A 55,619-nucleotide genomic window follows, 5' to 3' on the forward strand; every position below is an offset into this window, starting at 1 on the left:
ACATCCCCCGACAAAAAACGAAACTGACATGTTGTCAGAATCATTGTCAAAGAAACCATCAACACCAACCGCAACCCAAAGGCCACAAACCAGTGTCGACAGGGCATTACAAACTAATTCGTCGACTAATCAAACACACTGTTGAGTTCTCAAAAATCAGACGCACCCACATCGCGATCCGGTGAGGATCTCGGTTGCGTGAGGCAACTGGTGAAACTTAGCGAGCGACTTTCTGTCGTGGCAAATCCTCGACTGTTTCGCTCTGACCCGGTGGTGTCACCGTGACCGATGACCGCTTCGGGTTGTCCTGCCCGGGGCCGGGAACCCGACCTGACCGGTCTTGTTCCCCGCCGCTCCCTGGCGACGAAGAGAACAGTATGCGTACTCAGGACAGCGCGCAAATCGAGATGGTGTGACCGCGGGCACACTGACGTTTTCGCAGGTCAGAGGCGGGTTGTGACAGGTGGGGCGCGTGGCGGGGCGTGTCGCGGCCCCCACCACGCACCCACCGCATGCCGCGGTCAGCCGACCTGGATGCCGGCGAAGTTCTTCTTCCCGCGGCGCAGCACGAGCCACGAGCCCGCCACCAGGTCGGCCTCGGTCGGGCGGAGCTCGGGGTCCTCGACGCGCACGTTGTTGAGGTAGGCCCCACCCTCCGCGACCGTCCGTCGGGCGTCGCCCTTGCTCTTCACCAGGCCAGCGGCGACGAGCAGGTCGACGATCCCGGGCAGCTCGCCGGCGGGAAGCGTCGTACCCCCGGCCTCCCTCAGGGCGGCAGCGAGCGTGTCGGGCTTGATCGACGACAGGTCTCCCCCGCCGAACAGGGCCGCCGCGGCCGCCTTGGCCTGCTCCACCTCGTGCTCGCCGTGCACCAGGGCGGTGACCTCGTCGGCGAGACGCTTCTGGCCGGCGCGCAGGAACGGCTTCTCGGCCGTCTGCTGCTCGAGCTCCTCGATCTCCTCGCGGGAGAGGAATGTGAAGATCCGCAGCAGCTCGCCGACCTTCTCGTCCTCGACGTTGAGCCAGAACTGGTGGAAGGCGTAGGGCGACATCATCTCGGCGTCCAGCCACAGGGCTCCGCCCTCGGTCTTGCCGTACTTCGTTCCGTCGGCCTTGGTGATCAGCGGAGTCGCGAAGGCGTACGCGTGGGCGCCCTCGACCCGGCGCACCAGCTCGGCACCGCCGGTGATGTTGCCCCACTGGTCGGACCCGCCGTACTGGAGCACCACGCCGTGCTCGCGGAAGAGGTTGAGGAAGTCCATCGACTGGAGCAGCACGTAGGAGAACTCCGTGTAGCTGATCCCCGACTCGAGCCGGCGCTTGACCGTCTCGCGCGCGAGCATCCGGTTGACCGGGAAGTGCTTGCCGATGTCGCGCAGGAAGTCGATCACCGACAGCGAGGCGGTCCAGTCGTAGTTGTTGACCGTCGTCGCGGCGTTGTCCCCGTCGAAGGAGACGAACCGCGAGACCTGCTGCCGGACCCGCTCGGTCCACTCCTTGACGGTGTCGAGCGAGTTGAGGACGCGCTCGCCGGAGTCCCGCGGGTCACCGATCATGCCGGTGGCGCCACCGACGAGGATGTACGGCGTGTGGCCGGCGTCCTGCAGCCGCCGGGCCGTCACCAGCTGGACGAGGTTGCCCATGTGCAGGCTCGGCGCCGTCGGGTCGAAGCCCACATAGAACTTGACGCTCCCCTCGCCCAGCGCCGCGCGGAGCGCGTCGCGGTCGGTGGAGTGCGCGATGAGGCCGCGCCACTCCAGCTCGTCGAGGACATTCGGGGTCGTCACGTGGATTCCTTCGGGTGGGGTCGGGCTGGTGGTCGGTGACTAGCCTAGGGCGAGCAGGCAGGAAGGACGGCACGTGATCGCAGGCAGGTACAGGCTCGAGCGAGAGATCGGTCGAGGGGGCTCCGGCACGGTGCACCTCGCACGCGACGAGGTCCTCGGACGGCAGGTGGCGATCAAGCGCATCGGCATGCTCACCGGCTCCGACGACGTCGAGCGCGAGCGCGCGGAGCGGGAAGCCCGCCTGGCCGCCGCGTTGAACCACCCCCACGTCGTGTCGGTGTTCGACCTCGTCGACGAGGAGGACGTCCGCTGGCTGGTGATGGAGTACGTCGACGGCGAGACGCTGAACGAGAAGGTGCGGCGTACGGGACCGCTCGCGGCCGACGACGCAGCCAGGCTGCTCGGCCAGACGGCAGACGCCCTGGTCGAGGCCCACGCCAACGGGATCGTCCACCGCGACGTGAAGCCCAGCAACATCCTCATCGCCGACGGCGGCGCCAAGCTCAACGACTTCGGGATCGCCCGCTCCGAGAACGACGCCTCGCTCACGCAGACGGGCCTGGTCACCGGTTCCCCGGCCTACCTCGCACCGGAGGTCGCCAGCGGCTCGTCGGCCTCGCCTGCGAGCGACGTGTGGTCGCTGGGTGCCACGCTCTTCCATGCGGTCACCGGCAAGCCGCCCTACGACGTCGGCGACAACCTGATCGGTGCGCTCTACAAGATCGTGCACGAGGACCCGCCGCGACTGGACCCGGAGCACCGGGTGGCCGGGCTGCTGACGGTGATGATGACGCACGACCCGGACCAGCGGTGGTCGATGCAGCAGGTGCGCGACGACCTGGTCCGGATCTCGCGCGGGGAGCCGTCCCGGGCGAGCGCCGCCGCCACACCGGCCGCACCGGTCCCGGACCGCGAGCGGACCGGAACGATCCCCGCGGTGCGCCCGGCTCCCCTGCCGCGGGCCGCGCGACCGCGCCGTCGGCACTGGGGCTGGATCGCGGTCGCTGGGGTGGCGGCCGTCGCAGCGATCATGACGGCGTACGTCCTGGCCGGGCGAGGCACGCCCGAGGCCGCGCCCGACGACTCGACGAACTCCTCGCAGACGAGCGCCAGCGAGACGCCGGACGACAGTGCCACCGAGCCGACGGCCGACGAGCTGCGTCAGCAGATGGACGACTTCATCGCGTCCTACCTCGACACCGTCACCACGGACCCCGAGGCGGCCTTCCAGCAGCTGACCCCCGCCTTCCAGGAGGCGAGCGGTGACTACGAGGGCTACATCGGGTGGTGGAGCAAGGTCCGGTCGGCCGAGCTGGAGAGTGTCGAGAGCAACCCCGCGGACCAGACGGTCGCCTACACGGTGACCTACCAGATGAAGTCGGGCGCTCAGAGCACCCAGCGGATCCGGCTCCAGCTGCAGCGTGACGGCGACGACTACCTGATCGCCAACGAGGTCTGAGACACCTACGCGTGGTCGAGCCCGTGGCGCTCGACCCACAACGCGGCCTGCGTGCGGTCGGCGACGCCGATCCGCTGGTAGGCGGACGTCAGGTGCGCCTTCACCGTGCGCTCGGTGATGCCCAGCCGACCGGCGATCTGCTTGTTGAGCAGCCCCTCGACCACCAGCCGCAGCACCTCGACCTCGCGCGGTGACAGGCCGGACGACGCCCACGAGGGCGCCTGCTGCTCCCCCGCGCCGGTGGCCCTCGACAGCAATCGGCGCGCGGCCCGCGGGTCGAGCGGCGACTCACCCCGTGCCACCGCGCGGATGCCGTCGAGGAGCGTGTCGGGCTCGGCGTCCTTGAGCAGGTAGCCGACGGCGCCTGCCTCGATGGCAGCGTCGATGCGGGCATGGTCGGAGAACGACGTCAGCACCAGCACCTCGGTGCCCGTCTGCGCCTCCACGATCGCGCGGGTCGCCTCGACGCCGTCGAGCACCGGCATCTGGAGGTCCATCACCGCCACGTCCGGGCGGTGCTCGAGGACCAGCGCGACCGCTTCACTGCCGTCCTTGGCGACGCCGACGACCTCGAGGTCGTCGGTCGACTCGAGGAGCCCGGCGAGGCCACGGCGTACGACGGCGTGGTCGTCGGCCAGCACCACGCGGATCATCCGGGTCATCCGAGCGGCACCTCCACCCGGACGATCGTGCCCGAGCCGGGGGCCGACTCCACCTCCATGGTGCCGCGGTGCTCGCGCACCAGGCTCTCCGCAGCGCGCAACCCGAAGTGCGCGTCGGCCGGCGTGGCACCGGGGTCGAAGCCGATCCCGTCGTCGACGACCTCGAGCACCAGGTGGTCGTCCTCGCGTCGCACGGTCAGCGACATCCGGGTCGCGCGGGCGTGGCGCGCCACGTTGCGCACCGACTCCTGCGCCAGCCGCCAGACGAGGGCGACCGCGGCACCGGACGCGTCCTCGTCGCCGCTGACGTCCACGTCGACGCGTACTCCTGCGCCGACCAGCGGGGCGACGAGGTCCTGCACGGCTGCGGCCAGGCCGGCGGTGTGCAGGTCGGGCGGGTAGATCTCGACGAGCAGGGAGCGCAGCGAGCGCATGCTCACCCGCAGCGAGCGACCGACCTCCTCGAGGTCGGTCGACATCTCCGCGTCGCTCCGGGCGGCGAGCGTGGACAGTGCCAGCGAGGAGCCGGCCAGGTCTTGGACGACGCCGTCGTGCAGGTCACGGGCGATGCGCAGGCGCTCCGCGTCGGAGGCGCGGACGGCCGACTCGAGCAGCCGCTCGCGCTCGCGCGCCGCCCGGGAGAGCCGACGCGTCAGCAGCAGCATGAGCGGCGTCGTCAGCAGCACCAGCGCGGCGAGGGCACCGATGGTGATCGGGAGGAAGCGGTCGAGGACGGCTGCGCGTTGCTCACCCAGCTCGTCGGCGGTGAAGTAGGCCTCGAAGAGGAGCGGCTCCCGCTCCGGCGACCAGACGCGCGTGTAGACCTCGAGGAGGTCGCCACCGAGAGCGCGTTCGTAGCGGTTCTCGGGGCGGGTGAGGTCGGAGATCTCGGCGTCGGTGCCGCCGTCCTCGATCACCTCGAGCTCGTCGTCGCCGAGGGGGTAGGCGGCACCGATCAGCTCGGTGCGGTCGCTGTAGAGGATGGTGCCGTCGGCCGCCCAGATCTTGATCCGGCGTACGTCGCCCACGAGCAGGCGGTCCAGGACCGTGCGGTCGAGCCGGTCGATGGCCGCCGCGTCGCCGTCGACCAGGCCCTCGGGGATCGCCGGCTGGGCGACGGAGCGGCCGAGCACCTGGGTGAGGGCCCGCGCGTCGGCGACGGCCTCCTCGTCGGCGGCGTCGCGGCTCAGCGCGCCGGTGACGAGGACGACGACCAGGAGCGTGACGAATCCCGTGGCCAGGAACTGCGCCACGGGATTCGTCAGCCAACGCATGGGGTGTGCTCCTCCGATGAGGTCAGTAGTTGACCACACCTCGGCACACCTGGCCGTCGCGCACGGCCCTGAAGGCGACCGCGTCGGTGCCGGCGAGGTCGACGATCTTGCGCTCGACCTCGAACGAGCCGCTGCGGGCCGTCGTGGTGGCCGTGCCGCGGTCGCTGACCGAGCCGTTGTGGCGGATGGTCCAGCGCCACTGCTGGCCGGCGACGTTGCTGTCGATCTCCCCCTCGACCTCGAGGCGGCCGTCGTCGGTCTTGACCTTGAGCTTCCAGTCGGCGCCGGCGCTGCAGCTGCCGGTGCGGATGACGCGGTCGTCGTCGCCACCTCCGGCAGAGGCGGGGGTCGCGCCGATGGTGGCCGCGAGGGACGCGAGCGCGAGGGTGGCGGTGATGGTCGTGATGCGGTTCATGGGTCCTCCTCAGTAGGTGGTCCCAGCCTTCCCGGACACGGCCGGTGCCGCGAGATGTCCGATGGTGCTAGTACCCACCTCAGGTCCCAACGGGTGTGAGCAGCGCCCGGACCCCCGGCTAGCGTGGAGCGCGGTCCAGCGAAAGGGGCTCGCGTGATCGCAGGCAGGTACACCCTCGACCGGGAGATCGGCAGGGGCGGCGCCGGCATCGTGCACCTCGCCCACGACGAGGTGCTCGGGCGGACGGTCGCCATCAAGCGGATCGGTCTCCTGCCCGGCACCACGGACCGGGACATCGAGCGCGCCCAGCGGGAGGCCCGGATCGCCGCGGGCATCACCCACCCGCACGTGGTGTCGATCCTCGACCTCGTCAAGGACGTCGACTGCTACTGGCTGGTGATGGAGCACGTCCGGGGCCGCACGCTGGCGGAGGTCGTCCGGGCCGATGGCGCCCTCGGCGCCGAGCGGGCTGCCGGGATCCTCGCCCAGGCCGCCGACGCGCTCGTGCAGGCCAACCGGGCCGGCATCGTCCACCGCGACGTCAAGCCCAGCAACATCATGGTCGGCGACGACGACCACGCGAAGCTCGGGGACTTCGGCATCGCCCGCAGCGCCAGCGACTCGGCCCTGACGGTGACCGGCGAGGTCACGGGATCGCCCGCCTACCTCGCACCCGAGGTCGCGTCCGGCTCCCCCGCGACGCCGGCGAGCGACGTGTGGTCGCTCGGGGCCACGCTCTACCACGCCGTCAAGGGGCGAGCGCCGTACGACGTCGGCGGCAACGTCATGGGCGGGCTCTACCGGATCGTCCACGACGAGCCGCCGCGCCTGCCGACCGACCACCCCCTCGCCGGGGTGCTGGCCCACACGATGGTCAAGGACCCCGACGAGCGGTGGTCCGCGGAGCAGGTCCGCGACGAGCTGCGTCGCATCGTCCGGGGACCGCAGGTCGCGGACGACACGACGCGGATGGAGACCGTGCCCGTGGAACCGGTGCCGGCAGCGACTCCCCCGGCGGCCACTCCCCCGGCCGCCGTTCCTCCGGCCGCCGTTCCCCCGGTCGGACGATCCGACGAGCGTGAGCCCCGTCGCGCACCGCTCGGCTGGATCGCGGCCGCCGCGGTCCTCGTGCTGCTGGCGGCCCTCGGGACGTGGCTGCTCTGGCCGGGCGACGGACAGCAGCCCGAGTCGTCCGACACCAGCACCCAGCAGTCGGAGGAGCCGTCTGAGCAGCCGTCGGAGGAGCCGTCGTCCACCGAGCCGTCGGAGACCGCCTCGGAGGAGCCGACCACCGACCCCAGCCCGTCCCCGAGCGGCACGCGTGCGGAGGTGCAGGCCTTCCTGCAGGACTACTTCTCGCTCGTGACCTCCGACCCCGAGTCGTCGTACGCCATGCTCACGCCGGAGTTCCAGGAGGCGAGCGGCGGCTACGAGGGCTACTCGGGGTTCTGGAGCACGATCCGCTCGGCGAGCCCGTCCGGCATCAGCGTGGACCCGGAGTCGCTGACGGTGTCGTACACGATCGACTACGTCACCACCTCGGGCCGTACGACGACCTCCCAGGGGCGGCTGCAGCTCGCCCGGCAAGGCGAGGGCTACCTGATCGCCGGTGAGGGCTGACGGGTCGGCGGTGCCCGATAGGGTGCGCCGCGAGGGGCGGTAGCTCAGTCGGTCAGAGCAGAGGACTCATAATCCTTGGGTCGTGGGTTCGAGCCCCACCCGCCCCACTCGGCAAGCGTGTGACGTGCGGAAACCCGATCCTGTCTCGACTCGCCCTCGGGCCGGGTGTCCTGATTCCCCACTTATTCCCCACTTTCAGACGTTTCGAAGTCGGGAAGCACCATGATTGAGGCGGCTCGTGTCGGCGGGGTTGTGCGACCGAGGTAGTGCGCGGTGACGTTCAGGTCGCTGTGGCCGAGCTGAGCCCCGATCTCGGCGAGCGGTGCGCCGGCCTGGTCCATCCAGGTCGCCACCGTCCTTCGGAACGAGTGTGAGCCCGCCCAGCGGGCGTCGGCTTCCGTGAGCACCTTTCGGATCGCCCTGAGGACGTTCTGACGGTCGCGGGGCTTGCCGAGGATGTTGGCTCCCTTTCGGCTGATCGAGAACCTGGTCGTGCCGAACACTTGCCCCTCAGTGCCGAAGTGGCCAGCTCTGATCCGGAGTCGTTCGGTCAGGGCGTCGCTCAGCGCGAGTACGCGGTCGGCTTGTCGTGTCTTGGTGCCTCGGACCCGCACGCGCTGGGCGTCAAGGTCGACGTCAGCCCATGCGGTGTGTCGGAGCGCCTCCGAGATGCGGGCACCTGTCCCGAAGAGGAACGCGACGAGGTCGCCGATGTCAGCGCTGGAGGCGTCGGCGGCACACTGGACGCGTTTCATCTCCTCGATGGTGAACGCGCGTCGGGTGTCGAGGTGTCGACCTCCGCAGTTGCCGTCGCAGTCCTCGGGGTCCCGGCATGACCGATCGCCGGCGGTGCCTGGCGCCGCGACAGGCAGCTCGACCCGACGCATCACGCTTGCCGGGATCGCATCGACGCGTTCGGCGAGCGTGAGGATGCCGCCTAAGACCTTGCGCGACTGCAGGGCGGCGACGTTGCCACGCGTGTTGGCGATCTCGGTGAGCCAATGCTCGATGACGGCAATCGAGTTTACCTGAGACACGGTCAGCGCCGCGATGGCGGAACCCTTGATGACCCGGCCGACGTAGCCCTCGTAGTCAGCGATCGTGACGGGCGCCAACGCACCCCCACCGCGCTTGCGCTGATTGCGCTTGCGGGTCAACCAGATCTCCGCGGCGGCATCGACCCGGGTCTCGTTGTTGAGCTCGGCGGTCCCTCCGGCGTGATCCCTCTCCGCGGCGGCGACCTTGGCACGGAGGGCCCGGGTCGCAGCGGCTCGCGAACTCCCAGCCGCGGTCGCCTCACGGCGGACGTTTCGCCGGTCCTTGTAGTAGCCGCGCGCTCGGAACTGCCCAGGACTGGTCGGGTGAGGACTGAGAGTGATGCGTCCCAGCTCGTACGGCGGGGTGGTCGGTCGCGGCACGGTCATCGTCTCCTGAGTGGGCAACAGTTCAAGGGTGCGAGCCGGTGAGAGTGCGTCAACTTCGCCTCGATGAATCTGTGGACAAGCGGTGCCGCATCGCCGTTGTGGATAAGTTCAGCCGACCTCGACGTAGTGGGTGTCCTCGTAAGCGATGACGTCCGCGTAGCGGTAGGCAACTCGGCTGCCAAGCTTGATGTAGCTGATGCCCTCGCCGTGGGCTCGCAGGTTGGCCAGATGTCCAGCGGTCACGGCCCACCGATCGGCGAGCTCGGCTGCCGTCAGGAGGTCTCGGTGCGGCTCTGCGTTGCGGTGGATGGGGTTCACGGTTTGGTCCTTGTCATCTCGAGCGCGAGACGCTCATCTCGGATCAGGACAAGCAACAGCGAGCGAGTGATTTCGGACCGTGCGTGATCATGTGTCGGTCACCTGCCGAGTCCTGGGAACGTGACCCTCGAACGCCCGGGCGCGTGGTCGGCACCAGCGGCGCGATCTCGGGCGGCGCGCAATACTGCGGCCTGCATTGCGACGGAATGCGAGCGCGCCTGGCTGCCGTAGCGGTCGATATCGTCGGCTGCTCGCAGGGCAGCGTGCGCTGGTCCGAGGTCTGCGCGGTCGCGGCTGAAGATCTCGATCCATTCAGCGCGTGCGTCGTCGACGGTGTCGGCGACGAGGTGGGCAGTATTGGTGCTTCGGCCTCGGGTCATGCCGACGTAGGCCGAAGCGGCGCTGGTCGTCTCCCCTAGAAGCAGGTGAGCGGTCTCGACGGTTTCTCCTTGAGCGCCGTACGCGGTGGTGGCGTAGGCGAGCTCCACGTGCTGAGCGACGTACTCGTAGGGCAGGGTCCGTTCACCGGCCTGGCCCGTGACGATCAGGCTCCGGTCGGGGTTGCTGGCGATCACGTCCCACCTCTCGCGGTTGGCGACCCCGAGGTCGCGGTCGTTACGGCGGGTGGTGATCCGGTCGCCGACACCAATGAGCTCACCATGCTGCGTCACGAGGTCTCCAAGTCGCTCACCAGTCGCTTGGTGAGCCCGCCGGCGCCTATCACGGATGGCTGCGTTGAGAGCGCCGACCTGGTCGTGGGTGTCCGCCACGATGAGCTGGTCGATGTCGGTTCCGATGCGGGCGAGCGCTGCGGTCCGCTCCACCTCGCTGGAGTGGACGACTACCTGGCCGCAGTGCAACAGGGCGTCGAACACCTCGCCCGGTCGCTCTCCCGTGCGCATCAGCAGGCTGAGGTTGGCGTATGCGGGATCGGTGAACCGGTGCACAGCGTCGAGCTCGAAGCGTGCTCCTGGTGGTGCCCAACGAGCGGCGAGGTCGAGGACGCCTCCACGGCCCACGGCGGGGAGCTGGTGGCGATCCCCGAGCAGCGCGATGGACGCCCGTGCCTGGGCAGCGATTGCGAACACCGCGCGGGCGGTGTCCTGATCGAGCATGCCGGCCTCGTCGACCAGCAACACATCCCCGCGGCGTAGCCGCGCAGCTCGGTCGGGGAAGGACTCGAGTTGGCTCCATCGGCCGTTCTCGTCCCATCGGTATCCGTGCTGGTGTGCGAGCCACGCGGCTGAGAACCCGTCCGCGCCGACCTGTTGCTGCGCGATCTGCGCGGCCTTGAGCGTCGGAGTGACGACGACGAGCCGCCGCCCATCCGCTGCAAGAGCGCGAGCGGCGGCGGAAAGGGTGGTCGTCTTCCCGCTGCCGGCGGCGCCCTCGATCAGCAGAAGCGTCTCCCCCTGACCCGCTAGCGCTGTCACCACCGCCAGCTGTGCATCGTCGAGACCCTCGAGCCACGGTCCCGAGCGGGCACCGGGTGGAGTTCGTTGGGAGCGGGCGGTGATGCACTCGACGAGATCGGCCTCGACGTCTATCACTTTCTGTGAGGTGAGCTGCCGGATGTGGGCTGGAACGTCATCGCGGTCGAGCAGCGGCACGCACCGCGCAAGGGCGCGACCGACGAGGTCGGCGACCAGCTCTCCACGCACGCCGGGCTCGGCGACTATCCCGGTCGAGGCAACGAGCCGTTCGACCTCTCCTCGCACGTCGGCGCTGTTCCATGCCGACCGGCGCGCGCCGAGACGAGACAGCGCTACCTCCGCTACTGCGTCGCGCCGGATCCGCCCGGGCTCGACACCACCAGCGGTCACGCCGTGCTGAGGTGGCTTGAAGCCGAGATCGAACAGCTCGTCGTTCCACCAATCGACCAATTCGCTGCCGTGGGCAGGGACGACCTTGTCCGGTCTGCCCTCGGCCCATGCGCGCCGGTCCCACCCTCGACGCAGCCTCGGGCCTGGTTCCTCTCCGGAATGGTCAGTTCGCCAGGCGGCTTCGTATCGCTCGATGTTGCGCTGGATCTGGGCGGCACGATGGCTGAACGCCGGCGTAAACGGGCGAAGCTCGATGATCTCGCCGGCGTCGTCAAGGGTGTACCCGTTCCTTGCCAACGTCTCGCGAAACTCGGGATCACACGTGATCGCAGCATGCCCGATGCCGTTGATTGCCTCGATGCTGTCCACGACTCCGACCGAGTGCAGTCCCCGCCACTCACCGCGAGCGAAGACGCGGGCATTGAATTGCAGGTGCAGATGTCGGTGCGGGTCGCCAGCGCGCGACGTGTAGTGCCGAACGACCGCCGCCTCGAGTAGTTCGACTGGGACCTGCACCTGCCGGTCACGCGGGCCGACGCGCGTGGTCGCAGTGGCTGTGACGTATCTGACGACCTCCGCTGCGGCACGGTCCATTGCCGCGTCGTACGCCGCCGCGATCTCTCCGTCTAGCGCAGCGGCGATCGACCATGTCTTCGGCCCGTTGACCACGACCTCGACGAATCGCAACGCATTCGCGTTGTGGCGCAGCCGCCCCTTTGGTGTACCAGCGTCGACGTCGTACCCGGCCACCCACTGCTCGTACGCGTCACCGTCCAAGCTCCCCGCAAGGGTCAGGGCGGCGGGTGTAGCCGTGTAGCGCTTGGCCAAACCGGTCCCTTCGACGAGGTAGTAGTCGTCCGCGCGCGAATGGTCGGCTTCGATGTAGGCACGGGCGGCCGCGGCTGCGCCGCGGTAGAACTTCACGCCTCCGTGCACCGACCCCACCCGCTCGCCTCGTGTCGGCACGTAGATGAAGTTCGAACCGCCCACCGGGGACGGACCGACTACGGAACTCCGTAGCATGCGTGCCGTCTGTGAAAGCGTCGAAGTTGCGGGCAATTCGGGCACGCATAGACGAGCTCGACAGGTATTTCGTGATCCGGGGGTGCAAGGGGCCGGTCCTTCGGGGCTGTGTCCTGCGCAAGAGGTTCATCGCGTGATCGCTGGTAAAGAGACGAGCTGACCTCGAGCAACTGACCCCGCGGCGACCTCGTGGAGTCATCCCTGGACCACCCGAACGTCCGGACTGCCGATGTGCGGTCCTCTAGGTGCGCTTGGGCATCTTGACGTCTGCGCGCTCCATGTAGTCCGCCAGACCAGTGTCCGAGCCCTCCGTCGGCTTCACCGTGACGATGTAGGCGAAGCCGTCACCTGCGGCATTGGTGAGCACGATCGCCTGCGTGGGAGGGACGCCAGGGAACGCGAACACTTGTCGGTCAGTCGGTTTGACGCAGGCGGGGTCCTCGCCACGACACGGATCCATGCTGCCTGTGCCAACTTCCCTCCCAACCCGGACGGACTCAACGACCTGCGTCGGTGCCATGAAGTACTTGCGGTCCTTGAAGTCGAACAGGCTTACGCAGTCGCCGCCTGACGCCGCGGTGCATTGACGCGTCGAGCAACCCGTCACCGAACTGACGAGGACGACACTCAGCACGGCGAACACCATGCGGATCAACGTCCCCCTCGCCGCCGCGACTCTCACAGCATTCATGATGATGGACACCGGCCCGTTAGGGGTGCGATGTGATCGAAGTGCAACGTCCGGATCTGCTGCGTTGAGGGCGGCCACGCTCGCCCGGATCTGCCGCACTCCGAGCGAGCTCATCGCGGCAGAGGCGGACGTCTAGGAGCGCACAAATCGGATCGGCCACCTCGTCGATGGAGCTTTCTCGACTTTGCTCAGGACACTTTGCGCGGGACCGGACATGTACGGGATAGAACATGACGGCAAGCAATGGAGGACCCCGTGCGCTCTCTCGAAGACATACTGAACGAGTCAGCACCTGACACCGGCCGCGGCAGCGAACCGATGACCGCAGCGCTCGACGATCTCGTCGAGGCCACCCGTGACGCCGCCAGGAGCGGCTCTCGCACGCCTGTCGCTCGCAGGCGACCCCGGCGCGCCATCCTCGCCGCGTCCGCCGCCACTGTCGTTCTCTTCGGCGGAGGAGCCGCAGCCGCTGTCTCAGGCTCCATCTTCGGGAACTGGGACGCCCCTTGGGCGGACGACCCGGCAGGAACGTTGTCATTCACGCTTCCTAGCGGGGGTGTGTGTGAACAGCGCATCGGCGACCTCAAAGTCGCCAACCCCGAGGCCAACGAGATGGTGCACGACTGGCTGAACCACCACACCCTGAACGAGATCGCCGACATCAACGCCGCCATCGCCACCACCCGCGCGGAAGGGCCGCAAACCTGGCAGTTCGACGGAGACACAGGGGTGCGCCCCGACGTCACCTTCGGCTATGGCACCGCCAACTACGACCCCGACTATGAATACGTCACCGCCATGCAACAGGCCACCTACGATGCCGTGCACACCAAGTTGCTGGACGAGGGCTACACCGACTACGCGGACTACAACCTCTCGTGGGAAGGCGAACTGCGGTGCACCGGGGACAATCCCTACCCCAACATCCCGCAGTTCCTCCGGGAGTCCGAGAAGTGACCGACCGCACAACAAAGGTCCTCACCGAGAACGCCGACGACCTACTGCGCTATTTCCGACGGCGAGTCGGCAGCGATGACGCACCTGACCTGCTTGCAGACACGCTTATGACCGCTTGGCGTCGAGCACCTGCGCTCCCACAGGACCCCGGTGAGGCCCGCGCCTGGCTGTTCGGCATCGCGCACAAGACGCTTCTGAACCACCGACGCGGCATCCAACGACGCACTCGCCTTGCGGACCGGGTCCGGACGCTCGTCGCCACCGCCGACGTTGCACCGGCAGCCGACGCGGGACTGGACGTGAGGGCCGCCATCAACGCGCTCGACCCCAAGCACGCAGAGATTGTGCGCCTCGTCCACTGGGAAGGCTTCACACTGGCGCATGTGGCCGACATCCTCAACCAGCCCGCATCAACCGTTCGGAATCACTATCAACAGGCCAAGCAACAACTTCGCGAGGCGCTGCAAGCAGCCGCGACCTGCTAGCCAGCAACGGCTCACATGCTCGTGCGCCCGACGCGGCCACATCCGGATCTCGGCAGATTCGATCCGCGCACCGCCAGCGGCAGATCCGGGCGTTGTCCAAGGGGAGCGAACCGCATGTCGGGGGCGTCATAGCAACGTGGACTTGCGACAGACTGACCGGATGAGGTGTCTGCTGCTCAGTCTCGCACTGGTCGCTATGACGGCTTGCTCAGAAACCGGTCCTCAGTCATCGGCTGACTGCGCATCGCAGATCCGATTGGACGGTGTCGTGTACACCTCGCAGGGCACATCGAGTCACGAGGCCGAACGCCACGTCGAAGCGGACGAGGCTGAGTGTGATGACACGGGAAGAGATGCCCGGGGTTCTGTGTTCGCCGACAGCCCGAGCCGGGTGCGCACATGGGTCTTCGCGGGGTACCCGCCCAAGGAAGTCCTCGGCGTCCAGTACGGCAAGAGCTCTTTCGGAGTCTTCGTTGCGGACACGGTCGCACCGGATGAGCAGGAACGCATCTACGCCGACCTGTCCGGCGACAAGCACTGAAGCACTCATCTCGGCAGATCCGGACGAGCTGGTCGCGGCAGACCTGGACGTTGCACGAGGCAACGCCCGAACTAGCAACGAATCGGCGCTGGGTGAACGAGTTGCGACGCATCGACCCCAAGGAGGAACCGGCCGCGGTGCTAGCGTCGCAGCGAGACTGCATCGCGGCGGGAGGACAAGGAGATGACGACGGTGTTGGTGTTGCTCGCCTTCGTCACCGTGGTCGGTGTCCTCGCTGCGCTCAACAGCGGGCGCACACGCGGTCGCGGGTGTTGTGCGCCGGCCGATCCGGCATCAGACCTGCGGATGCGCGATCCGCAAGAGCGTTAGTTGCTTCTCGTCGAGGGACCGCTGCTGCGCGAGCCCTGCGGGTGAGAAGTGGGAGGGCTTCACTCCCCACTTATTCCCCACTGTGCGGTGAACTGGGGGGTTCTGCGGTGACGTCGGCTCGAGCAGAATCACCCGTTCTGAGCGTGAAAGCGCCGATAGTGAGGCCGCGTGATCGGGCCCAGACCTCTTCCTTGGGTCGTGGGTTCGAGCCCCACCCGCCCTACTCAGTGCGAATTCTCGACTCAGATCGCCGCTTCCATCTCGTGCATGTGCTCGACCACGCGGAAGCCGAGGGCGGTGTTGGTGTGGTGCATCGCGGCGTTCGAGGGCGCGGTCCAGGTGTGGACGACACGGACGTCGCCAGTCAGGTCGGCGTAGTTGACGGTCTTGAGGGCCGCGCCGAGGCGGTGGCCGCGGTGGTCGGGCATCACGAGGGTGTCGTCCTGCCAGCCGTAGGCCTCTCCGTGCGGGACGAACAGCAGCGAGTAGCCGCCGAACTCACCGTCCGAGCGCCGTCGGGCGGCGGCCACGCGGACGTCGTAAGACCGCATCAACCGCTCCTCCGACGACGCGAGCCGGGCGTCGTCGAGGACCACGGGCTCGAGGTCGAGCTCGCCGAGCGGCACGTCGGCGTTCATCTGGTTGCGCATCGCCAGGTAGGCGGGGCGGTGCTCGTCGGGGCAGCGACCGCGCCACGTGACCACGTCGTACGCCGGATCGGCGGGCGCCGCCGTGACCGGGAGGTCGAGCAGCAGGTGGTCCTCGCGGTGCTTCTCCACCGCTCCCACCGCATCCGCGAACTCCAGGCCGGGTCCGCCGTCGACCGGGGCCACCGACACTTCTCCGCCGATCCGCGTGCGTCCGGCCGCGCGAGCCCGGTCGACCACCGCCTCCCACAGCAGCCGGCCGGTCCCCCGCCGACGGCGCTCCGGCAGCACGTTGACCTCGGCCCAGGCCACGTCGAGGTTCTCGGTCAGCGGGAGCTCGAGCTCGGCGACCCCGGCGAGGTCGTCGCCGTCGCGCGCCTCGAGGCGGACGCGGTGGGCGTGCTCGCCCGGCTCGGTGACGGAGACCTCGAACGCGGTGAAGCCCTCCAGCAGCGCGTGCGGGCGGTTCGCGCGCGCCGAGGTCTCCATCACCTCGAACCACGCACGTCGGGCGGCCGGGTCCTGGGCGTCGAGCTCGCGGATGTCCACGTCACCATCCGACACGGGACGCCGTCCCACGGGCAACCCGCTAACGCTCCCGCACGCCGTCCAGACGTGTCACAGTGGTCCGCCTCGGGACTGGGAGGGCCGTCGTGGGCAGAGATCGCGAGAAGCAACCGTTGCTGACACCGTCGCAACGGCACCTCGTCACGCGCTTCGGCTACGGCATCGACGCCACGCTGGCGAACGACGTACGCCGTGCGGGTGGCGCGCAGGCGTGGTTCGAGAAGCAGCTCACCCGGCCGGGCGCGTTCCCGGACAGCGCCGCCGACGAGGTGCGCCGGTGGTGGCCCGACCTCGACCGCAAGCCGGCCGACCTGTGGCAGCGGCAGGTCCAGGAGGTCCGCGGCGGCTGGCAGGTGATGGAGGACTACGGCCGCTGGCTGCTGGTGCGCCGCATCCGTACCCGCCGCCCGGTGCTCGAGAAGATGACCGAGTTCTGGGAGGGCATGCTCCACGTGCCCGTCAGCGGCGACGCCCACTTCACCTGGCGCGCCGACTACGGCGCGACGATCCGCGAGCACGCGCTCGGCCGCTTCGACCAGATGCTCGTCGAGACCACGACCCACCCGGCGATGCTGATCTTCCTGTCGGCGGCCACGTCGACGAAGCGGGCGCCCAACGAGAACCTCGGTCGCGAGCTGCTCGAGCTGCACACCCTCGGCGCGGGCAACTACAGCGAGGACGACGTCAAGGCCTCGGCCCGGATCCTCACCGGCTGGCACGTGGACCTCTGGGAGACGTGGGCCGCGTCCTACGTCAAGGAGGACCACTTCACCGGGACGGTGAAGGTGAAGGGCTTCACGGACAAGAACCGCAAGGGCGACGGTCGCCAGCTGACCAAGGACTACCTGCGCTACCTCGCCCACCACCCGTCCACGGCGCACCACATCGCCGAACGGCTGGCCACCAAGTTCGTCCGCGACGACCCGCCGTCGTCGCTGGTCGACCGGCTGGCGAAGGTCTACCTGAAGAACGACACCGAGATCGTGCCGGTGCTCCGCGCGCTGGTCGCGAGCAAGGAGTTCCGCAAGTCCGCGGGCAGGAAGCTGCGCGACCCGAGCGAGGACGTGGTGGCGACCTACCGCGCCCTCGGCGTCGAGGTCGGCCGGCCCAGCGGCAGCGACTCCGGTGCGATCGCCATGCTCTGGCAGGCGTCCGGGCTCGGGCTGTCCCCCCACGCGTGGCCGCGTCCCGACGGCACCCCGGTGCGCGACGACATCTGGGCCTCGCCCTCACGGGCGCTCGGCTCGATGAGCATGCACTGGTCGATGGCCGGCGGCTGGTGGCCGAGCGTCGACCTCCGCTACCGCAAGCCCGCGGCCTGGGTGCCGGCGAAGAAGCCGATCCGCTTCGCGGACCTCGTCGACGCGGTGAGCCGCGACCTGCTGCACCGCCCCGCGTCGAAGCACCTCCTCGAGACCGCCCGCCTGGCCACCGGCTGCAAGGCCAGGGAGAAGATCGATCGCGAGCACGCCCTCTACCAGTGGGGCTTCCCGCGGCTGCTGGCCGCTGTCCTCGACTCCCCCGACCACCTGGCGTGCTGACATGACCGACACGACGTCCCGATCCCAGTCCCGCACCTGCGGCTGCTCCGACTACGACGAGGCACGCCTCGCCCTCAGCCGCCGCGCCCTCCTCGGCACCGCGCTCGCGGGCGGCGCACTCGCCCTCGGCCCGGGCCTGACGCGCTCGGGTCCGCAGGCGTACGCCGTCACCGGCCGCACCGCGAACCGGCTGTCCTCCCCGCTGGGCTCGGTCCTGGTGCTGCTGTCGCTGCGCGGCGCGGCCGACGGACTGTCGCTCGTCGTGCCCCACGGCGACCCGGCCTACTACGCCGCGCGCCCGAGCATCTCCATCCCGCACGCCTCGCTCCTGGCGCCGGACGCGATGTTCGGCCTGCACCCGGCGCTCGCGCCGCTGGTGCCGATGTGGACCGCCGGGACCCTGGCCGCGGTGCACGCCACCGGCATGCCCACCCCCAACCGCTCCCACTTCGCGGCGATGGAGGCCATCGAGGACGCGGCCCCCGGCTCCACCGAGCGCAACGGCTGGCTCAACCGCCTGCTCGGTGACCTGCCCGGCGCCTCGCCGCTGCAGGGCACGGCGATGGGCAACCAGGTGCCGACCTCCCTCTTCGGGGTCAACCCGGCTTTCGTCGTGGACGACGTGGACCGGGCCGAGGTCGCCGGCACGGACGACGACGGCCGACGGCTGCTCGCGCTCCAGCACGCGTGGAAGGGCAGCGGCCGGATGAACCAGGCGGTCCGCGACGCGATCTCGGGAGCGCAGGGCTTCGGTGTGGCGCGCGACCTGCCGGCGAGCGAGTCCGCCGCGGCGGCGTACCCCGCCACCGATCTCGGCAAGGCCCTCTCCGACGTCTCGCGGATCGTGCGCTCGGGAGTCGGCGCCGAGGTCGTCACCGTCGACCAGGGCGACTGGGACATGCACACCGACCTCGGCACCGTCGAGTGGGGAGAGATGCGGCGCAACGCCGGCGACCTCGCCGGGTCGATCGCTGCCTTCTTCGCCGACCTCGGCCCGTTCGCCGACCGGGTGACGCTCGTGACGCTCAGCGAGTTCGGCCGACGGGTCAAGGAGAACGACAACTACGGCACCGACCACGGCTTCGGCAACGTCATGTTCGTCGCCGGCGCCGGGGTGAGGGGCGGTCGCTACTACGGCTCCTGGCCCGGCCTGACGGACTCGCTGGACGCCGACCTGCTGGTCACCACCGACTACCGCAGCGTCCTGAGCGAGATCGTCACCCGCCGCTTCGGGGTCTCGACCGCCCAGGTCTTCCCGGGCTTCGCGCCGACGCCCGTCGGGGTCATGGCCTGAGCCGTCACGCCACCTGCACCGGGTGGCGTACGACGGCGTCGAAGAAGTAGCCCTGGGTGTTGTACGCCGCCTCGAACGGCTGCGTCCGACCCTGGTCGTCCGTCGCCCGGGCGAGCAGCTCGTGCCGACCCGGTCGCGGGTTGCCCCACCGCACGGACCACTGCGTCCAGCCCTGGTCCTCGCGACCGCGCCGGTCGAGGACGGCGGGCCGCCACGACTCGCCACCGTCGAGGCTGACGGAGACCTTGGAGATCTGGCCGGCACCGCTCCACGAGCGGCCGGTGAGGGTGACCGGTCGGGCCGGCAGCACCTGGTCCCTGGCGAGCTCCCACGCGGAGCGCACCGGGTTGACGGTCAACGGCGGGGAGTCGGCGGGCCACTGCGATCCGGTCATCCGGTAGAAGGTCGTGTTCCACGGCGAGTAGAGCTGCGTCGTCGAGACCTCGAGCGAGCCGAGCCACTTGATGCTGGCGATGCCGACCCAGCCCGGCAGGACGAGCCGCAGCGGGTAGCCGTGGTCGGGCAGCAGGTCCTCGCCGTTCATCCCCCACGCCAGCAGTGCGTCGTCGAGCGCCTTCTCGACGGAGAACGGCCGCCGCACGCGGCCGTAGTCGGTCCCACCGGAGACGAAGGGGTCGTCGAGCCCGCTGGCCTGGATCGACACCGCGTCGGGGGAGATCCCCACCGCCGCCAGCACGTCGCGCAGGCGTACGCCGCTCCACCGCACCGTGCCGACCGCGCCGAGGGTCCACGCCGTGCCGGACACCGACTGCCCCTGCTGCGTCGTGAAGAGGCTGCGGCCGTTGCCGGTGCACTCCACGACCGCGGTCAGGTCGTGGTGCGGCAGGCGCTGCAGGTCGGCGAAGGACAGCGTGAGTGCCTCGGCCTCGGTGCGCGACGTGGAGAGACCGTCGCCGTACACCTTCAGTGCGTAGGTGGACCGGTCGTTCTTCGGCGTCTTCGAGTGGTTGCGCACGAAGAGCCGCGACTGCGGCGTGAGGTAGGCCTTCGGGTCGACCGAGCTCCACAGCATCTCGGCGTTGGTGCCGAAGTCCTTGTACAACGTCGTGGGCGTCGACTTGAGGATCGCCGGGTAGGCGCCGGCGGCAGGTGCGGCGCGCCAGAGCGAGGCCGGAGCGAGGGCGGCGCCACCGACGACGGCAGCGGAGGCGAGGAAGCCACGACGGGTGGGCGCATACGTTGTCATGCGACGACCTTATATGAGCAAGTCGACTGCTTCACTACACAACGCGTCGGGTGCCATGCTCGATGCATGACCGACGACCGTCCCGCTCCCCCGTCCTTCGAGCCCCTTCCCGAGGACTGGGAGACCGCGCTCTTCGTGGTCGCCCACCCCGACGACATCGAGTACGGCGGTGCCGCCGCCGTCGCCCGCTGGACCGGCCAGGGCAAGCGCATCGTCTACTGCATGGTGACGAGCGGCGAGGCAGGCATCGACGGCGTGCACCCCGCCGAGAGCGGCTCGCTGCGCGAGGGCGAGGAGATCGCGTCCGCCCGCGTGGTGGGGGTCGACGAGGTCGAGTTCCTGCGGCTCCCCGACGGCGTCCTGGAGTACGGCGTCGAGCTGCGGCGCGCGATCGCCGCGGTCGTGCGCAAGCACCGCCCGGACATCGCGATGACCATCAACTTCCGCGAGACCTTCGGCGGCACCAACCTCAACCAGGCCGACCACATCGCCGTGGGTCGGGCGCTGCTGGACGCCGTACGCGACGCGGGCAACCGGTGGATCTTCCCCGAGCAGCTCACCGACGGCCTCGAGCCGTGGGGCGGCGTACGCGCCGTCTGGTCGGGCAGCTCGCCGCAGGCGACGCACGCCGTCGACGTCACCGAGACGTTCCAGGCGGGCGTGGCCTCGCTGAAGGAGCACAAGGCCTACATCGACGGGCTCGGGTGGGAGGGCTGGGACCCCGAGGAGTTCCTCGACGGCATCCTCCGCGGCGGCGGCCAGGGGCTCGGCGTCACCCACGCGGCGACGTTCGAGATGTTCCCGCTCGGCTGGGGCTGAGTCGGGGCGGCCGACTCAGCCCCGGGGCTGAGCAGGTCAGCGACCGCGGCGCAGCCGTCGCGGCTTCTTCTCGGTGGGCTCCACGTAGCGGAAGCGCGCCCCGACGAGCGGTGCGGGAGCCGGCGTCGCCGGTGGGGGCGGCGGTGCCTCCTCGACCGCCTCCGGCTCGTCGGGGTCGAACTCCGTCGCAACGGTGGAGAGGTCGTGGTCGGCGAGGATCGCCCGGATCTCGTCGATCATCGCGATGAGCTCGTCGTCCTCCGCCGATGAGACCGACGCGACCAGCGCGTGACGGCCGAGGGCGACCCCGACCAGTGCGCCCTCCTCGAACCGGAGTCGGACGAACCCGGTGGCGTGCTGGTCCTGGAGCGATCGCAGGATCGCCAGCATGCGGGTGCCGGCCTCGGCCAGGTGGTGGAGGTCCTGCCGCTCGCCCACCGCGCCGATGACCCGGGAGCTCGCGGTGATGATCGAGCACCACTCGACACCGTCGACGCGGGACAGCCGCGTCAGGCAGTGCGAGACGGCGGCGGACGTGTCGACCGCTCCCACGACGGTGAAGGTCGGCACCGTGCGCCCGACGAGCGGCATCACGACCGCCCGGAAGGTGCCCTCGCCGGCGGGGGTCCAGGTCACCGCGACGATGAGGTGCTCGGTGCCGAAGGCCTCCATGACCCGGAGGTCACCGGCGTCGACCAGCTCGCCCATACGCCGGGCCAGCCGGCCCGTGTAGGGCAGCGCCGCCGCCAGTGCGCCGGAGAGCCCGTCGTCGCCGACGACCGAGCCGTCGGGGCGGACCAGGAACTGGCCCGCGGCGGGTGTCTCGCTGGAGGGGTTGGCGGTCATGCCGCCAGCCTGACGCAGCGCAGGCGCGCCCACGGCCGTGTAACCCACAGTTCACGTGGCGCGCGGAAGCGTTACGTCACCGCAATGACGCCCCTCACGGGACGAGGTGCTCGCTCTCGCGGATGTCGGTGATCGCCATGTGGCCCGGGGCATGGCCGATGGCCAGTGCCGGACGGGACTGCATGACCGCTGCCTGCGGGGTGACGCCGCAGGCCCAGAAGACCGGCACCTCTCCCGGCCGCACCTCCACCGGGTCCCCGAAGTCGGGGGTGTCGAGGTCGGTGATGCCGAGGTCGGCCGGTGAGCCGATGTGGACCGGCGCCCCGTGGACGGCGGGGTAGCGCGAGGTCACCCGGACCGCCGTGGCCACCTGCGATGCGGGCATCGGACGCATCGACACGACCATCGGGCCCGACAGCGAGCCGGCCGGGCGACAGGCGATGGAGGTGCGGTACATCGGGACGTTGCCGCCCTGCTCCAGGTGGCGCACGGGCACTCCGGCCTCGAGCAGCGCGTCCTCGAACGTGAAGCTGCACCCGATGAGGAACGCCACCATGTCGTCTCGCCAGTGCCCCGTCACGTCGTCGACCTCGGCGACCAGCTCGCCGTGCTCGTAGATGCGGTAGGCAGGGAGGTCGGTGCGCAGGTCGCCCGCGAACCGCTGGCTGCTCACCTCGCCGGGCTCGGTCACGTCGAGGATCGGGCACGGCGCGGGGTTGCGCTGCGCGAACAGCAGGAAGTCGTACGCCAGGTCGCGCGGGACGGCCAGCAGGTTGGCCTGGGTCCAGCCTGCGCACCAGCCGGACGTCGGCACGCGCAGGCCGGCCCGGAACCTCTCGCGGGCCTCGGTGGGCGTGAGGGTGGCGACGTCATTCATCGGGTGCTCCTGGGGTGGGGACGGGGTCGGGCGTAGGGGACGGGACGCGGCGGAAGAGGATGCGCTGACCCGGTCGGACCTGCGCGGCGAGGGGTACGTCGGCAGCGACGACCACCGCGATGACGGGGTATCCACCGGTGACCGGGTGGTCGGCGAGGAACAGGGTCGGCTGGCCAGACGGCGGCACCTGGAGGGCCCCGCAGACCATTCCCTCGCTCGGGAGCTCATCGTCGCGCGCCCGCTCGAGGGGCGGTCCGGACAGGCGCATCCCGACCCGGTTGCTGTCGGCGGTGACCTCGTAGGCGTCGGAGAGCAGGGCCGCCCGCCCGGCGGGCGTGAACCAGTCGGCCCGGGGACCGTCGACGACGCGCAGGGTGACGTCGCCTCCCTCGGGCGGCTGCACGGGCACCACGTCGACGCACGGGTACGTCGTCGCGGCGCGGCCGACCGGCAGCCGGTCACCGGCGGCGAGTGGCTCGGGTCCGACCCCGGACAGGACGTCCGTGGAGCGTGAGCCCAGCACGGGCGGGACCTCGATCCCCCCACGTGCCGCCAGGTAGCTGCGCAGCCCGGTGCTCGGCGGCCCCAGGCGCAGGGTCGCGCCGTCGGGCACCCACACCACGCCGTACGGGCCGTGGACACGACTGTCGACGGTGAGGGGGCAGGGCGCTCCGGTGAGCGTGACCGCCATGCCACCGTGCGCGACCACCTCGAGGCCGCCGAACGTCACCTCGATCGCGGCCGCGGACTCGGCGTTGCCGAGCAGGCGGTTGGCCAGTCGCAGGGCGGGCACGTCCGCAGCCCCCGCATGGCCGACACCGAGGGCTCCGAGGCCGTGACGGCCCAGGTCCTGCACGGTGCTCAGCGGGCCGGGGGTCACCACCTCCAGTGCGGTGTCCATCAGGCCTCCACGAACTGGACCCGGAGGCCCGGCACGAGGAGGGCCGGCGGGTCGCGCTCGAGGTCCCAGGGCTGCACGGAGGTGTGGCCGATCAGCTGCCACCCGCCGGGCGACTCGCGGGGATAGACCCCCGTGAACTCACCGGCCAGCGCGATGGACCGGGCGGGCACCCTGGTGCGCGGGTTGTCACGCCGGGGCACCGTCAACCGGTCGTCGGCCCCCACCAGGTAGCCGAAGCCGGGAGCGAAGCCGCAGAACGCCACCGTCCACTCCTGGGCGGTGTGGGCCTCGACGACGCCCCGCTCCCCCAGCCCGGTCAGCCGCCCGACCTCGGCGAGGTCCTCGCCGTCGTAGGTCACCGGGACCTCGAGGCGACCGGCATCGGGACGGTGCCCCGACCGCGGCTCGACGGCGCGCACGGCCCGGGCGACCCGGGCCGCATCGGTCCGTGCGGGGTCGATCCGCAGGAGCAGTGTGCGCGCGGCCGGCACGAGGTCGACGACGCCGTCGGGCGGGTCGTCGACCAGCTCGGCATAGAGCGCCAGCACGGCGTCCAGGTCGTCGAGCTCCACCAGGAGTCCGGACCCGCCGCACGGGAGCAGCCTCACCCCGCCTCACCACCGACGAAGGGCAGCACCCGCACGCCCGCCTCCTCGAGCCCGCGGCGTACGGCCGTGGCCATCGCCACCGCCCCGGGACTGTCACCGTGCACGCACACGGAGGCGGCGCGCACCGCGACCAGGGAACCGTCGGCAGCGACCACCTCGTCACGGGTGGCGATCCGGACCGTGCGCCCTGCCACGTCGTCGGGGTCGTGCAGCACCGCGTCCGGCTCGCGCCGCAACACCAGGGTGCCCTCGGGCGTGTACGCGCGGTCGGCGAACGCCTCGGGCACGGGGGTCAGGCCGGCCCCCTCGGCCACCGCGAGCCACACGGAGCCGGGCAGGCCCAGGACCGGCAGCGTCGGGTCGTAGCGGCGTACGGCCTCGGCGACCGCCTCGGCCTGCGCCTCGTGGTGGACGATCGCGTTGTAGAGCGCCCCGTGCGGCTTGACGTAGCGGACCTGCGTGCCCGCGACCCGGGCGAAGGCCTCCAGCGCGCCGAGCTGGTAGAGCACGTCGTTGGTCAGGTCGTGGGGCTCGACGTCGATGAAGCGGCGGCCGAAGCCCGCGAGGTCGCGGTAGCCCACCTGCGCGCCTATCACGACACCGCGCTCGGCGGCCCGGGCGCACGTCCGTCGCAGCACGGTCGGGTCGCCGGCGTGGAAGCCGCACGCCACGTTGGCGCTGGTGATCACCTCGAGCAGGGCGTCGTCGTCACCGAGGGTCCAGCTGCCGAACGACTCCCCCAGGTCGGCGTTGAGGTCGATCCGCGGCCCCGTCACAGCAGGTCCGCGATGCCGCCGAGCGAGTTCCACCCGAGGTAGACCGTGAGGACCCACACGAGCGCTCCGACCGCGAGCAGCCACTTCGGGTAGTGGTAGCCGCGGAGCAGGTCGATCCGCCGGGCGGCCACCCAGAGGATGATCGCGAAGCCCACGGGGAGGATGAGCCCGTTGAGCGCGCCGGCGAGGACGAGCAGCGTGACGGGCGCCTTGCCCAGCGCGAGGTAGATCGCTCCCGAGATGACGATGAAGCCGACGGTCACCAGGTTGCGATGCGCCTCGAGCCGACGTGAGAAGCCCGCCAGGAAGGACACCGAGGTGTACGACGCCCCGATCACCGAGGTGATGCTCGCGGCCCAGAGGATGATGCCGAAGACCCGCACGCCGACGTCGCCGAGTGCCGCCTGGAAGGCCGAGGCCGGCGGGTTGTCGACGGCGAGGGTCACGCCACCGGCCACCACGCCGAGCACGGCGAGGAACAGCAGCGTGCGCATCACCCCGGTCACCAGGATGCCGGTCACCGAGCCGCGCGTGATGTCGCGGACGTGCTCGGGACCGGTGATGCCGGAGTCGACCAGCCGGTGGGCGCCGGCGTAGGTGATGTAGCCGCCGACGGTGCCACCGATCAGTGTCGTGATGATCAGGAAGTCGACGTCGTCGGGCAGCACGGTCTGGCGCAGCGCCTCGCCGACCGGCGGGCCGGAGACGACGGCGGCGTAGAGCACCATCGCGATCATCACGACGCCGAGCACCACCACGATCCGGTCCATCGCGACGCCGGCCCGCTTGCTGAGGAAGATCGCGATCGCGATCAGCGCCGAGATCGCACCGCCGATCTTGACGTCGAGCCCGAACATCGCGTTGGTGCCCAGCGCGGTGCCGCCGATGTTGCCGATGTTGAACACGAGCCCGCCGAGGACGACGAGGGCTGCGAGGAAGTAGCCGGCGCCGGGCAGGACCGTGTTGGCCAGCTCCTGGGCCCGCATGCCCGAGACGCCGATGACGCGCCACACGTTGAGCTGGACGGCGATGTCGACGAGGATCGACACGAGGATCGCGAAGGCGAAGGCCGCGCCGAGCTCCGCGGTGAACACGGTGGTCTGGGTGATGAAGCCGGGTCCGATGGCGCTGGTGGCCATCAGGAACATCGCGCCGAGCAACGCGCCCCGCGCTGCGCCCGCCTTCGCGATGACGTCGTGCTTCGCCGTCCCGGTGTCGGTCTGCCTGGTCTCGTCGGTCATGTCGCGCCCATCTGTGTCGGTCCCGAGTGGTCCGTCGGAAGTGGTCCCCGTCACACCACTCTGAAGGATTGTTCAACAATCCGTCAATACCCCCGACCCGATACCCTGCACGCGTGACGACCAGCGACTGGCTCGAGGAGCTCCAGGCCGAGCGCACCGGACTCGGTCGCGCCAGCACCGCCGGCCGGGTCGCCGACGTGCTCCGCACCCGCATCACCGAGGGCCACCTCCCCCCGGGCACCCGGTTGTCCGAGGAGGACATCGGCGCGGCGCTCGGGGTCTCGCGCAACACCCTGCGCGAGGCGTTCCGCCTGCTCGGCCACGAGCGCCTGCTGCTCCACGAGTTCAACCGGGGCGTCTTCGTGCGCAAGCTGACCGTCGACGACGTGCGAGACCTCTACCAGCTGCGCCGCATCCTCGAGTGCGGTGCGGTCCGGCGCGCGGCCGAGCGCCGACGGGCAGGCTTCTCCGCCGACCGGTGGGTCGAGCTCCTCGTCCCGGTCCGGGACGCCGTCGAGGAGGGCGAGGCAGCCGCGGCGCGCGACCGGTGGGTCGAGGTCGGCACGGCCAACATGCACTTCCACCAGGCGGTCGCAGCGCTGGCGCAGAGCCCCCGCGTCACCGAGGCGATGGGACACCTGCTGGCCGAGCTGCGCCTGGTCTTCCACGTGATGGATGCCCCCCAGGCGTTCCACCAGGCCTACCTCCCCGAGAACCGCGCGATCCTCGAGCTGCTGGCAGCAGGTGAGCTCGACGCGGCCGAGTCGGCCATGGCGACCTACCTCGATGCCGCCGAGGCCCAGCTCATCGACGCCTACGCGGCGGGTCCGGCCTGACCTTCGTCGCAGACGACAAGAGGCCCCGATCCGCGCCTGGCGCGGACCGGGGCCTCTCACTGCTCCCCCACCTGGACTCGAACCAGGAACCCTCCGATTAACAGTCGAATGCTCTGCCAATTGAGCTATAGGGGATCGCTTGAGCAGCGGGGCAGAACACTAGCAAGCAGCGTCGGCCCGGGTGAAATCAGGGCAGGCCGACCTCGATGCGCATCGCCTCGAGGGTGCTGAGGGCGATCTCGCGCACGGCCGGGTCGTCGGGGTCGACACCCTCGTCGTACTCGTAGATCCACTGGACCCCGTCGGATCCCGACGGCGCGCGGCGGGCGATGACACGCAGCCCGCGACGGCCGGCCACGACGACGTGGCGCTGGAGGACGATGCTGGCGGTGACGCGCTCGCGGACCAGCTCCAGCAGCCGGCCGGGGTCGGTGAGCACTGCGGTGTGGATCGGTCGCTGCTCGCCCCACCTGCCGACCTCGGAGAGCCGGAAGGTGTCGGTGTCGCGGTCCCAGTCGGCGGCCTCGACCTGCTCCCACGGCACCCGATGGACCTCCCCGCCGTCGGCGGCGACGTAGAACGCGTCCCGCGTCCCGGCGAGCACCCTGCCGTCCTCCGCGCGGGTCACGGCGAGCACCTTCTCCCCGCGCGGGACGTCGACGCGTGGAACGAGCGAGCTGCGTCGCCAGCTGACGGGACCGATCATGACTGTGCCCCTGTCTGGCCGACGGCGCCGTCGCGCAGCTTGCGGCGGTGCTGCTCGAGCATCACCAGCTCACCGAACATCCGGTTGTACTCGAGCGCGTTGTCGACCGGGTTGGTGCGCTGGAGACGGGCCTTGACGTCGGCGATCCGGCGCGCCGTGGTGAGCTCCTGGAGCCGGTAGACGTAGGCGACCGCGAAGGTCGGGTTGGGGTCGGAGGTGCCGCGCACCGGCTCCACCCCCAGCTCGGTGACCGCAGCGATCACCGCGGGATCGGTCGCTGCGCCACGCACCTTGTTGGACCAACCGGGATCCTCCGCGCCTGCGGCAGGGCCGCCAGCCGTCGTGACCGCTTCCCAGACGCCCTGGAAGGTCGGGTGGGTGAAGTCGCCGGTCGTCACGTGCGCCGTCGTGCGGCCCACGCCGGCCGGGTGCTGGATGACGAGCTTGAGCATCTCCCGCTCGATGAGGAAGCGGGGGTCGGACAGGCTCGGCAGCGCCGGCCTCGTGGGCACGGGCTGCTCCGGCGCCTCGCTGGCCCGGGTCGTACGCCTCTCGTCGGGCTGCTTGGCGGGTCGGTTGGCCGCGCGGCGCACCTCGCTGCGGACCTCGTCGACGTCGACGCCGACCATGTGGGCGAGCTCGCGGGAGAACGCGTCGACCTTGGTCTTGTCGCGGATGCCGGCGACCAGGCCGGCGGCGTCGCGGAGCGCGTCGATGCGCCCGTCGGCGCGGTCGAGGTCGTGGCGGGACAGGATGTTGTCGAGGGCGAAGCGGTAGAGCGGCTGGCGCTTGGCGACGAGCTCGCGCACCGCCTCGTCGCCGTCCTTGAGCCGGAGGTCGCACGGGTCCATGCCCTCGGGCGCCACCGCGACATAGGTCTGCGAGGCGAACACCTGGTCGCTCTCGAGAATCTTCATCGCGGCCTTCTGCCCGGCCGAGTCACCGTCGAAGGTGAAGATGACCTCCCCGCTGGTGCTGTCGTGGTCGCCGAGGAAGCGACGCAGCACCCGCGCGTGGTCGGTGCCGAACGCGGTGCCGCACGACGCCACTGCAGTGCGTACGCCGGCGAGGTGGCAGGCCATCACGTCGGTGTAGCCCTCGACGACGACGGCCTGCTGCGCGTCCTTCATCGCGGTGCGGGCCAGGTCGATGCCGTAGAGGACATGGCTCTTCTTGTAGATCGCCGTCTCGGAGGTGTTGAGGTACTTCGCCTCGATGCGGTCGTCGTCGAAGATCCGGCGCGCCCCGAAGCCGATGGTGTCGCCGTTGGCCTCGCGGATGGGCCAGACGAGGCGGCCGCGGAAGCGGTCGTAGTGGGAGCGGCCGTGGGCCACGAGGCCGGCAGCGACCGACTCCTCGTCGGTGAACCGGCGCCCTCGCAGGTGACGGGTCAGCGCCTCGCCGTCGCGCGGGGCGAAGCCGACGCCGAACATCTGGGCGGCAGCCTGGTCGAACCCGCGCTGGTCGAGGAACTGGCGCGCGATGACGGCGTCGGCGGTGCCGAGCTGCTCGGCGTAGAACTCCTGGGCGACCTTGTGGGCCTCGATCAACCGGCCCCGCGCCGGCCCGCGCGGTCGTACGGGTTCGTCGTCGCCCTCCTCGCGGCGCAGCTGGACGCCGTACTTCTCGGCGAGGCGCTCGACGGTCTCGGTGAAGGTGAGGCCGTCGACCTTCATCACGAAGGCGATGGCGTCGCCGCCTTCTCCGCAGCCGAAGCAGTTTCCCGTGAGGATGTTGTCCTCGAGCGTGAAGGCGTGCGTGCCGGGGACCTCCGCGCAGAAGACTTCTTCGGCCCGATCCGTGGCTTGGACGGACTGGACGACCCACCCACGTCGGGCGAACGCCTTTTCGGTCTCCAGGAAACGCTCGCGGTGTCGATCGATGAGGAAGAAGTCCTCGCGAAGGTCCTCGTTCACCAGGTGAATGCGGAACAGATCGGACGGTTCACGCCCTTCGAACCCGACTCGCGACTGGCTGGTGATGCCGTAGGTGCCGATGCCGAGCCTGGTGCACAGGTCGCGGACGAATTCGAGATTGTCCTTGGTAGCCGAGTTGAGGATGACCGTGCCGTCCTCGGCCACGCAGCCGTCAGCTGCAAAGTAGCCCGCGAGCCAGCCGTAGAGGTAGGAGACCGACTCATGAAGCTCTGGCGTCGACTTGAAGAAAGCGGGCAGGTCCAGGACCAGGATGTTGTCGTCCTTGGCCGCCGTCTGGCTTTGCGGAAACCATTTCAGCATGGCCATGTCCTTGGGCGGACAGAGCTGGGCGACGGACCCGCTGCCGGCACGCGTGCCGTCACCGAAGGTGAACCCGTGCGCGATGCCGAAAGGTGACGGACGCGTGCGGGCGGTGCGCGTGCGGGGGAACACAGTGACGAGCCTGTCCCCCTGCTTGAGGTCAGTGGTAAGTACCTCGCGGCGCGACTGACGCCTGGCCCCCGCCTTGACGAACCAGCGGTGACCATCCGTCGCGAACAGCTCCTTCACCTGACGGTTTCGGGTGAGGGTGATCCGCCACAGGGGCTGGACACCGTACGAGCTGAACGGCGCGTCCACCCAACGACCATCGCCGCCCAGCACCCGGTGCACGCCGCCCGACAGCTCCGAGATCGACCGTGCACCCTGGTCGGTCAGCACGCGCGTCTCGCCCGCCAGGCAGTGGAAGAACTGCCGCGCGGGGTTGACGTTGAACGAGGGCGTCTTCTCGTCGTGGAACGGGCACAGGCCCTTGAGCGAGCCGCCGCCGGCCCGCTTGAGGGTGACGTACTGCGACACGACGTCGTCGATCCGCGCCTTCTCACGCACCTCGGCGATGTCGTCGTCGCGAATCCGGCCTGCCACGCCGCGGAGTCTACGGGCGCGCACCCACCCCCGCGGACGGGTCTCCACAACAGCGGCGCACCCCTATGGGTTAGCACGGCTGGTGTCGACGGACCGGGTTTGGGAAGGTCGATGTCATGACTGCTCAGCACGGAGCGCCAGAGGGTCAGACCCTCGGCGCACTTGTCCACCAGCTCTCCCAGCAGATCCCGGAGCTCATCCGCTCCGAGATCCGGCTGGCCCAGGCGGAGGTCGCCCAGAAGGGCAAGCGCGCCGGCGTCGGGATCGGCATGTTCAGCGTCGCCGGACTGCTCGCGTTCTTCGCCGTGGCGACCTTCGTCACCACTGCCATCCTGGCTCTCGCGAACGTCGTCGACGCCTGGCTCGCCGCCCTCATCGTCGGCCTCGTGCTGCTCGCCGGCGCCGCCGTCGCCGGCCTGGCCGGCAAGAACAAGGTCGCCGAGGCCACCCCGGCAGCGCCCGAGCGCGCGATCCAGGGCATCAAGGACGACGTCGCCACCGTGAAGGGAGCCCACCATGACTGACCAGACCGGCGAGGCCCGCACCCCCGAGCAGATCGAGGCCGAGATCGAGGCCCAGCGCGCCCAGCTCGCCGGCACCGTCGACCAGCTCGCCGCGAAGCTGGACGTGAAGTCCCAGGCGAAGGAGAAGGTCGCCTCGATCAAGGACTCCGCCACGACCGACTCCGGGACCCCGAGGCCCGAGGTGCTCGCTGCCGCCGGGTCGCTCGTCGCGATGGGCGTCGTGCTGCTCCTCTGGCGCCGACGCTCGCACTGACCACACCCCACCACGAACCAACCCGAGGGAGACCACCATGAAGAAGCTCACGCTGCTCATCGCCGGAGGTATCGGCTACGTGCTCGGCACCCGTGCCGGCCGCGAGCGCTACGAACAGATCAAGAAGGCCGCGACCCGGGTCAAGGACGACCCGCGCGTGCAGGAGAAGGCGACGCAGGCCGCCGACCTGGCCAAGGAGAAGGCGCCCGTCGTCAAGGACAAGGTCGCGGCGGCAGCAAGCACCGCGGCCGACAAGGTGACTCCCTCCGGCAGCGGCAACGGCGACCACCGCTCCGACCTCGAGGACCAGCTCAACCCCGAGAGCACCGCGCTCCAGGACAACCCCTACCCGCAGGGCAACCTGCCCTGATCAACCGATCAGCGCGGCATGACGCGCGACGGCGCTCGCGTCGGTCAACGAGGCCACCTGGTCGATGACCACGCGGCGCCGTCCCGCGTCGTCCGCCGCGTCGTCCCAGTCGTGCACGAAGACCGGGTCGAGGGCGTCGGAGCCGCGGTCCCAGAGTGCCTCGACGAGCTCGGCGACCAATGAGCGCTGGCGCTCCATCAGGCTCACCCGGTCGTCGGCCTGCATGACGTAGTGGGCGGCGATGCCCTTGAGCACGCCGATCTCCACCTCGGTGTCGGCCGGGACGACCAGGTCGGCCCGGTGTCGCACGAGCGGCTCTCCGCCCGCCGCGGCGAAGGTCGACTCCTGCACGCTGCCGCAGAACCGCCCGATGAGGTCGCTCGTGAGGTTCTTGATCGCGGCCAGGCTCCGCCTGCTGCCGTCGTACGACGACCGCGGCCAGGACCCGATCGCACGCAGGTCGGCGAGCGCCCGGTCGAGCGCGACGTCGTCGATGCCCGGCAGGTACCAGGACCGCACGGTCGCCCACAAGGCGTCGCGGTCGAGGCGGGTGAGGTCGAGGCGACCGGCCACGATGCCGTCCTCGACGTCGTGCACCGAGTAGGCGACGTCGTCGGCGAGGTCCATCACCTGCGCCTCGAGGCACCGTCCGCGCCCCTCGACGCCGAGGCGCAACCAGTCGAAGACCGGGCGGTCGTCGTCGTAGACACCGAACTTCACCACCACGCGCGGGGTGCCGTCGGCGTGCACGCCGTGCGGGCCGTCGGCCGACGAGCGCGACCACGGGTACTTGGTGCAGGCGTCGAGGGTGGCCCGGGTGAGGTTCAGCCCGACCGACCGGCCGTCGGCGTCGAACGTCTTCGACTCCAGCCGGGTCAGGATCCGCAGCGTCTGGGCGTTGCCCTCGAACCCGCCGCACCCGGCGCTGAGCTCGGCCAGCGCCCGCTCGCCGTTGTGCCCGAAGGGCGGGTGGCCGAGGTCATGCGCGAGCGCGGCCGTCTCGGCGATGTCGGGGTGCGTGCCGAGTGCCCGGGCGAGGTCGCGGGAGATCTGGGCGACCTCGAGGCTGTGCGTGAGCCGGTTGCGGACGAAGTCGTCGGTCTGCGGACCGACGACCTGCGTCTTCGCCGCGAGCCGCCGCGACGCGGCCGCGTGGACCACGCGCGCCCGGTCGCGCTCGAACGCCAGCCGCACAGGTGCGTCGACGCGCTTGGGCGGCTCGGCGACGACGCGCTCGCGCGCCGCGTCGTCGTACAGGTCCTCGATGCTCATCGGCCGGTCAGCCTAGCGAGCGCCGACCTCAGTAGGTCGACACGTGCACGTGGTCGTAGTGGTTGGCGGTGACCGAGCCCCGATCGGCCATCGACCTCCACCCCTCGGCCGAGCGCTGGACGGACCAGATGTTCTGAGCGTGGATCACGTAGCTCACACCCAGTGCTGCCGCGTTGGCGCGCACGAACTCCGCCACTGCCCACCCGGTCGAGCCGCTGACCATGATGTCCACGGCGCGGCCGAGCGGGTGGTCACCGCCGCCGCCTCGCAGGGTGCCGTAGGTCGCGATGGAGGGCCAGTTGGCGCAGACGGCGGCATGGACCTTCTGGATGTTGACCCCGGCCCCGCCGGCGGTCGTGCCGTTGGTGCAGGAGCCACCGAGGGCGGGCACCGCCGGCTCCTCCGGCTCGGGCTCCGGCTTCTCCCGTGCGAGGTAGTCCGAGCTGACCCAGCGCGACTGGCCGTCGAGGACGACCTGGGTGCGCCCCATCTGCTCACGACCCGTCACGACGACCTGCTTCAGCGCGCCGATCTCGCCGAGCTTGTCGGACTTCTCCGACGGACCCGACCACAGGTTGAGCACCTCGGTGGTCCACACGGAGCGGTCGAGCTTCTTCGCGAGGCGGCGCGCCTGCTGGTCGACCTCGAGGTCCTGGCGCGCGGCCGACTCGGCCTTCGCGGCGGTCCGGATGGTCGAGCGCGAGACGATGTCGCCGCGGCGGCTCAGCGTCGACGAGGCGGCGCCGGAGAGGGACTGGGTCCCGGACGAGAGGGTCCCGGACGAAGCCAGGAGGTTGTCGTCGGACGTGGCCGGCTCGGCCGCGAGGACGCCCATGGTCACCGCGGACAGCGTCGCCACGACGGCGAGCGGTGCGGACACCAGGACGGAACGGGGGATTCGGGACGGGGAGGGGGTAGCAGGGGTTTCCCGCTTGTGGCGATGCTGAGCCACAGCGCTGATCCTTTGCAGTTGCTGACGGGGGACGGATGCGCCGATCCACGAGGGGGAACTCGTGCCCACGTCGACGCGATCATCGAGTAGAGCACACGATTCCGGCCCTGTCCCAAATCTTCACAGCAAATTCATGCGTGTTCCGGGTCACCCGGCACGGATCGTTGCGTATGCCGACAGGGCAGGCCTGTCAGCCGCCCGTCGTCTCGTTCGCGTCCTCGCGCAGGTGCGATCCGCGGCCGTCGGTGTCGTCGAGCCACCCCTCGGGCAGCACCACCTTCTTGCGCGGTGCACCCTGCCGACCGCGGGGGGTGCCGAGCTCGCGCTCGGGGAACGCAGCGCGGTCGTCGAGCCCGTCCAGCAGCACGTCGAGGGCGGCGAGCGAGTCGACGAGGGCCAGCTGGTGGCGCAGCTCGCCGCCGGCCGGGAAGCCCTTGAGGTACCAGGCGATGTGCTTGCGGAACTCCTTGCAGCCGCGCTCCTCCCCCATGTGCTCCGACAGCAGCTCGGCGTGCCGGCGCATCATCACCTTCACCTCGCCGAGGCTCGGGAGGGTCGCGACGTCCTCGCCGTGGAAGGCGGCGGCCAGGTCGCGGAAGAGCCACGGTCGGCCCAGGCACCCGCGCCCGACGACGACGCCCGCGACGCCGGTCTGCTCGACCATCCGGATCGCGTCGGCCGCCTCCCAGATGTCTCCGTTGCCGAGCACGGGGATGTCGACGTGGTCGACCAGCGCGGCGATGGCGTCCCAGTCGGCCTCGCCGGAGTAGGCCTGCTGCACGGTGCGACCGTGGAGGGCGATCGCCGCGACCCCGGTCTCCTGCGCGATGCGGCCCGCGTCGAGGTAGGTCAGGTGGTCGTCGTCGAGACCCTTGCGCGTCTTCATCGTCACCGGGACGTCGTACGACGACGCGGCGGAGACCGCGGACGTGAGGATCTCGCCGAGCAGGCCGCGCTTCCACGGCAGTGCTCCCCCGCCACCCTTGCGGGTCACCTTCGGGACCGGGCAGCCGAAGTTGAGGTCGACGTGCTTCACGCCGAAGTCGGCGCAGAGGATCTCGACGGCCTTGCCGATGTAGAGGGGGTCGGTGCCGTAGAGCTGCACCGAGCGGATCGTCTCGAACTCGTCGAAGACCAGCATCTTGCGCGTGGTCTCGTCGCCCTCGACGAGCCCGCGGCTGGTGATCATCTCGCAGACGTAGAGCCCGGCACCCTGCTCGGCGCAGAGGCGTCGGTAGGCCGCGTTGGTGATGCCGGCCATCGGCGCCAGCACCACCGGCGTGTCGACGCGGACCGAGCCCAGCGTCAGCGAGGTGGGGAGGGCGGCCATGCCCCCATTGTCGAACGCGCCGCGGTCGACCCCAAAATCAACCGCGCTTGCCCGACTTCTCGCGCTCGGGCTTCTCCACCTGGCCCGACCAGGTGATCGGGTCGTAGCCCTCGGTGGGCTCGAAGACGAGGTCGCGGATGCGGGCGCCGTCGGGGACCAGGTAGACCAGGCACATGTCCGCCGCCGCACCGGCAGCGAACGGCGTGGGCAGGGGGCCGCTCTGGCACTCGGCGAAGTCGCCGCCGACGGTCCACGGGGCACCCAGCGCACCTGTGTCGTCGCGCAGGTAGAGCGGCACCTCCTGCGCGCCGAGGTCGGACTCGCCCGAGTTGGTGAGGGTCACCGTGACGAAGTAGGGGCGCGCGTCGGGCATCACCTCGCTGACCCACCCGTCGAAGACCGACTCGTCCTGCTCGGCCACCGCGTCGACGCTCACGTCGAGCACGCCGACGACGTCGGACTCGGGCTGCCACACGACGGTCGCCTCCTCGCCGAAGCGGAGGTCGGTGCCGGGGTCCGTGCCGACGGCCGGGTCCACCGCAGCGGTGGGTGCCGGCGCGGGCGAGGACTCGGGGTCGTCCGGGGCGCACGCGGACGCCGAGAGCACCAGGGCCGTCAACCAGACCATCGCGCGCCGCATGGCGCCATCGTCACACGGCTCGGCCGCATTCCGCGGCCGCCGGGTCAGCAGCCGACGAGCTTCTCCGCGAACCAGCGGGTGATGCCGTCGAGGCTGACCCGCTCCTGGCTCATCGTGTCGCGCTCGCGGATGGTGACCGCGTCGTCGTCGAGCGTCTCGAAGTCGACCGTCACGCAGAACGGCGTACCGATCTCGTCCTGGCGGCGGTAGCGGCGCCCGATCGCGCCGGAGTCGTCGAACTCGACGTTCCAGTTCTGGCGCAGCTCGGCGGCCAGCGCCTTCGCCTTGGGCGAGAGGTCGGCGTTGCGGCTCAGCGGCAGCACCGCGACCTTGACGGGCGCGAGGCGCGGGTCGAGCTTGAGCACGACGCGCTTGTCGACGCCGCCCTTGGTGTTGGGGGCCTCGTCCTCGGTGTAGGCGTCGATGAGGAACGCCATCAACGAGCGGGTGAGGCCCGCGGCGGGCTCGATGACGTAGGGCAGGTAGCGCTCGTCGGCGGCCTGGTCGTAGTAGGACAGGTCCTTGCCGGAGAACTCGCTGTGCTGCTTGAGGTCGAAGTCGGTGCGGTTGGCGATCCCCTCGAGCTCCTCGAAGTCACGACCCGAGAACCCGAAGCGGTACTCGATGTCGGTCGTGCCCTTGGAGTAGTGCGACAGCTTCTCCTGCGGGTGCTCGTAGTGGCGCAGGTTGTCGGGGTCGATGCCGAGGTCGACGTACCAGCGGGTGCGCTCCTCGATCCAGTAGCGGAACCACTCGTCGTCCTCGCCCGGCTTGACGAAGAACTCCATCTCCATCTGCTCGAACTCGCGGGTGCGGAAGATGAAGTTGCCGGGCGTGATCTCGTTGCGGAAGCTCTTGCCCATCTGGGCGATGCCGAAGGGCGGCTTCTGGCGGCTGGACGTCACGACGTTGGCGAAGTTGAGGAAGATGCCCTGCGCGGTCTCGGGCCGCAGGTAATGCAGGCCGGACTCGTCCTCGATCACGCCGAGGTAGGTCTTGAGCATCATGTTGAAGTTGCGCGGCTCGGTCCACGCGTTGCGGGTGCCGCAGTTGGGACAGGCGATCGACTCGTTGATGTCGACCGTGTCGGGGTCGTCGATCCCCTTCTTGGCCGCGTAGTCCTCCTGCATGTGGTCCGCGCGGAAGCGCTTGTGGCAGGACTGGCACTCGGTCAGCGGGTCGCTGAACGTGCTCAGATGACCACTGGCCTCCCAGGTGCGGGTCGGCAGGATGACGCTGGAGTCGAGGCCGACGACGTCGTCGCGGCGGGTGACCATGAAGCGCCACCACTGGCGCTTGATGTTCTCCTTGAGCTCGACACCCAGCGGGCCGTAGTCCCACGCGGACTTGGTGCCGCCGTAGATCTCACCGCAGGGGTAGACGAAACCTCGGCGCTTGGCGAGGGAGACGACGTTGTCCAGGGCGGTCGGGGCGGGCTTGGCCACGGTGGAGGTCCTTCGATATGACGTGTGTCCGGACCGGCTGGCTGCCGGTCCATGTTGGTTCAAGCGGGGCGAGCGGTCAGCCTAACGACCGGGGCTGGGACTCGTTGAGGTCGGTCCCCTCCTCGACGAGCTCGTAGGCGCTCGGCTCGTCCACGGCGTGCACCATCAGCGGCTGGATGTGCATCTTGCCCTCGTACGACCCCAGTGCCCGGCGGTAGGACCCGACGTTCTCCCAGCGGGTGGTCAGCACCCACAGGGTCGGGTCGTCGACGTTGCGGCCGACCTCTCCCCCGACGTGACCGGGCTTGGCCGCGAGGATCGCGAGCGCGTGGAGGAGGCCGCGGCGCAGCTCGTCCTCCGCGGCCGGGTCTGTGCCACGGGGACTGGACGGCGTACGCAGGCGGGTGACGACGAGCACGGGCTCACCCTACGGCCGGGGTAGTCCAGCGGGTTCCTGTTGCCGAAACGGCCTCGGGACAGCCATTCGTCACTGGACTACCCGGACAAGTTGACAATGGTTCTCAAGGACGGTGAGAATCATTCTCATGTTGGCCGTCGCTCGACCTGTTGCCCTCACCGCGGCCCTCGCCTCGGCCCTCCTCCTTGCGGGTTGCGGCGGGTCCGCCGACGGAGCCGGGAATGGTCGCTCGGCAGTCGCGGCGTTCTACCCGCTGGCCTGGGTGACGGGTCGGGTGGCAGGCGACGACTGGACCGTGGAGAACCTGACGCAGCCCGGCCAGGAGCCGCACGACCTCGCCCTGACCATCGCCCAGACCGCGGCGTTGGAGGACGCGGACGTCATCGTCCTCGAGGACGGGTTCCAGCCGGCCGTGGACGCGACCGTCGAGGAGGCCGACGCCCCCGTGCTGGACGCCGCCGCGGTCGTGGACCTGCTGCCCGCGAGCGAGGACGAGCACGAGGAGCACGAGGGCGAGACCGAGGAGGAGCATGCCGAGCACGGCGAGTTCGACCCGCACTTCTGGCTCGACCCGCTCCTGGTCGCCGACTTCGCCGACGCCGTGGCCGACGAGCTGGGCGAGATCGACCCTGACGCGGCCCAGACGTACGACGACAACGCAGCGGCGCTGCGCACCGAGCTCGAGTCGCTCGACGCCGACTACACCGCAGGGCTGGCCTCCTGCGAGCGGAGCACCACGGTGGTCAGCCACCAGGCCTTCGGCTACCTGACGCGCTACGGGCTGGACTTCGAGCCGATCGCCGGGCTGTCCCCCGACGCCGAGGCCACGGCTGCCGACCTGGCCCGCCTCCAGGAGCTCATCACCGAGGACGGCGTCACGACCGTCTTCTCCGAGCGACTGGTGAGCCCGAAGATGGCCGAGACGCTGGCCGACGACCTCGGCGTGTCCACCGCGGTGCTCGACCCGATCGAGGGGTTGTCCGACGACACGGCCGACGAGGACTACCTTTCCCTCATGCGCGAGAACCTCACCGCCCTCCAGCAGGCCAACGGCTGCTCGTGACCTCGCCCGACACCTCCGTTCCCGTCGTCCTCGACCGGGTCTCCGTCGCGATCGGGGGCCGACCGATCCTGCGCGACGTCGACCTGACCGTGCACGCCGGCGACATGGTGACGCTGCTCGGGCCCAACGGGTCGGGCAAGTCCACCCTCGTCCGCGCGCTCACCGGCCTCCTGCCGGTCGCTCGTGGCGAGGTGCGCCTCTTCGGGACCCCGCTCGACGACTTCGGCGACTGGCAGCGGATCGGCTTCGTGCCTCAGCGCTCGACCGCGACCGGCGGCGTGCCTGCCACGGTCCGCGAGGTCGTCGCCTCCGGACGCGTCGGTCGACGCCGGCTCCTGCGGCCGACCAGCGCGGCCGACCGGTCGGCCGTCGAGTCGGCGCTCGAGGTCGTCGGGCTGTCGGACCGGGCATCGCACGGCGTCTCCCAGCTGTCCGGCGGCCAGCAGCAGCGGGTGCTCATCGCGCGGGCGCTCGCGGGTGAGCCGGACCTGCTCGTGCTCGACGAGCCGACGGCTGGGGTCGACCTGCCCAACCAGCAGGCACTCGCCGACGCGCTGCGCCAGCTCAAGGAGCGCGGCGCGACCATCGTGCTGGTGGCACACGAGATCGGCCCGATGATGCCGCTGATCGACCGGACGGTCGTGATGCGCGACGGGTGGGTGGCCTACGACGGCCCTCCGCTCACGCAAGAGGTCGCCTCGCACACCCACCACCACCACGACCACGACGTACCGGGAGGGCACGACCACGCACCCCACGTCTCCTCCCCCTTCGACTGGGAGCGGGGGAACCCAGGATGAGCTTCATCGACCTCCTGTCGCTCGACTTCATGCAGCGTGCACTGGTCGCGGCCCTGCTCACCGGGCTCGCGGCGCCGGCGATCGGCACGTTCATCGTCCAGCGCCGGCTCGCCCTCCTGGGCGACGGCATCGGGCACGTCGCCGTGACCGGTGTGGCCCTCGGCCTGCTCACCGGCGCCTCCCCCACCTGGTCCGCGATCGTCGTCGCGGTGCTCGGGGCGGTGCTCATGGAGGTGATCCGCGAGCGTGGCCACACCAACGGCGACGTCGCGCTGGCGCTGCTCTTCTACGGCGGCCTCGCCGGAGGCGTGCTGATCACCGGCATCGCCGGGCAGGGCGCCGCGACGCTGCAGGCCTACCTCTTCGGCTCGCTCAACAGCATCTCGTTCGCCGACGTCGTCTTCACCGCCATCCTCGCCGCGGTGGTGCTCGTCCTGACGCTCGGCCTGTCACCGCAGCTCTTCGCCGTGGCCAGCGACCAGGACTTCGCCCGCGTGGCCGGCCTGCGGGTCCGCGGCTACAACCTGCTGATCGCCGTGCTGGCCGCCGTCAGCATCACGGTGGCCATGCGCACGGTCGGCCTGCTGCTGGTCTCGGCGCTCATGGTGGTGCCGGTGGCGACCTCGCAGCAGCTCGCGCGATCCTTCCGGGCGACGTTCGTCGGGGCGATGCTCGTCGGCTGCGTGGCCTCCGTCGGTGGGCTGCTCCTGAGTGCGGCCCTGTCCTTCCGCGTGGACGTCGCGCCCGGACCGACCATCGTGCTGATGGCCCTGGCCATGTTCACCGCCACCTGGCCGATCGGGGTCTGGCTGCGACGCCGCAGCAGGCTGATGGCCCCCTTCCCCGAGGTCTCCGCAGCGCCGCACCGCTCCACCGACCAGCATCCCCACGAGCACGGCAAGGACTGTGGACACCCGGCCGTCCCCCACGCCGACCACGTCGACTACGTCCACGACGGCCACCGGCACGCCCCGCACGGAGAGCACTATGACGAGCACTGAGCGGTCCCCCGTACGCCCCACGCGCCAGCGCCGCGCCGTCGCCACGGCCCTGGCCGGGTTCGACGACTTCCGCAGCGCGCAGGAGATCCACGACCTGATCTCCCGCCAGGGCGACTCGGTGGGCCTGGCGACGGTCTACCGCACGCTCTCCGCGCTCGCCGACGCCGGCGAGGTCGACATGCTGCGCAACGAGGACGGCGAGGCCATCTGGCGCAGCTGCTCCGACACGCACCACCACCACCTGGTGTGCCGCACGTGCGGTGCGACCGTCGAGGTCGAGGGACCGGCCGTCGAGCGCTGGACCGGGTCGATCGCCGCCGAGCACGGCTACGCCGACATCAGCCACACGCTGGAGATCTTCGGCACCTGCCCGGCCTGTCGCTAGTCCACGTCGGGTCAGGACTCGTTGGGCACCGCGCCGCCGTAGCGACGGTCCCTGCTGGCGTACGTCTCGATCGCCGCCCACAGGTCGCGCCGGTCGACGTCGGGCCAGAGCACGTTGGTGAAGACCATCTCGCTGTAGGCCGCCTGCCACAGCATGAAGTTGGACAGCCGCTGCTCCCCCGACGTGCGCCAGATCATGTCGGCGTCGGGGAGCTCGGGGACGTAGAGGTGGCGGGCGAAGGTCTTCTCGTCGATCTTGTCGGGGTTCAGTCGGCCCGCCGCGACCTCGCGGCCGATCGACCGGGCGGCGTCGGCGAGCTCGGCGCGGCCGCCGTAGTTGACGCACATCGTGAGGGTGAGGACGTCGTTGTCCTTCGTCATCTCCTCGGCGACCTGGAGCTCCTTGATCACCGACCTCCACAGCCGCGGCGCCCGGCCGGCCCAACGCACGCGGACTCCGAGCTCGTGCATCTCGTCGCGACGGCGGCGGATCACGTCGCGGTTGAAGCCCATCAGGAAACGCACCTCGTCGGGCGAGCGCGACCAGTTCTCGGTCGAGAAGGCGTAGGCGCTGATCGCCTTCACGCCGATCTCGATGCCCCCCTCGACGACGTCGAAGAGGGTGCTCTCCCCCTCCTCGTGGCCCTTGGTGCGAGGCAGCCCGCGCTGCTTGGCCCACCGCCCGTTGCCGTCCATCACGATCGCGACGTGCTCGGGGACCAGGTCGCGCGGGACGGGTGGCGGGGTGGCGCCGCTCGGGTGCGGGGTCGGCGGTCTCACCTGGCGCTTCACGGCCGCCAGCGTAGTAGCCGTCAGCGCTCGACGTACGCCATGGAGCGCAGGCCGCGCTCGAGGTGCCAGGCGAGGTAGGCCGAGACCAGGTTGCTCGCCTCGCGGAGGTGGCGCGGGTCGGCGGCGTGCACGACCGGCCAGTCGCCGACGAGCAGCGCACCCAGCACGACCACCGTCTCCGAGGCCGGGGTCGCGGAGCCGGGCAGCCGGTCGGAGGCGCACAGCACGCCACCGGCCGACGGGTTGAAGAAGCGGTGCGGTCCCTCGATCCCGCACTGCACGCAGTGGTCGAAGGACGGCGCGTAGCCCGCGACCGACAGCGAGCGGAGCAGGTAGGAGTCGAGGACCTGCTTGGCCGGGTGCGCCTCGCTCGCCATCACGCGGAGTCCTCCGACCAGCAGGAGGAACTGCTGGACCGCGGGTTCGCCCTCCTCGGTGACCAGCCGGTCGGCGGTCTCGAGCATGACCGTGCCGGCGGTGTAGCGGTCGTAGTCGAGGCCGAGCCGCGCGTTGAACGGGTCGAGGGTCTCCGCCTGGGTGATCACGTCGAGGCTGCGACCCTCCGCGAGCTGGAGGTCGACGTGGGTGAACGGCTCGAGGCGCGAGCCCCAGCGCGACGTCGTACGCCTCACGCCCTTGGCGACCGCGCGCACCTTGCCGCGCTGACGCGTCAGCAGGGTGATGATGCGGTCGGCCTCGCCCAGCTTGTGGGTGCGGAGCACGACCGCCTCGTCGCGGTAGAGGGGCACCGGACCATTCTCCCCCACGGGCGGTGCCAGGGCGGGCTAGACGTCAGCGTTTCCGGGCGCGCTTGGTGTCGGCAACGGGCGTGGCCCAGCAGTCGAGGGCGAAGTCCGTGGCGGCGGCGGTCAGCCGGTCCGGCCGGAACCGCCACTCCAGGATCGAGGTCGCCCGCTCCATGCGGACGTGCGCCAGCTCGGCCGCGAGCATGTCGGCGTCGACGAACGGGTGAATCGGGTCGATCGGGTGACCGACCACGAAGACCGGCGCCTGGATCTTGCGGCGCTGGCTCGACGAGGGGGCGAGCCGGCCGAAGATCACGCCGTGCAGCACCGAGGCGATCGAGTCGGCCCGGTGGTCGACGGTGTCGAGCCCGATGCCCGCCCAGAACGGCACCAGCCCGCGCGGCACGGAGCGCGCCGCCTTCTGCAGGGTGTTGGCGGTGAAGGGCAGGTAGCGCGCGGCCAGCATGATCGGCACGAAGGCGAGGATCCCGGCGACGAGCGCGTGGTTGAGGACCGGCATCTCGACGATCAGGCCCTTGACCCGCTCCGGCGCGATGACCGCGACCTCGAGCGAGACGTTGGCGCCGAGCGAGGTGCCGCCGATGACCGCCTGCTCGGCACCGAGGTGGTCGAGCAGGGCCACGACCTGCTCGCCGAAGGACGTCATCGAGTAGACGAGCGGGTCGGCCGGCTGGTCGGAGCGGCCGTGGCCGAGCAGGTCGAGGGTCACGACGTGGAGGCCCTGCGCCGCCATCGCCCGCGCGAGCGGCTGCTGCATCCGGCGGGGCATGAGCAGGCCGTGCAGCAGCACGACCCACTGGTCACCCGAGCCGTACTCGGTGTACTCCAGCCGGTCGCGCCCACCGTCGGACTCGACGAAGAACTGACCGATCCGCTCGCTCACCAACATGCAGTGAATGTAGTCCGTATCAAATGGGCCGTGTCGGATGTCCGCAGACGACCCATTTGATGGGGACTACCGAGGTCAGGCGCGGTTGACGGCGCTGATGACGGCCTTGAGCGAGGCGGTGACGATGTTGGGGTCGAGCCCGACGCCCCACAGCACCTTCTCGCCCACGGCACACTCGACGTACGCCGCCGCGATCGCGTCGCCGCCTGCCGAGAGCGCGTGCTCGGCGTAGTCGAGCACCCGGACGTCGTGGCCGAGGCCGGAGATGGCGTCGACGAAGGCCGCGATCGGGCCGTTGCCCTCACCCGAGAGCTCCTGGCGCTCCCCGTCGACGAAGACGCCCACGGTGAGCTGGTCCTTCTCGCCGGCCGCGCTGGACGTGTGGACGGAGTCGAGCTCGAGCGGCGTACGGCGGTCGAGGTACTCGGCGCGGAAGACCGACCAGATCTCCTCGGGCGTGATCTCGCCGCCCTCGGTGTCGGTGTGCTGCTGCACGACCCGGCTGAACTCGATCTGGGCGCGACGGGGCAGGTCGAGCTTGTGCTCGGACTTGAGGACGTAGGCCACGCCGCCCTTGCCGGACTGGCTGTTGACCCGGATCACGGCCTCGTAGGTGCGGCCGACGTCCTTGGGGTCGATGGGGAGGTACGGCGCCTCCCAGGGCAGCTCGCCCACGGGCACGCCCTGCTCGGCCGCCTGCCGGTCGAGGTCCTCCAGGCCCTTCTTGATGGCGTCCTGGTGCGACCCGGAGAACGCGGTGTAGACGAGGTCGCCGGCGTAGGGGTGGCGCGGGTGGACCGGCAGGTTGGTGCAGTACTCGACCGTGCGCCGCACCTCGTCGATGTCGCCGAGGTCGACCTGCGGGTCGATGCCCTGGCTGAAGAGGTTCATCGCCAGGGTGACCAGGTCGACGTTGCCGGTGCGCTCGCCGTGGCCGAACAGGCAGCCCTCGACGCGGTCCGCGCCGGCCATCAGGGCCAGCTCGGTGGCGGCGACGGCGGTGCCGCGGTCATTGTGGGGGTGCAGGCTGATCGCCGAGTGCTCGCGTCGGGTCAGCCCGCGCCCGAAGTACTCGATCTGGTCGGCGTAGGTGTTCGGCGTCGACATCTCGACGGTCGCCGGCAGGTTGAGGATGATCTCGCGCCCGGCCTCGGGCTGCCACACGTCGGAGACCGCCTCGCAGACGCTGAGCGCGAAGTCGGTGTCGGACTGGGTGAAGATCTCGGGGCTGTACTGGTAGCCGAAGTCCTGGCTGCCGACGATGCCGCCCAGGCGCTCCTCGGCGTACTTCATCACCATCTCGGTGCCGCGGACCGCGATGTTGCGGCACTCGTCGGGGGTGACGTGGAAGACCACGCGCTGGAAGAGCGGCGCGGTCGCGTTGTAGAGGTGGATCGTCGCCCGGGGCGCCCCGACCAGCGAGTCGACGGTGCGCTCGATCAGGTCCTCGCGGGCCTGGGTCAGCACCGAGATCTGTACGTCGTCGGGGATCCGGTCCTCCTCGACGAGCTTGCGCACGAAGTCGAAGTCGGTCTGGCTGGCGCTGGGGAAGCCGACCTCGATCTCCTTGTAGCCCATCTTCACCAGCAGCTCGAACATGGTGAGCTTGCGGGCGGGCGTCATCGGGTCGATCAGCGCCTGGTTGCCGTCACGCAGGTCGGTGGAGAGCCACCGCGGCGCCCTGTCGACCTTCTTCGTCGGCCACGTGCGGTCAGGTACGTCGACGGGCACGAACGGCGTGTAGCGGCCGAACGGCATCGGGCTGGTGCCCTGCTGGTTGCTGGTGTTGCTCAGGTGGGTCATGAGGGTCCTCGGTCTGCTCGGGTGGGGCTCGAACGGGCGACCGGCGCGCACCACACTCCGCAACGAGGGGGCCGGGTTCAGGCCTCGTTGCGGCTCGGAAGGAGGAGCAGGCTGCGCATCATGACTCGATAACGATAGCCCGCGACGAGCGGTTCCGGCGCGGGCTCGGCCATAACGTGGACACATGACGACGCCGGGGGTGCTGCGTGCGGCCGTCGCGGCCGCCCTCGTCCTGGCGGTCGCGGGGTGCGGCGAGCGCGAGCCGGCTGCGACCGCTACCGAGCCCGTGGTGACCCGCGAGGGTCCGGTCACGCTCGTCGACGGCGAGGTCCTGCTGTCCTGCGGCGGTGGCCCGGGATGGGTGGCCTCGACGATGGCCGAGGGCACCACGGGCGTGACGCCGCGTGCGGAGATCGAGGCGGCGCTCGACGAGGTCGCCACCGATCCGGACCTGCGCGGCGAGACCGCGCGCGTACTGCCTCAGGGCGGCCGCACACCATGGAAGCTCCTGGTCGAGCAAGGCGACCAGGTCGTCCTCGCGCTCGGCGATTGGACCGCCGACGGTCCCGCACGCGACGCCATGACCATGCACCTGGAGCGCACCAGCGACGGGTGGAGGTGGACCGGTCACGGCAACTGCTGGACGCTCGGCCCCGTCCTCGACCCGGACACGACCTGGGTACAGGTCAACGCCAGCGCTGCGGTCGACGGCGACGCGACCGAGGTCACCGTCGACGTCAACGAGACCGCGTGCACCTCTGCGCGCGACCCCGCACCCTTCCTCGACGAACCGGCCCTCGTGAGCTCCGAGGAGAGCGTGACCGTCTACTGGACGAGCCAACCGCCCGTGGGCGGCGCCAACTGCCCCGGCAACCCGACCTCGCAGCAGATGCTCATCCTCGACGAGCCGCTCGGCGACCGACCCCTGCTCGACGGCTCGCGGTGGCCGCCGGCGCTGGTCGGCCAGGACGAGTAGGCCTGCGGGCAGGTCAGGCCCGCCCGCGGGCGGCGTACGCCACGGCGGTGAGGTCGAACGGCCCGTCCCCGAGGTTGCGCCGCAGGGTCTCCACCAGCCGGGCGCGAGCGTCCTCGTCGAGTGCGGCGATGACCTCCCCCGCGGGACCGACGCCGTGGAGGTAGGGCTCCCACCACTCGTCAAACGTCGGGTGGGTGACGGTGACCTGCAGCTCCACCGACTCGACGTCGCGCAGTCCGGATCCGTCGAAGATGGACACCAGGCTCTCGCGCGATCCGCCCTGGAAGGCGCGCTCGCCCGGTTGCTCGGGCGCGACCTCGGCGACGGCCTCCCACAGCGGCGCCATGGGAGCGCGCGAGCCCGCCAGGTCCCAGACGGTGGCGCCGACCCAGCCGTCCCTCCGGGTCACCCGGGCCATCTCGGTGACGCCGCGGACGGGGTCGGCCATGAAGTGCACGACGAGGCACGCCGCCGCGACGTCGAAGGAGTCGTCGTCGAACGGCAGCGACTCGGCGCCGCCGTGCCGCACGTCGACGCCCGGGTTGCGCTCGCGGCAGGCGGCCACGAACGGCTCGCTCGGGTCGACCGCCGCCACGTGGTCCGCGCCCAGGCGCTCGGCCAGGACCGCGGTGAGCGCTCCCGGCCCGCATCCCACGTCGACCGCCCGTTGCCCCGGCTGGAGGTCCAGCCACTGCGCGAAGTCGGCGGCGAGCGGCTGGGAGTAGCGACCCATGAACCGGTCGTACGCCTCACCCGCCACCTCGAAGCTCACACCGATCGACGCTACTCGCCTCGTAGGCTCACGTCATGCCCCGGCTGCTGGTGGTCCACCACTCACCGACCCCGTCGGTCACCGCCCTCAGCGACGCGGTGGTCGCGGGTGCCTCGGACGACGCCATCGAGGGCGTGGAGGTGGTCGTGCGCGCGGCGCTCGAGGCCGACGCCGACGACGTGCTCGCGGCGGACGGCTACGTGCTCGGCACGCCGGCGAACTTCGGCTACATGAGCGGCGCCCTCAAGCACTTCTTCGACTCGATCTTCCTCCAGGCCGGTGGCGCGCTCGCCGACGACGGCGCAGCCGGGACGGTCGAGGGAGGACGCAAGCCCTACGGCCTCTACGTGCACGGCCGCTACGACACGACGGGCGCCGTGCGATCGGTGCAGTCGATCGTCGGTGCGCTCGGCTGGCGCCAGGCCGCCCCCGTCCTCGAGGTGCTGGGCGAGGTGGGCGAGGCGGACCGGGAGTCGGCGTACGAGCTGGGCGGGACGCTGGCCGCCCTGGTGATGGGATGAGGGCGGTCCTCGCGCTGGGTGCGCTCGTCCTCGCCGTCAGCGGGTGCTCGTCCTCGCCGACGGAGCCCGTCAGCGACTCGACGCCGTCGCCCTCGTCGTCCGCCACCGCGATCGAGACCACCGACCCGCCCGACCCCGGCCCTCGTCCGCGCGTCGGCGAGTGCCACCTGCTGTCCTTCGGCCAGGCCGTCAACGTCGTGGGCAGCACCGAGCCGGTGACGTGCAAGCGCAAGCACACGGCGCAGACGTACTTCGTCGGCCGGCTGGAGCTGGAGACCAAGGCCGGGCACGTCCGCCGCGTCGACTCGCGGGCCGCTCAGGAGCAGGCGCGCTCTACGTGCAGCGCCCGGCTGGCAAGGCACCTCGGTCGTACGCCGCGGGAGCTGAGGCTGACCATGGCGCGGTCGGTCTGGTTCACACCGCCGCCGAAGCGCGCGGAAGCGGGCGCCGACTGGTTCCGCTGCGACGTCGTCGTCGTCGCCGGACCCCGCCGGTTGCTGACCTTGCCGCGCGCCACGAAGGGTCTCGGTGACGCCCCGGCGGTCGCCATGTGCGCCACCGCGCCCCCCGGCACCCCGGCGTTCCGGCGGGTCGGCTGCGCCGCGAAGCATGCCTGGAAGGCGGTGTCGTCGGTCGACATCCCGGGGAAGAAGTTGCCGCCGAGGACGGCGGTGGCCGACCGGATGGACGGTCCGTGCGGCGACGCCGCCCGGGCCGACGCCGCCGACCCGCTCGACTTCACCTGGTCGCAGGAGAGCCCGACGCAGGAGCAGTGGGACGCCGGACAGCGCTACGGGATCTGCTGGGTCCCGGCATGATCTGTCCATGAGTCCCCGCGACGCGCGCACCGACGTGCGCCGGCTGCCCGAGAAGCAGGTCCGCGACCTGGCGACCCTCCACGCGATCCTCGACGAGGCGATGCACGCTGCTGTCGGCTTCGAGGTGGACCGTCAGCCCTTCGTCCTGCCCATGGCCTGCGCCCGTGACGGCGACCACCTGCTCCTGCACGGCTCCACCGGGAGCCGGTTGATGCGCGCGCTCGCGGCCGGTGCACCCGTCTGCGTCAGCGTCACCCACCTCGACGGGCTGGTCTACGCGCGCTCGGCCTTTGAGTCGAGCATGCGCTACCGCAGCGCGACCGTGCTCGGCACCGCCACCGAGGTCGCTGCCGACGAGAAGCTGCACGCCCTCGAGGTGCTGACCGAGCACCTGCTGCCCGGTCGCTGGGCCGAGCTGCGCGCGCCGCGGGCCAAGGAGCTGGCCGCGACCTCGGTGCTGCGGGTCCCGCTCGACGAGTGGTCGGTGAAGGTCGGCGACGGCTTCCCCGACGACCCCGACGAGGACCTCGACGAGCCGGTGTGGGCGGGTGTCGTCCCGATGCGGGTGGCGTACGACGACCCGGTCGACGCACCCGACCTGCGTCCGGGCCGTCCCGTACCGCCGCACGTCAGTTCTCGAAGGCCGACTGCCGCGAGCGGACCGCACTTGCCAGGCTCTCGCTGAACTTGTCGGCCCGTGCACGGCCTGACATGTTCAGTGATCCCCGGTCAGCCGGGAATCACTGACAGCGGGAAGGCCTAGAACCCGAGCTTGCGCAGCTGACGTGGGTCGCGCTGCCAGTCCTTGGCGATCTTCACCTGCAGGTCGAGGTAGACCGGGGTGCCGAGCAGCGCCTCGATCTGCTTGCGCGCGGCCGTGCCGACCGAGCGCAGGCGGGCACCCTTGTGGCCGATCATGATCCCCTTCTGGGAGTCGCGCTCGACGTAGAGGTTCGCCACGATCACCAGCAGCGGCTTGTCGGCGGGGCGGCCCTCGCGCAGGCCCATCTCCTCGACGACGACGGCGATCGAGTGCGGAAGCTCGTCGCGCACGCCCTCGAGGGCGGCCTCGCGGATCAGGTCGGCGGCGAGCGCCTCCTCCGGGGCGTCGGTGAGGTCGCCGTCGGGGTAGAGCGGCGGGCCCTCGGGCAGCTGCCCCACGAGGAGGTCGGCGAGCAGCTGGACCTGGTCTCCGGAGACCGCGGACACCGGGACGATCTCGGCCCACACGGTGGACGTCTCCTCGCCCAGCGCCTGGATGTCGAGCAGGTGCTGGCCGAGCTGCTCGGGGGTGACGAGGTCGGTCTTGGTGGCGACGGCGATGCGGGTCGTACGCCGCACCTTCGACAGCTCGCCGACGAGGTAGCGGTCGCCGGGGCCGATCTTCTCGTTGGCCGGGAAGCAGACGGCCACGACGTCGACCTCGGCCCACGTGGTGCGGACGAGGTCGTTGAGCCGCTCGCCGAGCAGGGTGCGCGGGCGGTGCAGGCCGGGGGTGTCGACGAGGATCAGCTGCGCGTCGTCTCGGTTAACGATGCCGCGCACCACGTTGCGGGTCGTCTGCGGCTTGGAGGACGTGATGACGATCTTCTGGCCGACCAGCGCGTTGGTCAGCGTCGACTTCCCCGCATTGGGGCGGCCCACGAACGACGCGAAGCCGCTCCGGTAGCCCTCCGGCGCCTGGTAGAACGCGCCGGCCGGGGCGACCCCGGAGAGGTCGAAGTCGTCGTCGAGCTCGTCGTCCTCGTCGAGGTCGTCGTCAAGGTCGTCCAGCTCCTCGCCGACGTCCTCGGTGGTGTCGTCATGCTCGTCAGCCATCGGTTGCCTCTCGCGCTGCGTCGTACTCCGCCCAGATCTGCTCGTCACTCTTCCCTGCCGCCTTGCCGGCGCGCCAGATGGGGCCGGGATCGACTGCTCGGGGTTGGCGGCCGGCGGTCGCGCGCCAGTAGCCCATCACGTCGTAGTGGCTCGTCGGGAGGCCGACCTCGCGCATCAGGTGCTTGCGGATCGCGCGCATCTGCGCGGACTCCCCCGCCATCCAGAAGTAGCCGTCGCCCTCGGGCCAGTCGATGCCCTCGACCACCTGCGCGAGCGCACTCTGCCCCGGCGCGGGCGGCTCGAGCCAGGTCACGTCGGCGTGGCCGGGCAGGTAGCCCGACAGGTCATCGGGCACCTCCGCCATGACGTACGTCGGCAGGTCGGGGTGGGCCTCGAGGATGCGGGCGGTCGCCGGCATCGCCGTCAGGTCGCCGACGAGCAGCAGCCAGGCGGCGTCAGCCGGGGGTGCGAAGGACGCCTTGGGCTCGGTGATCGTGACGGTGTCGCCGACGCAGTCGCGCATCGCCCACTCCGTCACCAGCCCGACGTCGTGGACCACGACGTCGAGGACCAGCTCACGCCCGTCCCACGAGCGCACGGTGTAGTAGCGGCTCTGGAACTGACCGGGCACCACGAGCCCGACCCACTCGTCGGGGACGCCGGTGCTCGCGAAGCCGTCGAGCCCGTCGAGGACGAGCCGCACGAGGTGGTCCGTCAGCGGTTCACGGCTCACGACCCGTGCGCTGAACTGGGCTGCCCGCGTGCTCACCGGTCCACGTTATCGACTGCTCACCAGTCGGGGCGCATCGGGAAGCCGGAGCTGCCGTCGACGTGGTTGCGCGTCGCGAGCACCTGGTGGAGCTCGACCTCGTCGCGCTCGAACCCGACCCGCGAGCCGGCGAGGTAGATGCCCCAGACGCGCGCCGTGCCCTCACCCACCTCGGCGACGCACTCGTCCCAGTGCTCGACGAGGTTGTGGTTCCAGTCGCGCAGCGTGGAGGCGTAGTGGAGGCGGAGGTTCTCGGAGTGCTGCACCTCGAGCCCCGCGTCCTGCGCCGCCGCGATGATCGTGCCCGACCCGATCAGCTCGCCGTCGGGGAAGACGTAGCGGTCGATGAACGCGCCCGTCTCCTGGTGGCCGTTGTGGGGCCGGGTGATGCAGTGGTTGAGCAGCCGGCCGCCGGGCGCGAGCCGGGCCCGCAGGTGGCCGAAGTAGGCGGGGTAGTTGCGCACCCCGATGTGCTCGGTGAGCCCGATCGAGCTGACCGCGTCGAACCCGGTCTCGGTGACCGCGCGGTAGTCGAGGTGGCGCACCTCGGCGAGGTGGCCGAGCCCCTCGCGCTCGATGGCCGCCTGCGCCCACTGGGCCTGCTCGGCGGACAGCGTCACGCCCAGCGCTCGTACGCCGTGCTCGCGGGCGGCGTGGCGCACCATGGTCCCCCAGCCGCAGCCGACGTCGAGCAGGCGCTGGCCCGGCCCGAGTGCGAGCTTGCGGGCGACGAGGTCGAACTTCGCGGCCTGGGCCTCCTCGAGCGTCGCTGTCGGCGGGTCGTAGAGCGCGCAGGTGTAGGCCATCGACGGGCCGAGCACCAGCTCGTAGAAGCGGTTGGACACGTCGTAGTGGTGCGAGATGACCTCCGCATCGCGCACCAGCGAGTGGCGCAGGCCCTCGACCGTGCGACGCCAGCGCGGGAGGTGCTCCTGCGGCGGCGGGGCCGGCGGACGCAGGTGGGACAGACCGAGGCTGCGGACGATGGAGACCGCCTCGGTGGGGGTCGGCACCCGGAACTTCGTGTGGTCCTTGAGCAGCACCAGGGCGTCGTAGGGGTCGCCCGGGTGCACGCCGGTGAGGTCGAGGTCGAGGCTCGTGTAGGCCCGCGCCAGCCCCAGGTCACCGGGGGCCGTCATCAGGTAGGCCAGGCCGCGCTCCGTGCGCAGGTGCATGCCCACCTCGGCGTCGGACGGGCCTGCGGTGCTGCCGTCGTAGGCCGTGAAGCGCAGCGGCAGCCCGCCGCGGACCAGGCGCCCGAACGCGTCGCCGATCGTCATCCGTCCGCGAGCCTCCGAGCCAGCGTCGAGCTTGAAGCTCATCGTTCGCGCACCACCTTGTCGTAGAGGGAGGTCAGCCGGTCGTCGGGGTCGTGGATGGCCTTGACCCGCGCCAGCTCGGCACCGCCGTAGAGGCGGTCGAACTCGTCCGGGGCGTAGAACGCCTCGGAGTAGAGGCTCTTGTGCCCGCCGAGCTCGGACACCTTCGCCTCGATCGCCCGGTTGAGGGGGGACTGCGGCGCGTCGGGACCGACGTTGACGACGCCCCAGAAGCCGACGTTGACGTAGGTCGTGTCGCGGGTGAGCGGGTAGCCGGGCCACTCGCGGTCGCGCAGCCGCAACGGGCACAGCCACACGGGACGCATGCCGACCTCGCGGTCGAACCACGCCAGGAACTCGGCGAGCCGCTCGACCGGGACCTCGACGTCCTGCACGACGCGCTCCCCCTGCGGCCGTCCGGCCCGCCGGTCCAGTCGGTCACCGATCCCGAACCGGCGGTCGAGCGCGACGAGCTTCCAGTAGACGTCGGAGCGACGCAGCCGCCGCGGCCACACCCGGCGTACGACCGGGTGCTGGGCGCCGAACGCCCGCGAGCACCAGAACCAGTCGGTGTCCCAGCGCCAGAGGTAGTCGAGCATCGTGAGCCGGTCGGTCGTGCGCTGCTGGAGCGAGCGGTAGAAGACCTGCTGCCCGGCGTAGTCACTGGTCGGACCGAGCTCGTCGGTCCAGCGGGCGAGGGTGAGGTGGAGCTCGCCGGGCGCGAAGGCCACCCCGTCGAGGCCGTCGACCCGCTCGCCCTCCCACTCGCGCGAGCGGACGATGAGCTCCACGGCCTCGGCGAGCGCGTGGGCGTCCTCGAAGCGGACGTGGCGGAGCGCGACGTAGGGCTGGACCGGCTCGAGCTCGATCCGCAGCCGGGTGGCGTAGCCGAGCGAGCCGTAGGAGTTGGGGAAGGCGTCGAAGAGCTCGTCGCCCGGCTTGGTCGTCACCACCTCACCGCTGCCGGTGAGGACGTCCATCTCGAGCACCGACTCGTGGGGCAGCCCGCTGCGGAAGCTGGTCGCCTCGATGCCGAGGCCGGTGACCGCACCGCCGAGCGTGATGGTCCGCAGCTGGGGCACGACCAGCGGGATACGGCCGTGGGCCAGGGTCGCCTCGACGAGGTGCTCGTAGGTGCACATCCCCTGCACCTCGGCGACGTCGCCGTCGACCTCGATCACGCCGCCGAGCCCGGAGACGTCGAGCCCCGTGGTCAGCTCCGCGCGACCCCGGAACAGGTTGCTGGTGCGCTTCGCCAGCCGGACCGGTGCCGTCGGGGGCAGGGCGGCGTAGGACGCCTCGAGCCGCGCCACTCCTGCAGCGTGCTCGTCCCAGCCGATCGGCGCTCGCACCCCTCCACGCTAGCGACCGGGTCGGACACTCGCGAGCGACTATCTCCTACCTCACAGATGGTTGCGCTGGACAACCATGTGCGTCACACTCCGGGCGTCGCCAGCCGGGTGTGGACGGCGCCGCGCGGGTCGCCCACGAGCACCGGCACGTCGGGTCCCGCGAAGTCGGTGACGGCGGCGAGGTCGGGGACGTCGCCGTCGGTCAGCACGACCGCGGCCTCCAGGCCGGTCGACCCCGACGACAACGCCATCGCGACGCAGACCTCGAGCGCCGAGAGGCTCAGGTGCTCGAGGCGGACGCTCGCGGCGGCGTACGTCCGGCCGTCGAGGTCGCGCACCGCGGCGCCCTCGGTGGCGCGGGCGCGGGCGCGGGTGGCCCGGGCCAGGGTCACCAGCTTGGCGTCCTCGGCGCTGAGGTCCTCGGGGGCGGAGGGCTGCTCGCTCATGCGAGCAAGCCTAGTGAACGGGCTCGTGGGTCAGCGGGACCGGTCGCGGCACCGACGCGAACGGCGACAGCAGGAACCAGCCGGGCAGCGCACTCACCACGTCGCCGGTCGCCAGCACCCGCAGCGACTCGTCGCCGACCGCGCTGGCCCAGGTGCGGTCACCGCGCCAGATCTCGGTGAGGGTGCGCAGCGAGGTCCGCACCAGCGCAGCCGGCTCGTCACCCGGGTCGTCGTCGCAGACGTCGACGTCGCCGGCGGTCATCACCAGCCACCAGCGGGCGACCCCCGGCGCGACGTCCATGAACTCGAACGCCACTACGGTCCGCCGCGGCGGCACCACGGCGTGGTCGACGTTGCGGTGCATGTCCCACAGCAGCAGCTTGGGGTCGAGGTCGGGGTCGGCCAGGTCGGGGATCCAGCGGGTGCCCCAGACGCCGAGCGCCTCGACGACCGGGCGCAGCTCCTCGCCCGCCGCGGTGAGCCGGTAGCGCACCTCTCCCCCGGACTCCGCGCGCTCGACGATGCCCGCGCGCGCCAGCTGCTGCAGCCGGCGGGAGAGCAGCGACGGCGACATCCGCGGGAGCCCGCGGCGCAGCTGGTTGAAGTGGTCGCTGCCCAGCATCAGCTCGCGGACCACGAGCAGCGTCCAGCGCTCGTCGAGCAGCTCCATCGCCTTGCTCACCGGGCAGAACTGCCGATAGCTGGCTCCCATCTCGTGGACGCTACGCCCGTCCCCGGGGGGTGGTACAGATCCTGCACTCGTCGGTCTGGTCCGCCGCTCCTAGCGTCATGCCCACATCCATCGAGGATCCGGGGAGGACCACCATGACCACGCAGACCACCGACACCGACGCCGATGCCGCCCTCAAGCAGCGGCACCGCACGATGTGGGCGTCCGGCCACTACGACCGTGTCGCCCGCGAGATCATCCCGGTCCTCGGCGAACGGCTGGTCGCCTCGCTCGGGATCACCGCCGGCGAGCGCGTGCTCGACATCGCCGCCGGCACCGGCAATGCGGCCGTCCCCGCTGCTCGTGCCGGGGCCTCCGTCGTCGCGTCCGACCTCACCCCCGAGCTCCTCGACATCGGCCGCGCCGAGCACCCGGACGCCGACATCGACTGGCAGGTGGCGGACGCCGAGGCACTGCCCTGGCCCGAGGCGTCGTACGACGTCGTGATGAGCACGGTCGGCGTGATGTTCGCGCCTCACCACCAGGCCGCAGCGGACGAGGTCGTGCGGGTGCTGCGCCCGGGCGGTCGGCTGGGCCTGGTGAGCTGGACGCCGGAGGGCTTCATCGGCCGGTTGTTCGCCACGATGCGCGACTTCGTCCCGCCCCCGCCCGCCGGGGTGCAGCCGCCTCCGCTGTGGGGCAGCGAGGCGCACGTGCGCGAGCTGTTCGGCGACCGGGTCGAGGACCTGGCCTTCGAGCGTGACCACGTCGACGTCGACCTGTTCCGCGGGCCGACGGACTTCCGGGACTACTTCCGCGACAACTACGGCCCGACGCTGATGGCCTACCGCGGGCTGACCGACCAGCCCGAGCGGACCGCCGAGCTCGACGCGGCCCTCGACGCCCTCGCTGCCGGCGCCGACGAGGGGTCGGGCCGGAT

General features: G+C 70.8%; 56 protein-coding genes, 2 tRNA genes and 1 pseudogene (1 of these 59 running past the window's edge). 22 read left to right on the forward strand and 37 right to left on the reverse strand.

Going from position 1 to position 55,619, the window contains the following annotated elements; all coding sequences use genetic code 11:
• Positions 1-521: 521 nt before the first annotated feature.
• Complete coding sequence (gene tyrS, locus EUA06_RS13430; protein ID WP_129476611.1) at positions 522-1,787, reverse strand: tyrosine--tRNA ligase; 1,266 nt, start codon at positions 1,785-1,787, stop codon at positions 522-524.
• Between the two features lie 73 nt (positions 1,788-1,860).
• Between tyrS and EUA06_RS13435 the strand changes: the two genes are divergently transcribed.
• Complete coding sequence (locus EUA06_RS13435; protein ID WP_129476613.1) at positions 1,861-3,246, forward strand: serine/threonine-protein kinase; 1,386 nt, start codon at positions 1,861-1,863, stop codon at positions 3,244-3,246.
• 5 nt (positions 3,247-3,251) lie between these two features.
• Here the strand turns inward: EUA06_RS13435 and EUA06_RS13440 are convergent, their stop codons facing one another.
• From EUA06_RS13440 to EUA06_RS13450, 3 genes are read right to left on the reverse strand one after another with little or no spacing between them, the layout of a single operon-like run.
• On the reverse strand, positions 3,252-3,908 hold the full coding sequence (locus EUA06_RS13440) for a response regulator (RefSeq protein ID WP_207208347.1): 657 nt from the start codon (positions 3,906-3,908) through the stop codon (positions 3,252-3,254).
• A complete protein-coding gene (locus EUA06_RS13445) occupies positions 3,905-5,182 on the reverse strand; it encodes a sensor histidine kinase (RefSeq protein WP_129476616.1) in 1,278 nt (425 codons plus the stop codon). Before EUA06_RS13445 ends, EUA06_RS13440 begins: the two co-directional genes overlap by 4 nt.
• Positions 5,183-5,204: 22 nt before the next feature.
• Positions 5,205-5,597 (reverse strand): hypothetical protein, encoded by a 393-nt coding sequence (locus EUA06_RS13450; RefSeq protein WP_129476619.1) that lies wholly within the window; start codon positions 5,595-5,597, stop codon positions 5,205-5,207.
• Between the two features lie 153 nt (positions 5,598-5,750).
• Here EUA06_RS13450 and EUA06_RS13455 point away from each other — a divergent pair, with 153 nt between their 5' ends.
• Both EUA06_RS13455 and EUA06_RS13460 read left to right on the forward strand, forming a co-directional pair.
• The gene (locus tag EUA06_RS13455; RefSeq protein ID WP_165354390.1) at positions 5,751-7,217 is read left to right on the forward strand and encodes a serine/threonine-protein kinase; all 1,467 of its coding nucleotides are present in this window, start codon (positions 5,751-5,753) and stop codon (positions 7,215-7,217) included.
• A gap of 33 nt (positions 7,218-7,250) precedes the next feature.
• A tRNA-Ile gene (locus tag EUA06_RS13460) sits at positions 7,251-7,324 on the forward strand.
• A gap of 75 nt (positions 7,325-7,399) precedes the next feature.
• Here EUA06_RS13460 and EUA06_RS13465 read toward each other — a convergent pair.
• The 4 genes from EUA06_RS13465 to EUA06_RS13480 all read right to left on the reverse strand — a co-directional run bounded on the left by EUA06_RS13465 (position 7,400) and on the right by EUA06_RS13480 (position 12,451).
• Positions 7,400-8,659, reverse strand: a complete 1,260-nt coding sequence (locus tag EUA06_RS13465) for a tyrosine-type recombinase/integrase (protein WP_129476625.1) — start codon at positions 8,657-8,659, stop codon at positions 7,400-7,402.
• Positions 8,660-8,749: 90 nt separating this feature from the next.
• On the reverse strand, positions 8,750-8,959 hold the full coding sequence (locus tag EUA06_RS13470) for a helix-turn-helix transcriptional regulator (RefSeq protein WP_207208348.1): 210 nt from the start codon (positions 8,957-8,959) through the stop codon (positions 8,750-8,752).
• A 98-nt stretch (positions 8,960-9,057) separates the two neighbouring features.
• On the reverse strand, positions 9,058-11,706 hold the full coding sequence (gene mobF, locus EUA06_RS13475; protein WP_242498151.1) for a MobF family relaxase: 2,649 nt from the start codon (positions 11,704-11,706) through the stop codon (positions 9,058-9,060).
• Between the two features lie 340 nt (positions 11,707-12,046).
• Complete coding sequence (locus tag EUA06_RS13480; protein ID WP_129476629.1) at positions 12,047-12,451, reverse strand: DUF6281 family protein; 405 nt, start codon at positions 12,449-12,451, stop codon at positions 12,047-12,049.
• A 300-nt stretch (positions 12,452-12,751) separates the two neighbouring features.
• On the opposite strand from EUA06_RS13480, the gene EUA06_RS13485 reads away from it, so the two are divergent.
• The 3 genes from EUA06_RS13485 to EUA06_RS13495 all read left to right on the forward strand — a co-directional run bounded on the left by EUA06_RS13485 (position 12,752) and on the right by EUA06_RS13495 (position 14,479).
• Complete coding sequence (locus tag EUA06_RS13485; RefSeq protein WP_129476632.1) at positions 12,752-13,453, forward strand: hypothetical protein; 702 nt, start codon at positions 12,752-12,754, stop codon at positions 13,451-13,453.
• Positions 13,450-13,938, forward strand: coding sequence for an RNA polymerase sigma factor (locus EUA06_RS13490; RefSeq protein ID WP_165354391.1), 489 nt, complete (start codon positions 13,450-13,452; stop codon positions 13,936-13,938). The genes EUA06_RS13485 and EUA06_RS13490 overlap by 4 nt, the downstream gene beginning before the upstream one ends.
• 196 nt (positions 13,939-14,134) lie before the next feature.
• A complete protein-coding gene (locus tag EUA06_RS13495) occupies positions 14,135-14,479 on the forward strand; it encodes a DUF6281 family protein (protein ID WP_277985675.1) in 345 nt (114 codons plus the stop codon).
• A 572-nt stretch (positions 14,480-15,051) separates the two neighbouring features.
• Here EUA06_RS13495 and EUA06_RS13500 read toward each other — a convergent pair.
• On the reverse strand, positions 15,052-16,005 hold the full coding sequence (locus EUA06_RS13500; RefSeq protein ID WP_129476640.1) for a GNAT family N-acetyltransferase: 954 nt from the start codon (positions 16,003-16,005) through the stop codon (positions 15,052-15,054).
• Between the two features lie 131 nt (positions 16,006-16,136).
• Here EUA06_RS13500 and EUA06_RS13505 point away from each other — a divergent pair, with 131 nt between their 5' ends.
• Both EUA06_RS13505 and EUA06_RS13510 read left to right on the forward strand, forming a co-directional pair.
• Positions 16,137-17,564: a DUF1800 domain-containing protein gene (locus EUA06_RS13505; protein WP_165354392.1), complete on the forward strand. Its 1,428-nt coding sequence runs from the start codon at positions 16,137-16,139 to the stop codon at positions 17,562-17,564.
• A gap of 1 nt (position 17,565) precedes the next feature.
• Positions 17,566-18,858, forward strand: coding sequence for a DUF1501 domain-containing protein (locus EUA06_RS13510; protein ID WP_129476646.1), 1,293 nt, complete (start codon positions 17,566-17,568; stop codon positions 18,856-18,858).
• A 4-nt stretch (positions 18,859-18,862) separates the two neighbouring features.
• On the opposite strand, the gene EUA06_RS13515 is transcribed toward EUA06_RS13510, so the two are convergent.
• On the reverse strand, positions 18,863-20,065 hold the full coding sequence (locus tag EUA06_RS13515; protein ID WP_129476649.1) for a sulfite oxidase: 1,203 nt from the start codon (positions 20,063-20,065) through the stop codon (positions 18,863-18,865).
• A gap of 66 nt (positions 20,066-20,131) precedes the next feature.
• Here EUA06_RS13515 and EUA06_RS13520 point away from each other — a divergent pair, with 66 nt between their 5' ends.
• Complete coding sequence (locus tag EUA06_RS13520; protein WP_129476651.1) at positions 20,132-20,884, forward strand: PIG-L deacetylase family protein; 753 nt, start codon at positions 20,132-20,134, stop codon at positions 20,882-20,884.
• A gap of 36 nt (positions 20,885-20,920) precedes the next feature.
• Here the strand turns inward: EUA06_RS13520 and EUA06_RS13525 are convergent, their stop codons facing one another.
• The 6 genes from EUA06_RS13525 to EUA06_RS13550 form a co-directional block, all read right to left on the reverse strand.
• The gene (locus EUA06_RS13525; RefSeq protein ID WP_129476654.1) at positions 20,921-21,730 is read right to left on the reverse strand and encodes a hypothetical protein; all 810 of its coding nucleotides are present in this window, start codon (positions 21,728-21,730) and stop codon (positions 20,921-20,923) included.
• A gap of 94 nt (positions 21,731-21,824) precedes the next feature.
• Complete coding sequence (locus tag EUA06_RS13530; protein WP_129476657.1) at positions 21,825-22,607, reverse strand: putative hydro-lyase; 783 nt, start codon at positions 22,605-22,607, stop codon at positions 21,825-21,827.
• Positions 22,600-23,508 (reverse strand): 5-oxoprolinase subunit C family protein, encoded by a 909-nt coding sequence (locus EUA06_RS13535; RefSeq protein ID WP_129476660.1) that lies wholly within the window; start codon positions 23,506-23,508, stop codon positions 22,600-22,602. The genes EUA06_RS13530 and EUA06_RS13535 overlap by 8 nt, the downstream gene beginning before the upstream one ends.
• Positions 23,508-24,116: a 5-oxoprolinase subunit B family protein gene (locus EUA06_RS13540; RefSeq protein ID WP_129476663.1), complete on the reverse strand. Its 609-nt coding sequence runs from the start codon at positions 24,114-24,116 to the stop codon at positions 23,508-23,510. Before EUA06_RS13540 ends, EUA06_RS13535 begins: the two co-directional genes overlap by 1 nt.
• Positions 24,113-24,892: a LamB/YcsF family protein gene (locus EUA06_RS13545; protein WP_129476666.1), complete on the reverse strand. Its 780-nt coding sequence runs from the start codon at positions 24,890-24,892 to the stop codon at positions 24,113-24,115. Before EUA06_RS13545 ends, EUA06_RS13540 begins: the two co-directional genes overlap by 4 nt.
• Positions 24,889-26,133: an NRAMP family divalent metal transporter gene (locus tag EUA06_RS13550; protein WP_129476668.1), complete on the reverse strand. Its 1,245-nt coding sequence runs from the start codon at positions 26,131-26,133 to the stop codon at positions 24,889-24,891. The genes EUA06_RS13545 and EUA06_RS13550 overlap by 4 nt, the downstream gene beginning before the upstream one ends.
• Positions 26,134-26,246: 113 nt before the next feature.
• Here EUA06_RS13550 and EUA06_RS13555 point away from each other — a divergent pair, with 113 nt between their 5' ends.
• Positions 26,247-26,969 (forward strand): GntR family transcriptional regulator, encoded by a 723-nt coding sequence (locus EUA06_RS13555; RefSeq protein ID WP_129476671.1) that lies wholly within the window; start codon positions 26,247-26,249, stop codon positions 26,967-26,969.
• Between the two features lie 62 nt (positions 26,970-27,031).
• Here the strand turns inward: EUA06_RS13555 and EUA06_RS13560 are convergent.
• The 4 genes and pseudogenes from EUA06_RS13560 to EUA06_RS23385 form a co-directional block, all read right to left on the reverse strand.
• Positions 27,032-27,104: transfer RNA gene (locus EUA06_RS13560), tRNA-Asn, on the reverse strand.
• Positions 27,105-27,156: 52 nt separating this feature from the next.
• Entirely contained in the window at positions 27,157-27,675 is a 519-nt protein-coding gene (locus EUA06_RS13565; RefSeq protein WP_207208349.1) for a hypothetical protein, read from the reverse strand.
• Positions 27,672-29,918, reverse strand: a complete 2,247-nt coding sequence (gene dnaG / locus EUA06_RS13570; RefSeq protein ID WP_422879759.1) for a DNA primase — start codon at positions 29,916-29,918, stop codon at positions 27,672-27,674. Before dnaG ends, EUA06_RS13565 begins: the two co-directional genes overlap by 4 nt.
• Positions 29,919-30,329: 411 nt before the next feature.
• Positions 30,330-30,515: pseudogene (locus tag EUA06_RS23385) on the reverse strand (CHC2 zinc finger domain-containing protein); the annotation flags it as partial.
• A gap of 116 nt (positions 30,516-30,631) precedes the next feature.
• Between EUA06_RS23385 and EUA06_RS13575 the strand changes: the two are divergent.
• The 3 genes from EUA06_RS13575 to EUA06_RS13585 are packed head-to-tail and all read left to right on the forward strand — an operon-like array spanning position 30,632 to position 31,662.
• Entirely contained in the window at positions 30,632-31,039 is a 408-nt protein-coding gene (locus EUA06_RS13575) for a phage holin family protein (protein WP_129476676.1), read from the forward strand.
• Entirely contained in the window at positions 31,032-31,292 is a 261-nt protein-coding gene (locus tag EUA06_RS13580) for a DUF3618 domain-containing protein (RefSeq protein WP_129476679.1), read from the forward strand. Before EUA06_RS13575 ends, EUA06_RS13580 begins: the two co-directional genes overlap by 8 nt.
• A gap of 37 nt (positions 31,293-31,329) precedes the next feature.
• Positions 31,330-31,662, forward strand: a complete 333-nt coding sequence (locus EUA06_RS13585) for a YtxH domain-containing protein (protein ID WP_207208350.1) — start codon at positions 31,330-31,332, stop codon at positions 31,660-31,662.
• Here EUA06_RS13585 and EUA06_RS13590 read toward each other — a convergent pair whose 3' ends face one another.
• From EUA06_RS13590 to EUA06_RS13615, 6 genes are all read right to left on the reverse strand, one after another.
• Positions 31,663-32,934, reverse strand: a complete 1,272-nt coding sequence (locus EUA06_RS13590; RefSeq protein WP_129476681.1) for a deoxyguanosinetriphosphate triphosphohydrolase — start codon at positions 32,932-32,934, stop codon at positions 31,663-31,665.
• Positions 32,935-32,962: 28 nt separating this feature from the next.
• A complete protein-coding gene (locus EUA06_RS13595) occupies positions 32,963-33,814 on the reverse strand; it encodes a VldE C-terminal domain-containing protein (protein WP_129476683.1) in 852 nt (283 codons plus the stop codon).
• Positions 33,815-34,076: 262 nt separating this feature from the next.
• Positions 34,077-35,216, reverse strand: coding sequence for a tRNA dihydrouridine synthase DusB (gene dusB / locus EUA06_RS13600; protein WP_129476686.1), 1,140 nt, complete (start codon positions 35,214-35,216; stop codon positions 34,077-34,079).
• Positions 35,217-35,253: 37 nt separating this feature from the next.
• Entirely contained in the window at positions 35,254-35,856 is a 603-nt protein-coding gene (locus EUA06_RS13605; RefSeq protein WP_129476689.1) for a hypothetical protein, read from the reverse strand.
• Positions 35,857-35,900: 44 nt separating this feature from the next.
• Positions 35,901-37,301 (reverse strand): glycine--tRNA ligase, encoded by a 1,401-nt coding sequence (locus EUA06_RS13610; protein ID WP_129476692.1) that lies wholly within the window; start codon positions 37,299-37,301, stop codon positions 35,901-35,903.
• 76 nt (positions 37,302-37,377) lie between these two features.
• Positions 37,378-37,719 carry an antibiotic biosynthesis monooxygenase family protein gene (locus tag EUA06_RS13615; RefSeq protein WP_242498152.1) on the reverse strand — a complete coding sequence of 114 codons (342 nt, stop codon included), beginning with the start codon at positions 37,717-37,719 and terminating at the stop codon, positions 37,378-37,380.
• 127 nt (positions 37,720-37,846) lie between these two features.
• Between EUA06_RS13615 and EUA06_RS13620 the strand changes: the two genes are divergently transcribed.
• Genes EUA06_RS13620 through EUA06_RS13635 form a run of 4 tightly spaced genes read left to right on the forward strand, consistent with a single transcriptional unit; the run spans position 37,847 to position 40,968 of the window.
• Positions 37,847-38,782, forward strand: a complete 936-nt coding sequence (locus EUA06_RS13620) for a metal ABC transporter substrate-binding protein (RefSeq protein ID WP_129476695.1) — start codon at positions 37,847-37,849, stop codon at positions 38,780-38,782.
• On the forward strand, positions 38,779-39,582 hold the full coding sequence (locus EUA06_RS13625; RefSeq protein ID WP_242498153.1) for a metal ABC transporter ATP-binding protein: 804 nt from the start codon (positions 38,779-38,781) through the stop codon (positions 39,580-39,582). Before EUA06_RS13620 ends, EUA06_RS13625 begins: the two co-directional genes overlap by 4 nt.
• Positions 39,579-40,583: a metal ABC transporter permease gene (locus tag EUA06_RS13630; protein ID WP_129476700.1), complete on the forward strand. Its 1,005-nt coding sequence runs from the start codon at positions 39,579-39,581 to the stop codon at positions 40,581-40,583. The genes EUA06_RS13625 and EUA06_RS13630 overlap by 4 nt, the downstream gene beginning before the upstream one ends.
• A complete protein-coding gene (locus EUA06_RS13635) occupies positions 40,570-40,968 on the forward strand; it encodes a Fur family transcriptional regulator (protein ID WP_129476703.1) in 399 nt (132 codons plus the stop codon). Before EUA06_RS13630 ends, EUA06_RS13635 begins: the two co-directional genes overlap by 14 nt.
• Before the next feature lie 11 nt (positions 40,969-40,979).
• On the opposite strand, the gene EUA06_RS13640 is transcribed toward EUA06_RS13635, so the two are convergent.
• From EUA06_RS13640 to leuA, 4 genes are all read right to left on the reverse strand, one after another.
• Positions 40,980-41,759 carry an isoprenyl transferase gene (locus EUA06_RS13640; protein ID WP_129476706.1) on the reverse strand — a complete coding sequence of 260 codons (780 nt, stop codon included), beginning with the start codon at positions 41,757-41,759 and terminating at the stop codon, positions 40,980-40,982.
• Positions 41,760-41,779: 20 nt separating this feature from the next.
• A complete protein-coding gene (gene recO / locus EUA06_RS13645) occupies positions 41,780-42,508 on the reverse strand; it encodes a DNA repair protein RecO (protein ID WP_129476709.1) in 729 nt (242 codons plus the stop codon).
• Between the two features lie 43 nt (positions 42,509-42,551).
• Entirely contained in the window at positions 42,552-43,415 is an 864-nt protein-coding gene (locus EUA06_RS13650; protein ID WP_129476711.1) for an alpha/beta hydrolase, read from the reverse strand.
• Positions 43,416-43,490: 75 nt separating this feature from the next.
• On the reverse strand, positions 43,491-45,218 hold the full coding sequence (leuA, locus tag EUA06_RS13655) for a 2-isopropylmalate synthase (RefSeq protein ID WP_129476714.1): 1,728 nt from the start codon (positions 45,216-45,218) through the stop codon (positions 43,491-43,493).
• A 184-nt stretch (positions 45,219-45,402) separates the two neighbouring features.
• Here leuA and EUA06_RS13660 point away from each other — a divergent pair, with 184 nt between their 5' ends.
• Complete coding sequence (locus tag EUA06_RS13660) at positions 45,403-46,194, forward strand: hypothetical protein (RefSeq protein ID WP_129476717.1); 792 nt, start codon at positions 45,403-45,405, stop codon at positions 46,192-46,194.
• Between the two features lie 13 nt (positions 46,195-46,207).
• Here EUA06_RS13660 and EUA06_RS13665 read toward each other — a convergent pair whose 3' ends face one another.
• Positions 46,208-46,966, reverse strand: coding sequence for a class I SAM-dependent methyltransferase (locus EUA06_RS13665; RefSeq protein WP_129476720.1), 759 nt, complete (start codon positions 46,964-46,966; stop codon positions 46,208-46,210).
• A gap of 35 nt (positions 46,967-47,001) precedes the next feature.
• Here EUA06_RS13665 and EUA06_RS13670 point away from each other — a divergent pair, with 35 nt between their 5' ends.
• Genes EUA06_RS13670 through EUA06_RS13680 form a run of 3 tightly spaced genes read left to right on the forward strand, consistent with a single transcriptional unit; the run spans position 47,002 to position 48,990 of the window.
• Complete coding sequence (locus tag EUA06_RS13670) at positions 47,002-47,487, forward strand: NAD(P)H-dependent oxidoreductase (protein ID WP_129476723.1); 486 nt, start codon at positions 47,002-47,004, stop codon at positions 47,485-47,487.
• Positions 47,484-48,305 (forward strand): septum formation family protein, encoded by an 822-nt coding sequence (locus tag EUA06_RS13675; RefSeq protein WP_129476726.1) that lies wholly within the window; start codon positions 47,484-47,486, stop codon positions 48,303-48,305. Before EUA06_RS13670 ends, EUA06_RS13675 begins: the two co-directional genes overlap by 4 nt.
• 7 nt (positions 48,306-48,312) lie before the next feature.
• Positions 48,313-48,990, forward strand: coding sequence for a pyridoxamine 5'-phosphate oxidase family protein (locus tag EUA06_RS13680; RefSeq protein ID WP_129476729.1), 678 nt, complete (start codon positions 48,313-48,315; stop codon positions 48,988-48,990).
• A 74-nt stretch (positions 48,991-49,064) separates the two neighbouring features.
• On the opposite strand, the gene era is transcribed toward EUA06_RS13680, so the two are convergent.
• From era to EUA06_RS13710, 6 genes are all read right to left on the reverse strand, one after another.
• On the reverse strand, positions 49,065-50,123 hold the full coding sequence (gene era / locus EUA06_RS13685) for a GTPase Era (RefSeq protein ID WP_129476732.1): 1,059 nt from the start codon (positions 50,121-50,123) through the stop codon (positions 49,065-49,067).
• Complete coding sequence (locus EUA06_RS13690) at positions 50,116-50,892, reverse strand: siderophore-interacting protein (protein WP_129476735.1); 777 nt, start codon at positions 50,890-50,892, stop codon at positions 50,116-50,118. Before EUA06_RS13690 ends, era begins: the two co-directional genes overlap by 8 nt.
• A 20-nt stretch (positions 50,893-50,912) precedes the next feature.
• Positions 50,913-52,214, reverse strand: coding sequence for an SAM-dependent methyltransferase (locus EUA06_RS13695; RefSeq protein ID WP_129476738.1), 1,302 nt, complete (start codon positions 52,212-52,214; stop codon positions 50,913-50,915).
• On the reverse strand, positions 52,211-53,563 hold the full coding sequence (locus tag EUA06_RS13700; protein ID WP_165354393.1) for an FAD-binding oxidoreductase: 1,353 nt from the start codon (positions 53,561-53,563) through the stop codon (positions 52,211-52,213). Before EUA06_RS13700 ends, EUA06_RS13695 begins: the two co-directional genes overlap by 4 nt.
• An 83-nt stretch (positions 53,564-53,646) precedes the next feature.
• Complete coding sequence (locus EUA06_RS13705; RefSeq protein ID WP_129476741.1) at positions 53,647-54,009, reverse strand: cytidine deaminase; 363 nt, start codon at positions 54,007-54,009, stop codon at positions 53,647-53,649.
• Between the two features lie 10 nt (positions 54,010-54,019).
• Entirely contained in the window at positions 54,020-54,721 is a 702-nt protein-coding gene (locus EUA06_RS13710) for a winged helix-turn-helix transcriptional regulator (RefSeq protein WP_129476744.1), read from the reverse strand.
• Between the two features lie 113 nt (positions 54,722-54,834).
• Between EUA06_RS13710 and EUA06_RS13715 the strand changes: the two genes are divergently transcribed.
• A protein-coding gene (locus EUA06_RS13715; protein ID WP_129476747.1) for a class I SAM-dependent methyltransferase crosses the window boundary here: on the forward strand, positions 54,835-55,619 show its 5' portion. Its footprint extends 40 nt past the window's final position; 785 of the gene's 825 nt are visible here — the first part of the coding sequence; its start codon is at positions 54,835-54,837; its stop codon lies beyond the right edge, outside the window.

The organism is Nocardioides glacieisoli (assembly GCF_004137245.1).
Classification (GTDB): domain Bacteria; phylum Actinomycetota; class Actinomycetes; order Propionibacteriales; family Nocardioidaceae; genus Nocardioides; species Nocardioides glacieisoli.

Bases quoted from the DNA above. Each gene is read 5' to 3' on its own strand.
- EUA06_RS13550 (WP_129476668.1), bottom strand. From the start codon at position 26,133: ATGACCGACGAGACCAGGCAGACCGACACCGGGACGGCGAAGCACGAC.
- EUA06_RS13520 (WP_129476651.1), top strand. From the start codon at position 20,132: ATGACCGACGACCGTCCCGCTCCCCCGTCCTTCGAGCCCCTTCCCGAG.
- dusB (WP_129476686.1), bottom strand. From the start codon at position 35,216: ATGGCCGCCCTCCCCACCTCGCTGACGCTGGGCTCGGTCCGCGTCGAC.
- EUA06_RS13710 (WP_129476744.1), bottom strand. From the start codon at position 54,721: ATGGGAGCCAGCTATCGGCAGTTCTGCCCGGTGAGCAAGGCGATGGAG.
- EUA06_RS13450 (WP_129476619.1), bottom strand. From the start codon at position 5,597: ATGAACCGCATCACGACCATCACCGCCACCCTCGCGCTCGCGTCCCTC.
- EUA06_RS13660 (WP_129476717.1), top strand. From the start codon at position 45,403: ATGACGACGCCGGGGGTGCTGCGTGCGGCCGTCGCGGCCGCCCTCGTC.
- EUA06_RS13535 (WP_129476660.1), bottom strand. From the start codon at position 23,508: ATGGACACCGCACTGGAGGTGGTGACCCCCGGCCCGCTGAGCACCGTG.
- EUA06_RS13705 (WP_129476741.1), bottom strand. From the start codon at position 54,009: ATGAGCGAGCAGCCCTCCGCCCCCGAGGACCTCAGCGCCGAGGACGCC.
- EUA06_RS13590 (WP_129476681.1), bottom strand. From the start codon at position 32,934: ATGAGCATCGAGGACCTGTACGACGACGCGGCGCGCGAGCGCGTCGTC.
- era (WP_129476732.1), bottom strand. From the start codon at position 50,123: ATGGCTGACGAGCATGACGACACCACCGAGGACGTCGGCGAGGAGCTG.
- EUA06_RS13630 (WP_129476700.1), top strand. From the start codon at position 39,579: ATGAGCTTCATCGACCTCCTGTCGCTCGACTTCATGCAGCGTGCACTG.
- EUA06_RS13650 (WP_129476711.1), bottom strand. From the start codon at position 43,415: ATGTTGGTGAGCGAGCGGATCGGTCAGTTCTTCGTCGAGTCCGACGGT.
- dnaG (WP_422879759.1), bottom strand. From the start codon at position 29,918: ATGGCCATGCTGAAATGGTTTCCGCAAAGCCAGACGGCGGCCAAGGAC.
- EUA06_RS13680 (WP_129476729.1), top strand. From the start codon at position 48,313: ATGAGTCCCCGCGACGCGCGCACCGACGTGCGCCGGCTGCCCGAGAAG.
- EUA06_RS13480 (WP_129476629.1), bottom strand. From the start codon at position 12,451: ATGGTGTTCGCCGTGCTGAGTGTCGTCCTCGTCAGTTCGGTGACGGGT.
- EUA06_RS13695 (WP_129476738.1), bottom strand. From the start codon at position 52,214: ATGAGCTTCAAGCTCGACGCTGGCTCGGAGGCTCGCGGACGGATGACG.
- leuA (WP_129476714.1), bottom strand. From the start codon at position 45,218: ATGACCCACCTGAGCAACACCAGCAACCAGCAGGGCACCAGCCCGATG.
- EUA06_RS13620 (WP_129476695.1), top strand. From the start codon at position 37,847: ATGTTGGCCGTCGCTCGACCTGTTGCCCTCACCGCGGCCCTCGCCTCG.
- EUA06_RS13635 (WP_129476703.1), top strand. From the start codon at position 40,570: ATGACGAGCACTGAGCGGTCCCCCGTACGCCCCACGCGCCAGCGCCGC.
- EUA06_RS13515 (WP_129476649.1), bottom strand. From the start codon at position 20,065: ATGACAACGTATGCGCCCACCCGTCGTGGCTTCCTCGCCTCCGCTGCC.
- EUA06_RS13675 (WP_129476726.1), top strand. From the start codon at position 47,484: ATGAGGGCGGTCCTCGCGCTGGGTGCGCTCGTCCTCGCCGTCAGCGGG.
- EUA06_RS13440 (WP_207208347.1), bottom strand. From the start codon at position 3,908: ATGACCCGGATGATCCGCGTGGTGCTGGCCGACGACCACGCCGTCGTA.
- EUA06_RS13530 (WP_129476657.1), bottom strand. From the start codon at position 22,607: ATGAATGACGTCGCCACCCTCACGCCCACCGAGGCCCGCGAGAGGTTC.
- EUA06_RS13495 (WP_277985675.1), top strand. From the start codon at position 14,135: ATGACGGCTTGCTCAGAAACCGGTCCTCAGTCATCGGCTGACTGCGCA.
- EUA06_RS13585 (WP_207208350.1), top strand. From the start codon at position 31,330: ATGAAGAAGCTCACGCTGCTCATCGCCGGAGGTATCGGCTACGTGCTC.
- EUA06_RS13670 (WP_129476723.1), top strand. From the start codon at position 47,002: ATGCCCCGGCTGCTGGTGGTCCACCACTCACCGACCCCGTCGGTCACC.
- EUA06_RS13605 (WP_129476689.1), bottom strand. From the start codon at position 35,856: ATGCGGCGCGCGATGGTCTGGTTGACGGCCCTGGTGCTCTCGGCGTCC.
- EUA06_RS13575 (WP_129476676.1), top strand. From the start codon at position 30,632: ATGACTGCTCAGCACGGAGCGCCAGAGGGTCAGACCCTCGGCGCACTT.
- EUA06_RS13580 (WP_129476679.1), top strand. From the start codon at position 31,032: ATGACTGACCAGACCGGCGAGGCCCGCACCCCCGAGCAGATCGAGGCC.
- EUA06_RS13510 (WP_129476646.1), top strand. From the start codon at position 17,566: ATGACCGACACGACGTCCCGATCCCAGTCCCGCACCTGCGGCTGCTCC.
- EUA06_RS13445 (WP_129476616.1), bottom strand. From the start codon at position 5,182: ATGCGTTGGCTGACGAATCCCGTGGCGCAGTTCCTGGCCACGGGATTC.
- EUA06_RS13525 (WP_129476654.1), bottom strand. From the start codon at position 21,730: ATGACCGCCAACCCCTCCAGCGAGACACCCGCCGCGGGCCAGTTCCTG.
- EUA06_RS13565 (WP_207208349.1), bottom strand. From the start codon at position 27,675: ATGATCGGTCCCGTCAGCTGGCGACGCAGCTCGCTCGTTCCACGCGTC.